Origin of the sequence: Collinsella aerofaciens (genome assembly GCF_039062315.1) — a bacterium.
Classification (GTDB): Bacteria; Actinomycetota; Coriobacteriia; order Coriobacteriales; family Coriobacteriaceae; genus Collinsella; species Collinsella aerofaciens_BG.
On the sequence record NZ_JBCJBG010000015.1, the window covers coordinates 1 to 48,764 of the forward strand.

The following is a 48,764-nucleotide window of genomic DNA, read 5'->3' on the forward strand; positions in this document are numbered from 1 at the left end:
TTCTTAAACGACTAGTCATTCAAGAACGTCCCCAACGACTACATGAAAGCGCCCCCAAGCGGATGTGCTTGAGGGCGCTTCTTGCTTGCGAGGTTAAGACTCAATGTAGTCTTTGAGCTTGCTGCTGCGGCTCGGGTGACGGAGCTTGGCCAGGGTCTTGGACTCGATCTGGCGGATACGCTCGCGCGTGACGCCAAACTCGCGACCGACTTCCTCGAGCGTGCGGGGATGTCCGTCAACGAGACCAAAGCGCAGCTCGATAACCTTGCGCTCACGATCGGCAAGCGAATCGAGCACCTGGGTGAGCTGCTCCTGCAGCATGGAGAAGCTGGCGGCATCGGGCGGAACGATAGCCTGGGAGTCCTCGATGAAGTCGCCCAGCTGGGAATCCTCTTCCTCACCGATCGGGGTCTCGAGCGACACAGGCTCCTGCGAAATCTTCTGGATCTCGCGGACGCGGTCGGCGCTCATGTCCATCTCAGCACCGATCTCCTCAGGGGTCGGGTCGCGACCCAGGTCCTGGAGGAGCTGGCGCTGCACGCGTACGAGCTTGTTGATGGTCTCAACCATGTGCACGGGAATACGAATGGTACGGGCCTGGTCGGCAATAGCGCGCGTAATGGCCTGACGGATCCACCACGTGGCGTACGTGGAGAACTTAAAGCCCTTCTGGTAGTCGAACTTCTCGACGGCGCGGATCAGACCGAGGTTGCCCTCCTGGATCAGATCCAGGAACAGCATGCCACGGCCGACATAGCGCTTGGCGATGGAGACGACCAGACGCAGGTTTGCGCTGATGAGCGCCTGCTTGGCCTCAAGACCAACATTCTCAATACGCGTAAGTCGACGCATCTCGGAGCGCGTGAGTTCAATCTCGCCTGCATCGGCAGCCTCGAGCTTCTCGGTAGCCTCGAGACCGGCCTCGATCTTCATGGCCAGATCGACCTCTTCAGATGCGGTCAGCAGGTCGACCTTACCGATCTCCTTGAGGTACATACGAACCGGGTCGCCGGTCAGCATCACCGTGGAGGCATCGATGCCGCGCACGCGCGAACGCGAACGGGACGTGCGCACGGTGCGCTTCTTCTTGCTCTTGGAAGAGCCCATCTCGGCATCGGCCTGGCGGGCCATCTTAAGCTCGTGATCGTCAAGCGAGCCGGAATCGTGCTCGTCATCATCGAAATCGTCGGTATCGTTATCGTCATCGTCGACGCCCATCGGGGCGTCGTCGTTTCCGCTCGCGGAGATAATCTGGATGCCGCTGTTGCGCAGCCCGGAATACACCGCGTTGAGCTGCTCATCAGAGACATCGATATCCTTCAGGGCGACCTGAATCTCGTCCTCGGTTACCGAAGTCCTGTTTGAGCCGTTGCCCATGAGCTTTGCAACGTAGGATTCCAGCCCAGTACCCGTGCTCTCAGTCTTTTTTGGCACAGATTCTCCCTTCGTAGTCCACAGGACTCAATACTTTAGCACACACGTAGACCTCTATACCCAAAATAAAGACAGGACATAGGCGAGAATACGCTGGTTGACCACAACATCTAGGCCTGATCGGCACCTGCGGTCTCCAAACCGATCAAACGGAACGGGTCGGCCACGCCACCGATCGACTTTTGGAGCTCGCGCTGGCGCTGTGAATCTTGCACCGCCTGCATCGTCAGCACGCGACGGGCCTCATCGTCGAGTGAACGGTCCTGACGCAACTTGGCCTGCGCGGCTCGCATGCGACGTTTGATGGTGAAGAGCTCGAGCGTATCGAGCATAAAGACGATGTTCGTCTCGGTCGGGTGCTTGCTCGTCGCCGAGATGCGCCCGGCGCTGACAAGCGACGCCGCCTCGGGACACACCGCGCGCGCCGCATCCATGCAGGCAGCAGGATCGGTGCCCGACGGCGTCGCCAGCACGGCCCACGCAATGGACTCGTGACGCGGGTCGACCCACTCGATAGAACAAATGCGATCGGCATAGGTGCGGAACAGATCGGGGTAGCTCGTGAGCATCGTCAGCAGCTCGCGCTCCCCCGCCAGGGATTTCCGCTCCAGATCGGTCAAAACGATCGGCATCGACGGAGCTGCCGCCGCGCTTGAACCATCGGCAACGGGCGCCGCGCTTTCCATCCCCGCCGGCACATCGATTGGCGGCAGATCCTCGTCGGCCTCCACCGGCGCGGCCCCATAGGCATCAAGCGGAACGTAGTCGTACGGGTCCTCCTCGACCGGTGCGGACACCGGCGGCGTCGCACCCGCGGCCCAGGCACCGCGACCGGCACTGCGCGCACCAGCCACACCGCCGCCCGAGCTTCGTCCCTGCGAGCTGCCCGCGCGCTCACCTTGCGCGCGTTGACGCTCGTAGTTCTGCTCACGCCGGCGCTCGGCATCCTCACGCTTGGCGACATCGCGAAACACACGGCCCGAGCTCGCGCGCACGGTCTCCAGGTCCAAACCCAACAGATCGGCAATCTGGATAAAGTACGTGTCGATCATATAGCTGTCGCGCAGCGGATAGATGAGCGTCAACGCATCCTCGAGCGCTTTGGCGCGACCGCCCGGCGTGGTAATGTCGCTCGACTCCTGAAGCGAGCGGTACACAAAGTCCATGAGGGGCTCGGCGGCATCGATGCGCGCCTGCAGCGCCTCGCCGCCATGCGCCGTGATGAACTCCATGGGGTCGTTGCCGTCGGGCAGCACCACGCAGCGCAGGTCCATCGAATCCTGCTCGATAAACTGAATCGCGCGGCGAGCGGCCTTTTGACCGGCGGCGTCGCCATCGAACATATATACAATGCGCTTGGCAAAACGGGTGAGCGTCTTGACGTGATGCTCCGTGAGCGCGGTGCCCAGCGTGGCGACAACGTTTTTAATCCCCGCCTCCCAGCAGGCGATGCAGTCGGTATACCCCTCCACCACGATGGCGGTATCCTGCGCAACGATAAACTCCTTGGCCCAGTTAAAGCCGTAGAGGTTTCGCTTTTTATGAAACACGCTCGTCTCGGCGGTGTTGAGGTACTTAGGCTGACCATCGCCCATGATGCGCCCGCCAAAGGCGATATTGTGACCCTGCTCATCAAAGATGGGAAACATCACACGGTCGTAAAAACGGTCGGCAAGCTGTCCGCGCCCACGGCTCACGGCCACGTTGGCGTCAATCATCTCCTGCGGGGTAAAGCCCGCTTGAGACAGATGCGAAACCAGTGCGTTGCGACCCGGCGCAAAGCCCAGGCAGTAGCGGCGACAGACGTCTCCACCCATGCCACGGCTGGCAAAGTACTCGCGCGGACGGCTGTCCTTACCGCGCATAAGCATGGTGTGGTAGAACTGAGCCGTCTCGGCGCACAGGTCATAGATGCGGGCACGCTTGGTGCCGCGATCGCGCTGCGCACCGGTATCGTGCAGTTCAATGCCCGCACGATCAGCCAAATAACGGATCGACTCGGGAAAACTCAGGTTCTCGCGCTTCATGATATAGGTAAAGACGTCGCCGCCCTCGCCGCAGCCAAAGCAATGCCACACCTGCGTAGCAGGGATAATGTGAAACGATGGGGTCTTTTCGCCATGAAACGGGCAGCAGCCCCAAAACTCATGGCCGCGGGGCTTGAGCTCAACCGTTTCCTGCACGATGGCAACCAAGTCTGACGCCGCGCGTACCTGATCTTTTTCCTCATCGCTAATCACGGATACTCACCCCCTGCTCACCCAAGTTATGACGGATATCGTCGATATTACCCTCGACGGTCGCGATAAGCTCGTCCAGGGAATCGAACACGCGAGACGGACGCAGCCAGCGCGTAAACGCCAGCGACACGGAAGCGCCATACAGGTCGCCCGCATAGCCGATCAAGTTGGCCTCGAGATGCGCCGAGGCGGCATCATCGGCATAGGTCGGCGGCAGGCCGACGTTAACGGCAGCAGGCCATACGGTATCGTCGACCAGCACCAGGCCCTCATAGACGCCATCGGCAGGCACTTGGATGCCGTCGGGCACCTGGATGTTTGCCGTGGGAAAGCCCATGTCGGAGCCCTCGTGACGGCCAGCCGCCACAACGCCGCGCAGCATATAGGGACGGCCGAGAAGCTCGGCAGCCAGCTCCACATGACCCTGGCCCAGCTCATGGCGGACGCGCGTGGCGCAGACGGTCTGCCCGTTAACGCAGAGCAGGTCGTGACCGTAAACGTCAACCCCACGCTCAGTGCCCCAGGCGCGCATCTCGGCAACGCCCGAAGCGCCGCCGCAGCCGAGCCTAAAGTCGCTGCCTACACGAATGGAGCGAATATCGACAACGCGCGACAACAGCGCCAGAAACCCGACATGGTCGAGTGCCGCCACGGCGGGCGTAAAGGGAACGGCCACCACCGCATCGACCCCGGTTTGAGCCAGGGCATGCAGGCGGTCGGCCGTCGTCATCAATTTTTGGGCGGGCGACGGACTCACCACGACGTCCGGATCAGGATCGAAGGTGATCACGACCGCTTTGCTGCCGCGATCATGTGCATCGCGAATAACCGCTTCGATCAGCTCTTGGTGCCCACGATGCACGCCATCAAACACGCCAATAGCGATCGACGCGGCACCCAAGAACTCGCACCCATCAAAAGCATCGGCAGAAACGATACGGGCCTCATCCAACTCACCCGCGAAAAAGATACGCGCGAGCTCGTGGGGCGTCAGCATCATCGAACACCGCCGATCGCCTGCGGAAAGACGTGCTCCATCACAAAGCGGCCGCCCTCGATACGAGCAAGCGCCTTCAATCCTCCATCGAGTACGAGCGCGAACGGCGCCTTCGCCGTATCGAAGTCCGCAAGCGCGCGTTCAACGGGAATGCGGCGGCCACAAAGCAGGTCGTCTGCAAGATTACCCGGCAAATCGACTCGCGTGGCACCTAGGGCGGCGATGGGATCCAGAGCGAAACCGGCAGCGGTCTCGGCAGAGAGCTCCTCTACCGCATGACAGGCGCCAATGGAAACCACGCCGGAGGCCGTACGGCGCAGCGCGGAAATATGCGCAGCACTATCGCAGGCGCGACCCAGATCGCGAGCGAGCGCACGAATGTAGGTGCCTTTGCTTACCGAAAAGGCCACGGTCCAGACGCACGTTTCGCCCTCGCCGCTCGCGGCGATCAGGTCGGCGGCATAGACCTCGACGGGGCGCGGAGGCAAGTCTACCGCATTGCCCTCGCGAGCACTCTTATAGGCGCGAACGCCATTGACCGAGATGGCCGAAAAAGCTGGCGGCACCTGCAACTGCGGGCCAAGCATAGCGGCCAGCTGCTCACGAGCGTAAGCGAGATCGTGCAGCTCGGGGGCAACGGGCACCGTGCGAACGGCCTCGCCCTCCGCGTCATCGGTATTGGTCTCGACGCCAAACGAAATGTCGGCGACATAACTTTTGGTATCGAGTGTTAGCATGCCCAGCAGACGGGTCGCCTGGCCCACGCCCACCACCATGACACCCGAGGCCATGGGGTCGAGCGTACCGGCATGGCCGACGCGTCGCTCATGGAGGGCGCGTCGGCACTGCGATACCACGTCGTGGGACGTACAGCCCACCGGCTTATCGACGGCGAGCAGCATATTCAATTGAGAAGGCGTACGACGAGCCATGTACCATCCAAAATGTTAGAGCTCGACGGTCACCGAAGCGGGATCCTCCCCTACCAGCTCGGCCAGCATGGGAAGTGCCACGGCGAGCGTCTCGCGAATCGTTCCGTTGTTGGAAAAGCCGGCGGCGGCATGATGCCCGCCACCGCCAAAGTTGGCAGCGATCTCGGACACATCGAGGTCACCTTTGGAGCGCAGGTTGCCGCGCACCTTGGTATCGCCGTCGATGCCCTTTAGGAACAGACAGACCTCAACGCCCATCACCGAACGCACCACATCGACCAGGCCGTCGCACTCATCCGAAGTGACGCCGCAAGCCTCGAGGTCGCTCTGGTACGCATAGCTATATGCCACGCGACCGTGCGCCACGGTCTTGATACGACCCATAACGATGGACTTGAGATGCAAGAACTCTACGCGCATGCTCTGGTAGACCTCGAGCGCGACGCGCGCCGGATCGGCACCGTGCGCGACCAGGCGCGAGGCGGCATGGAACGCAGCGGCATCGGCGTTTTGGTACTGAAAACGACCGGTATCGGTCACCAGGCCGCACAGCAGGCAGGTCGCGACACCATCGCGAGCCACAATGCCGCAATTGTCCAAAAAGCGGTCGATAATCATGGCGCAGGCCGCGGCGCCGACGCACCTCAGGCTCAGCTCGGCAAATTCCTCGCGCGCCGGATGGTGATCGAAACACACGACATGCGACGAGCGGCGGAGCACCTCGGCTGAGTTGTTCAGACGCTCGACGACCGGCACGTCCACTGAGATGAACAGGTCCGGATTGCCGGTATACGCAGATGCCGGCACCAGACGGTCGGCACCCTCCATAAAGCGGTAAATGCGCGGAACCGGGTCATCGTCTGCAAGCAGCAGGGCAATGTCCTTGTTGGGGAAAAACTTCATAAGCGACAAGCCCAGACCCAGCACGGAGCCCAGGGCGTCGCCATCGGGAGACGTATGTCCCGAAATCGCAATGGAGGACGCACCCTCGATGAGCTCGAGGATGCGTCGCTGAATATCTGCAGACTCGCACGATGCGAGGTCGGCGGAATTACTCATCTAAAGCTGCCTCCTGGGCGGCATCCGCTATGGGATAGCCGTCCTCGTCCTTTTCGATCGCAAGCGTGGCGGGAACGTTTTCCAGCGCGCGCGTGATGCGCTCGGCCTCATCGGTCGAGCGATCGATGCGAAAATCGAGCTCGGGCGTAACACGCCAATCGAGCGAGCGGGCCAACAGGCTACGGATGCGGCCCTTGGCGCTGGCGAGCGCCTCCATGACCTCGTCGTAGCGGCTCGTGTCGCACGACACGTACACGCGCGCGAACGAGCGGTCCACCGCGACCTCGACCGCGGTCAAGGTGACCAGGTCGAGACGCGGATCGGAAACCTCAAAGAGCAGGATATAACCGAGCTTCTCGCGAAGCTGCTCGCCCAGACGGCGGGTTGCCTGCGTTTGCTTCATAGCGCTACCCCCTACTCGGTACGGGCAACCTGGTCGATGCGGTAGCCCTCAATGGTGTCGCCAGGCTTGATGTCCTGGAAGTTCTCCAGGCCAATACCGCCCTCGGAGCCGCTCTTGAGGCTCTTGGCCTCATCCTTGTAGTGGCGCATCGAGGCGATCTTGCCATTGAAGACCACGATGCCGTCGCGCACCAGGCGCACGGAATCGGTCGCGGCGATCTCGCCCTCTTCGACGCGGACACCGGCGGCGATGCCGACTTTGGGCACCTTGAAGGTGTCCAGGACGGTCGCAGTACCCGTGGAGACCTCAACCTCGGTGGGCTTGAGCATGCCGATACGGGCAGCGTCGAGCTCCTCGAGGCACTTGTAGATGACGTCGTAGCAACGGATCTCGACGCCCTCGCGCTCGGCGGCGGAGCGGGCCTTGCCGTCGGGACGAACGCCAAAGCCGATGATGATGGCGTTGGAGGCGTCGGCCAGGACCACGTCGGTCTCGTTGATGGCACCAACGGCGGAGTGGATCGTGTTGATGCGCACCTCGGACTGATCCATCTTGTCGAGGGAGTCCTGAAGGGCCTCGATGGAGCCCTGGACGTCGGCCTTGATGATCAGGTTGAGCTCCTTGACCTCGGCGTCGGCGATGGTCTCGAAGAGGTTCTCGAGCGTCACGTGCTTCACGCGGCTCTGCTCCTCGATACGGGCCTTGAGCGAACGCTCGTCGGCCAGCGCACGTGCCTCGCGCTCGTCCTCGAACACGCGGAACTCATCGCCGGCGTTGGGGACGGACTGCAGGCCCAGGATCTCGACGGCGTCGGAAGGACCGGCCTCGGTGACGGCGTTGCCCTTGGGGTCGAGCATGGCGCGGACGCGGCCATAGGTGAGGCCGGCGACCAGCGTGTCGCCCACGCGCAGGGTGCCGCGGGTCACGAGCACGGTGGCAACCGAGCCGCGGCCCTTATCGAGCTTAGCCTCGAGGACGTTGCCCGAAGCGAACGTATCGGGGTTGGCCTTGAGCTCGAGCACGTCGGCCTGGAGCAGCACGGTCTCCAGAAGGTCGTCGATACCGATCTTCTGCTTGGCCGAGATGTTGACGAACATGTTCTGTCCGCCCCACTCCTCGGGGATGATGCCGTACTCGGTGAGCTCCTGGCGCACGCGGTCAGGGTTGGCACCCGGCTTATCGATCTTGTTGACGGCGACGACGATGGGAACGCCGGCGGCCTTGGCGTGGTTGATCGACTCGATGGTCTGGGGCATGACGCCGTCGTCGGCAGCCACGATCAGGATGACGATATCGGTCACCTTGGCGCCGCGGGCACGCATGGCCGTAAAGGTGGCGTGACCAGGGGTATCGATGAAGGTGATCTTGCGGTCGTTGATCATGACCTGCGAAGCGCCGATGGCCTGGGTAATGCCGCCCGCCTCGCCGGCAGCGACGCCGGTGTGACGGATGGCGTCGAGCAGGCTCGTCTTGCCGTGGTCGACGTGACCCATGACGGTGACGACCGGGGCACGCGGCTTAAGGTCGGCGGGATCGTCGTAGAACGAGAAGGTGTTCTCCTCCTCGGGGGTGATGATCTTGATCTGGCGACCCAGGTCGTCGGCAACGAGCTCGACGAGGTCGTCGGACATGGACTGCGTCATGGTAAGCGGCGTACCCAGCAGGAACAGGCGCTTGATGATGTCGTTGGCCGGAACGTCGAGCGCCTCGGCGAGCTCCTGGACGGTAACGCCCTGGGAGACCTTGATGGCGTCGAGGTCCTCGGGGTTCACGCCCTGGGCCAGCGCCTCCTCAATCTTGCGCTCTTCCTGAGCCTTTGCGGCCTCGCGCTCGCGCTTCTCCTTACGCTTTTTGCGGCGACCGGTGGACTCGCGAGAGGCCTCCTCGACGGCGGCACGAGCCTCCTCGAGCACCTTCTCGCGACTGTACTCCTCGGCCTCGCGAGCCATGCGGCTGTAGTGGTCCTCTTCGTTGTTGTGACCGCCCTTGCGCTTCTTGCCCTTGCCCTGCTTGTCGGGGTTGGGGAAGTCCATGCCGGCAGCAACGTTGTTGATGGCATTGGTGCGATGGCTGTGTGGACGGCTCTCGGAGGCGTTGCGCTCGGAGTTGCTGTCGGAGGCGTTGCGATCGTTACGACGGCCACCGCGACGGTCGTTGTTGCCGCCACGACGGTTGCCGCGCTCGGCAGCGCGCTCGGCCTTGGCCTTCTCCTCGGCGTCCTTCTTCTCCTTGAGCACGGTCTCCTGTGCGGCGATCTGGTCGAGCAGCGAACGGAAGCGCGAACCGGAGTCGGAAGCGGGAACGGCGCGGCGCTGAGCCTCGCGGGCAGCCTCCTCCTTCTCGCGGGCAAGGCGCTCCTGCTCGGCCTTCTTCTTGGCCTCGGCCTCGGCGCGGGCGGCCTCCTCGGCAGCCTGGGCCGCGGCGAACTGGCGGCGCTCCTCCTCGCGTGCCTTCTCGGCGGCGATGCGCTCGCGCTCGGCCTCGGCAGCGCGTGCTGCCTCCTCGGCGGCGGCTGCCTGCTCCTCGGCCTGCTTGGCGGCCTCGACTTCCTGGGCGCGGGCCTCGATCACCGAGGCGAGCTGCTTGCGGACCATAGCGACGTAGGCGTCCTCCAGGGTGGAGGAAGCGGACTTAGCGGGAATCTTCATTTCGGCGAGATGACCCATCAGTTCCTTGGAGGTCATGCCGAACTCTTTGGCCAGGGTGGACACACGGACTTTTGCCATATGACTTCACCTACCCTTTCTGGCACCTTGGGTGCCTAGAGACTGAACGAGCGTGGGAGACGCGCCGGGACCCACCCGGCGCGACCGCGCGCTAGATCAGGTCCTCCGCATCATCGAAGGCGTCGGTGTCGTGGACACCGCAGAAACGGGAGCCGGGACGAGCCTGGTTGCGGCACTGGATGCCGTCCTCGGACACGTACTCGCAGCGGCGGACGTCCTCGTCCTCCTCGTCACCGATCAGGTCGGCGGCGGGCTCCTCGTGAACGGGAACGTTCTTGAGGATATCGGCGGCAAGCGTCTCGGACTTGATGTCGATGTGCCAGCCGGTCAGGCGCGCGGCGAGGCGGGCGTTCTGGCCCTCCTTGCCGATGGCGAGGGACAGCTGGTCGTCGGGCACGATGACGCCGGCGTAGGCCTTCTCCTCGTCGATGAGGACGCGGGTGACCTTAGCGGGCGACAGGGCGTTGGCGACGTAGACGGCAGGATCGGCATCCCACAGGATGACGTCGACGCGCTCGCCACGGAGCTCGCCCACGACAGCGCGAACACGGCTGCCCTTGGGGCCGACGCAGGCGCCCACGGGATCCAGACGGTCGTCGAGCGAGTGGACGGCGACCTTGGAGCGCTGGCCGGGCTCGCGCGCGATCGACTTGATCTGGACGGTGCCTTCATAGATCTCGGGCACCTCCTGCTCAAACAGACGACGCATGAGCTCGGGGTGGGTACGGGAGATGACAATCGGCGGACGGCTGTGCTCGCCACGAACCGGCTGCAGGTTGGAGTTGGGGTCGCGAACGTCGATGATCACGGCCTTGATGTGCTGATTGTGCAGGTAGCGCTCGCCCATCGGACGCTCATTGCGCTCGTTCTCGTAACGACGCTGATCGAAGTGCGGCAGCTCGGCCTCGACGCCCTCGCGGATCTTGACGATCGTGAAGTCGGGCGTGGACTGCAGCACGGTGCCGCTGATGAGGTCACCGATGCGGCCGGAGAACTCCTCGTAGATCTGCTCGCGGGCGGAGTTACGCACGATGGCGTTGATCTCTGCCTTGGCGTGCTGGGCGGCGATGCGGCTCGTGTTCTTGGGGGTGACGTCGATCTCCTCGAACTCGGTGAAGTTGCCCTCCTCGTCCATGGAATCGTCGATCGGCTCCAGGCGGTAGACGTAGATCTTGCCGGTGGTGCGGTCGATGGTCACCTTGGCGCCCCACTCAAGGTGCAGGATCTCGGCATAGCTCTTGGCGAGCGACTGCTCCAGGCGGTCGATCAGGTAGAGCTGGTCGATGTGCTTCTCCTGGCAAAGCTCCATCAGGGCGGACATCATGTCGGATGCTGCCATCTTACTTTCCTTCCTTCGCGGGCTTGAAGTCGTAGGTGGGCTTCAACTTGCACTTTTTAACATCAGAAAAATCGAGGGTAACAGACTCGCCGTCCTCGAGCTCGAGGGTCACGTTCGTCTCGGTAGCGGCGGCAATCTTGCCGGCGTACTTGCGACGGCCCTCGGTGGCGGTGGAGGTGAGCTCACAGTTTTCGCCCACAAAGCGGGCAAAGTCACTCGGGCGGCGCAGCGGGCGCGCCATACCCGGGCTCGACACCTCGAGCGTATAGCTCGAAGAGATGGGGTCGAGCTCCTCAATTACATCGCCGACCCACTTGGTGTTGGCCGTGACGTCGTTGAGCGACAGGCTCTGACCCTCGGCACCCTCGATACGCACGCGCACGCAGGGGGCCTTGGTGGCACCCACGAGCTCGACGTCGACGATGTCGACATCGTGCTGGGGGGCGACGGCCTCGAGCGCGTCGATGATCGCCTGCTCGGTCTTGGTCTTGACCATTGCGGCACCTCCATCCATACAAAAAAGAAGCGGGGCCGAAACCCCACTTCTTTCAATTACAACTTCATTTGCAAGCAAACTATACCAATAGCTGCGGAAACGTGCAAGCACAGTACGAACCTGCAGGTCAGCGTGCGCACAGCTTCTCCACAAGAATAGGACAATTGGACTAAAGACTCCATGAGGCAAGCGCCCGATGGTCCAAGAACGGGCCATGCGTCCCAATCCACAGGCCCGTTCGAACCCCAAGGGCATTCCTTCCCGAGCCCCTATCGACCAGACTTAGCTAAGGGCATTCTGCAACAAGCCAGCCAGCAAGTCGCGCAACGACGAACCTTTCCAAATCCTCTACGGCAAGGAGGCACCCATGAAACGCCTAGGCACCCTCTGCATGACTGCGCTCGCCATCGCAACGTGCTCGCTGGCCCTCTTGGGCTGCGGCAACGCGAATGGCAAAACCGGAACATGCGAACCGAACCCTGGCAGCACCAAAGCCATCGAGAAAACGGCACCATCGGAGAGCTTCGACAAAATAAACGAAGACATCGTCGATCCCCAGGGCCTGGGTCCCGACCCTCAAGAACAGTTCCCCATCGACCTTGAGGTAGACGAGAACGTCCATGTTACCTGCGTGGGCAAGGACACCGACGGCTACGGGGACGCCGCGCTCGTCTTTACGGTGACCAACAACACCGGTGTCGACATGATGTTTGGCGATGTGGACTCATATGCCTACGTCAACGGCGTGGTCCGCGACGTACGCATGCGCCAACCGGTCGCCGCTGGAGAGGAAACGCGCGCCATGCTCACCTTTGTGGGCACCTTCGACGATCCGGACTTTGATGTGAACAACGACCTCAACGACATCTACCTCAACATTTGGATGTTCGAAGAGGCAACGGGCAACGTTTACTTTAGGGACCTGGTACACATCCCATAGAAGACGTTGCGACGCACTGACTAAGCAGGGCTTAAAACATAAGACGAGGGACGACCCAATCGGATCGCCCCTCGTTTGTTGCATGTCAGCTATGCGCGCAGCGCTTACTTGACCACCAGGTTGACCAGCTTACCGGGCACGCAGATGGCCTTGACGACCGTCTTGCCCTCGAGCCACTTGGCGACGGCGGCCTCGGCGGCAGCCTGCATATCCTCATTAGAGGCATCGCGGGCAACGTCGACGCGGCCGCGGACCTTGCCGAGCACCTGGACCACGATCTGCACCGTGTCCTCAACGGACTCGGCCAGATCGAACTCGGGCCAGGCGGCGGTATAGGCGTTGCCCTCGCAGCCGAGCGCCTCGTGCCACAGCTCGTCGGCCCAGAACGGGCAGATGGGGGCAAGGACGCTCACGATGTCCTTGGCCACGCCGTAGCACAGCGCCTTGTCGCGGGCGGTACCCTCGGTGGCGTTGAGGTAGGCGCTCGCCGCGTTGACGAGCTCCATGACGGCCGAGATGGCGGTGTTGAACTGGCCGCGATCGAAGTCCTCGGTGCACTTGGCGATGGTGCGGTGACGCTCGCGATAGAGCTTCATCGCAACCTCATCGAGCGCGGACTTGTCGAAGGCCACGTTGGCATCGCCGGACTGGACGAGCTGCCAAACGATACGCCAGGCGCGCTTGATAAAGCGGTTGGCGCCCTCGACGGCCTTGGGATCCCAGTCGAAGTCCTTCTCGGGCGGGGCGATAAACAGGATCGCCAAACGCATGGTGTCGGCGCCGTAAGGTTCGATGACCGAGCTCGGGGGCACGACGTTACCCTTGGACTTGGACATGGTGTCGCCGTTCTCGTCCTTGACCATGCCCTGGCACAGCAGGTTAGTGAAGGGCTCGTCCACGCTCAGCAGGCCCAGGTCGCGCAGTGCCTTGGTAAAGAAGCGGCTGTAGAGCAGGTGCAGAATGGCGTGCTCGATGCCGCCGATGTAGTTATCGACGGGCATCCAACGGTCGGCGGCCTCGCGGGAGAAGGGCAGCTCGGTGTTGTGCGGATCGGTATAGCGCAGGTAATACCAGCTGGAGCAGGTGAAGGTGTCCATGGTATCGGTCTCGCGCTTGGCCGGGCGGCCGCAGACCGGGCAGGTGGTCTCGTAGAAGTCCTTGCACTCGGCAAGGGTTTCGCCGGCGCCCAGGTCCAGGTTCTCGGGCAGCGTCACCGGCAGCTGATCCTCGGGCACGGGCACGATACCGCAGTGCTCGCAGTGGATGGCCGGGATGGGGTTGCCCCAATAGCGCTGACGGGAAATGAGCCAGTCGCGCAGACGGAACTCGACCTTGCGACGACCGCAGCCCATGGCCTCGAGGTCGGCCACGATCGCAGCCTCGCCCTCGGAGTGCTTACCGCCGCGCATGCCGGTGTACTTGCCGGACTGGACGAGCGTGCCCTCGGCAGCGTGGGCGCAATCCCAGTCGACAGTCTCGGCATGGAAGGTATCGATGGTCTCGCCGCTGGCCTCGACGGCGGCGCGGTCGTCATCGTCCAGGATGATCGGTACGATCGGCAGGTCGTACTTGCGGGCGAACTCAAAGTCGCGCTGGTCGCCACAGGGAACGGCCATGACGGCACCGGTACCGTAGTCGGCAACGACATAATCGGCAACCCACACGGGGACCTTCTCGCCGTTGACGGGGTTTACCACATAGCGGCCCGTGAAGGCACCGTGCTTCTCGAGGGTGCCCTGGGCACGCTCGACGGCAGAGATATGCTTGGAGTCCTCGACAATCTTGGTGACGGCCTCCTCGTACTCCGTACCCTCGACGAGCTCGTGCAGACCGGCGTACTCGGGAGCCAGGACAAAGAAGGAAACACCAAAGAGCGTATCGGCACGCGTGGTGAAGACGGTGATCTTGCCCTCGTCGCCCTCGATGGGCTCGCCATCCTGGTCGCAAAGGGTAAAGTCGACCTCGGCGCCCTCGGAGCGACCGATCCAGTTAGCCTGCATCTGCTTGACGCGCTCGGGCCAGCCGGGGAGCTTCTCCAGGTCGTCGAGCAGCTCCTGAGAGTACTCGGTAATCTTGTAGTACCACTGCTCCAGGTCGCGCTTCTCGGGCTCGGTGCCGCAGCGCCAGCACTTGCCCTCGGTAACCTGCTCGTTGGCCAGAACGGTCTTGCAGGTGGGGCACCAGTTGACCGGGTTCTTCTTACGGTAGACCAGGCCCTTTTCCCACATCTTCTCAAAGATCCACTGGCCCCAGCGGTAGTAGTCGGGGCTGCAGGTCTTGACCATGCGATCCAGATCGTAGGAGAAGCCCATGCGCTTCATCGTGGCGAGCGCCTGGTCCATGTTCTTATACGTCCAGGCGGCAGCCTGTGTGTTGTGCTTGATGGCAGCGTTCTCGGCGGGCAGGCCAAAGGCGTCAAAGCCGATGGGGTGCAGCACGTCAAAGCCGCGCATACGAGCCTGACGGGCCATGGCATCGCCGATGGTGTAGTTGCGCGCGTGGCCCATGTGCAGGTCGCCCGACGGATACGGGAACATCTCGAGCACGTACTTCTTGGGCTTGCTGTCGTCGGTGTCGACGGCAAAGAGGTTGGAATCCTCCCAGGCCTTCATCCACCGGGACTCGATGGCCTGCGCGTCGTAGGCAGGAATCTCGTCCTTATGATCTGTGCAATCGCACATATCAGCTCCTTTAATCTTAGCTGGGGTCGGTCGGCTTAGCTTTGTTCGCTACTGCGGACAGTCCTGCGCAAGACGAAGAGCACATTTAGTGCTCTTCTTTGCGTGCGGAACTTGTAGCGAACAAAGCTAAGCCGACCGACCCTAAGGTTAACTTGACTGATGATAGCAAATACGACAAGCGAGATGCCTGCGACTTGCACGCATCTCGCTTTATCTAAATAACGTGGTTTTGAATCAACCACTAATTGTTACCCGCCCAAGCATGGTCGGGTTTTCCAAGTGCCGCAGATTGCCATGAAAGAGGAGCGACGCGTACTTTGGTACGCGAGCGACGGTTTGAACGGCAAGGTGCGGTGCTTGGGAAAGCCGCTTAGCGGTAGCTGACGCTTTGCTGGGAGTCCTTGACGACTACGTCGTGGGCGCCGCCTTCGACGATGGAGGTGGAGCTGACCAGCGTTAGACGTGCCTTTTCCTGGAGCTCGGGAATCGAGAGAGCACCGCAGTTGCACATCGTGGACTTAACCTTGTAGAGCGTGCCGCCCACGCCGTCCTTGAGGGAACCGGCGTAGGGAACGTAGGAGTCGACGCCCTCGACGAAGCTGAGCTTCGCGGCGCCGCCCAGGTCGTAGCGCTGCCAGTTGCGGGCACGCGCAGAACCCTCGCCCCAGTACTCCTTCATGTACTGGCCGTTCACGTTGACGCGCTCGGTCGGGCTCTCATCGAAGCGGGCGAAGTAGCGGCCCAGCATCATGAAGTCGGCACCCATGGCAAGGGCGAGCGTCATGTGGTAGTCGTAGACGATGCCGCCGTCGGAGCACACGGGCACGTAGACACCGGTCTCCTCGTAGTACTCGTCACGAGCGCGGCAGACGTCGATCAGCGCGGTGGCCTGGCCGCGGCCAATGCCCTTGGTCTCGCGGGTAATGCAGATGGAACCGCCGCCGATACCGACCTTGATGAAGTCGGCACCGCAGTCGGCAAGGAAGCGGAAGCCCTCGGCGTCGACGACGTTACCGGCGCCGACCTTAACGTCCTCGCCATAGTTGGCGCGGATCCACTCGATGGTGCGCTTCTGCCACTCGCTGAAGCCCTCGGAGGAGTCAATGCACAGAACGTCGGCACCGGCCTCGATGAGCAGCGGCACGCGCTCGGCATAGTCGCGGGTGTTGATACCGGCGCCGACCATGTAGCGCTTGTCGCCATCGAGCAGCTCGTTGGGGTTGGTCTTGTGGCTGTCGTAGTCCTTGCGGAAGACAATACCCATCAGGTGATCGTTGTCGTCGACGATCGGCAGGGCGTTGAGCTTGTTGTCCCAGATGACGTCGTTGGCAACCTTGAGGCTGATGTTCTTGTCGCCCACGATGAGCTGCTCACGCGGGGTCATGAACTCGGAGACCTTCGTCTGGTGGTCATCGCGGCTGGGGCGATAGTCACGGCTGGTGACGATGCCCAGGAGCTTACCCTTGGGAGTGCCGTCGTCGGTGACCGGCATAGTGGAGTGACCGGTCTTCTCCTTGAGCTCGATGACCTGCTCCATGGTCATGTCGGGGGTCAGCGTAGAATCGGACTGAACGAAGCCGGCCTTGTGATCCTTGACGGCCTTGACCATAGCGGCCTCGGACTCGGCGCTCTGGGAACCGTAAATGAAGGACAGGCCACCCTCGGTAGCGAGCGCGACACCCATATCGACGCCCGAGACGGACTGCATGATGGCGGAAACCATGGGGATGTTCAGGGTGATTGCCGGCTTCTCACCGCGCTTAAAGCGGGTTAGCGGCGTCTTAAGAGAGACGTTGTTGGGGATGCACTGCGAGGACGAGTAACCAGGAACCAGCAGATACTCCGAAAACGTGTGGGACTCACCGGGAAAGAACGTAGCCATGTTTCTCCTTTTTCCATGCGACCGGTCGGCTGCAGGCCTCGTAGGACCCAGCCCAACCTTGGGCGCCCAATACTGGGGAAGTATCTTAACGCACTTTGACTGCTACAATGCATGATTTAAGAAGAGCACACGAGGGTTTGACGCAGGCTATGCGTTTGCCCAGCAAACACTTTAGCGGGGAGACGTGGAGCACATGGAGTACAAGACGACGGCAAAGTTGGTCATTCAAGCGTGCGACAAGGATCTGCCGGGCGTGTTCGGCCACGGCTGCGTCTTGCTGCTGCAGGGTATTGCCCGCGAGCACTCGCTCAACCGCGCCGCCAAGAGCATGGGCATGGCGTATTCCAAGGCCTGGCGCATTGTAAACGAGGCCGAAGGTCAGCTGGGCTGCAAGCTCATCGAGCGCGACGGCGCCCGCGGATCCACCCTCACCCCCGCCGGCGAGCGAGCCATAGCGGTCTACGAAGAGCTGCAGGCCGACATTAACAACGTCATCGCCACCAAAGCCAACGCCCTCATCGCCAGCATCAAAGAGTAGCCAATTTGGGACGGGGCTTTTTTAGCTGGTCGGTCACCATAGATGATTATTCTGGGACGGGGATTAAAAAATCATTAGGTACACAATGATTTTTTAATCCCCGTCCCAGAATAATCATCGGAGGGCATTGTCTAGGGTGGCGGCCACGATCAAGGGGTCGTCGGTACCGGCGAAGAGGCGGATGGTGCTCCCCTGCTTGCCGCGTGGGGCCGAAAGGCGCGTCGTTGCGCCGCCGGCGGGCGATGTGCGAAACTCCCCGGGCAAAGCATCGAACAGCTCGCCCGCGCTACGTTCGATAAGATCAAACTCAACTGCCGGTCCAAAGCCGTGCTCGAGGATTCCCGTTGCAGCCGCATGGTCGGGATGCGAACTCAGCCCGGGATAGCGAACGTTGCGCACCATCTCGTTGGCGGCCAGATACTCGGCCAGCGCACGGGCGCGGTCGAAATGCGCCTGCATGCGGACGTTAAGCGAGGAAAGCCCACGCTCCAGCACGTCGGTCTCCTCGGCAGAAAGGTCGAGCGCCGACGCACCGCAGCCTGCAAACAATACGTGCGCGCACTCGGCAGCGGCATCCACACGATGGCGCTTGAGCTGCGAGCGCGCCACCGAAGCAGCAACGAGCTTGCGTGGAGCCTCACCGGCGCACACACGGTCAAGCGCTTCGAACGACAGCGCAGCACCCAGCCGCAGCGGATCGCAGCCAAAAGCCGACGCCACGGTGTTGTCAACAACCAGCAGCGCATGGGCCTCACGCGCCGCCCGACCCAGCGCACGCAGATCGGGCACACGCAGACCAAACCCGCCGATGGAGTTGACGAACCACCACAGGTGCGGACCCTCGGCATCAAACGAAGCATCAAAGCCCTCGGATGCGGCGGCAAACGCCTCGGCGGACGGCGAGCCCACGAGCACAACATCGCAGTCATCAAAGCCGCTCGCAAACGCATCGGCAAAGTCATCCGCAAAGGCCACCAGACGATCGCCGGGCCGTACAATCCCCAGCAACGACAGCGCTGCCGGCACATGCGACGCCGCAAGCAACCGCGCCTCACGCGCGCTGGCCCTCAAAGCCCAGGCCTCTTCTAGCTGCTGTACGCCCATACGGCACCTTCCCTCCATAACAAAAACCCACGATGCGGATGTTTCCCGCATCGTGGGCTACGGCTGCAGTATAGCGCCGATATGCGACGAATCGCTTAGATGTTGAGCGCGTGGTAGGTCACATTCGCGCCCGGAGCGTCAACGGTCACGCCATAGGCCTCGGGATAGATGCGCGTCGAGAACACGAGCGCACCATCGTTCACAAACACCTCGACCGAGGAAACATCGCCAACAATGCGCACGTTACTAACCTCGTCGACTGACTCCCAACGCACGGTACGACCGCAGCCGGCAGAAGCGCGACTCTCATCGGTAAATCGCATCTCAAAGCGCGAGGGCAGTTCGCCCTCGGCGGGAACAAGCACCAGCTTTAGCTCGCCATCAACGGTCGCGGTAAACGCGCCGTCGACACCGTCAACAACAACGTCAAAACAGGTATCGCCGGCAACCTCCAACGAGCCCTCCCCCACACGCACCGAGGCATAATGGCGCTCGATCTCGCGCGCCGGCTGCTGCAGTACCACGCCGCCAGCACCGGCTGTAAGCTCACGCGGCACCGTCATGCAGTGCTGCCAGCCGCACGCCACGGTGGGGTCGTTGCCATAGGTCGGCTCATCGGGCATGCCCATCCAGCCGATTAGAATATGGCGACCGTCCTCGGCCGTGAACTCCTGCGGAGCATAGAAGTCAAAACCGGCGTCCCACAGGCGGAACTCGCCCAGCTCATAAGCGTCATTGCCGCCCGTAATGTCGCCCGTTACAGGCATGTAGCCCGCTGCATATACATTGCCGCGGTCCCAACGACCGCCCTTGAGGCCCTGGGGCGAGAAGGACAGCCACTTCGCCGGTACACCGCCATCCGCCTCAAGCTCAAGGTATCCCGGGCACTCCCACATAAAGCCAAAGCGCTCGGGCGTAGACACACGGCTCTCGAGCTCCCAACTCAGCATATCGGCCGAGCCATACACCAGGATCTCACCCACATCGCGCCCGGCACCCTCGCCGTGCATGGCGCAAAATCGACTATCGACATGCGGACCGTCCACGCGACGACGCGCGCCCAGCACCATGTGGTAACGCCCATCATCATCGCGCCACACCTTGGGGTCACGCACGTGGCAGGTCAAATCCTCGGGATAATCCTCGGACGCCAGCACCACGCGCTTTTGGCTGAACTCCCGACCGGCAAGGCCATCAACGCTCTCGACATAAACAGTATCGGCGCGGCGGCCGGTATTGACGTAGTCGTACGTGCCGTCCGCATCGGGAAGCTTAACGTTGCCCGTATAGAGCACGCGAATGCGACCGTCCTCGGCAAGCGCGGAGCCCGAATACACACCGTGGCAATCGAACGGCTCGTCGGGCAGCAACGGAGCGCCAACATAGTCCCACGTCATAAGGTCGCGGCTCGTCGCATGGCCCCAGGCCTTAACGCCACCCTCGACATCAAACGGCGCATACTGAAAATAGGCATGGAACACGCCGCCTGCCTGGCAAAGACCGTTGGGGTCGTTGAGCCAGCCCGCCGGCGGCATTATATGGAAGCGCTGGCCATACGCGCCATGGCCGCACTCAGAGGCGGCGGCGTCAACAGCGGCGACCAGCTTTGCAAGGTCGCGACCAAGTGCATTAGACATATCAAAGTCCTAACGGATCGAAAGCAACAAGGCACCAGAGATCGGCACCAGATACGAGAAACGCCCGCGAGCATACGACCCGCGGGCATCCCCTCAATCAAAAGCTCTTAGGCCTGCTCGGAAGCCTTGGGCTCGTCCTTGTACAGGACAAACGAGATAGCAAAGGAAACCAGCGCGGCGACCGCAAACATGATCGCGTACTGCACGGGCTGGGCCAGGCACAGCAGGATACCGAAGATACCGGTAACGCCCGTGCCGGAGGCAGCCAGCGAAGTGAGCGCGCAGACCAGGGCACCGCAACCGCCGCCGATGCAGCCGGCGATGAAGGGCTTAAAGAAGCGCAGGTTCACACCAAAGATGGCAGGCTCGGTAATGCCCATGAAGGCGGACAGGGCCGAAGGAAGCGCCAGTCCCTTGATCTTGGCATCGCGGGTCTTAAAGGCAACGGCGAGCGCGGCACCACCCTGAGCGATGTTGGCGGCGCTGGCGATGGGCAGCCAATAGGTCACGCCGTACTGGGCGAGCTGGCCCAGGTCGATGGCGGTGTACATCTGGTGGATACCGGTAACGACCGTGGGGGCATAGAACAGGCCGACGATAAAGGAACCGATGCCGAAGGGCAGGGTCAGCAGGGCCTGGATCAGACCGAGGATGGCGTTCTCGGCCCAGACAAAGATGGGGCCGACGGCAACGAACGTCACGAGCACGGTCACGAACACCGAGACGAGCGGGGTCACAAAGAGGTCAAACATCTCGGGAACGATCTTGTGCAGACGCTTCTCGAGGAAGGCGAGAATGGCGCAGGCGATAACGATGGGGATCACATGCCCCTGATAGCCGACCCACTCAAAGCTGTACACGCCGGGAATGACGGTGACCATGGTCTGCACGCCCTCGGAGGCAACCGTGTAGGCGCTCTGCAGCGAGGAGTTGATGAACGCACCGCCGACGACGGCACCCAGATACGGGTTGGCGCCAAAGGCCTTTGCGGCGGAGTAGCCGATCAGGATCTGCAGAATGCCGAAGGACGTGCCCGAGACCAGGTCGGCGATCTTGTAGATAAAGTTATTGGTGTCGAGCGCGATAAAGCCGTTGGAGGCCATAAAGTTGAGGGCGCTCATAATGCCCAGCAGCAAGCCCGAAGCCACGATGGCGGGGATGATGGGGACAAAGACGTCGCCGAGCACCTTAATGGCACGCATAAAGATGTTCTGCTGCTGCGCCGCGGCCTCCTTGACCTCGGCCTTGGTGGCAGCCTCGACGCCGCTGACCGCAATGAACTCGTCGTAGACCTTGTTGACGGTGCCAGTGCCAAAAATAATCTGGAGCTGGCCTTGGGCCTCAAAGACGCCCTTGGCGCCGTCGATATTCTCGAGGGCCTCCGTGTCGACCTTGGCGTTATCGGCAATCACCAGGCGCAGACGCGTGGCGCAGTGTGCGGCCGAAACAACGTTGCCGGCGCCTCCGACGTTGTCGAGCACCTCTTGGGCTGATTTACGGTAGTCCATGACTTCCCTTTCCTCCAACGGGCGCATGTACACCCGGCCATCTTTGATACTTACACTGTAAACGATTTCAGTTTCATATGTCTGTAATCGTTTTCACTTTAGGGTGAACGGTAGGAATAGGCCGGCGAATGGTAGTTTTAAGGCAAAAACAGACGACTCAGAGGCAGGCAGACGTCCAAGGCCTAGACATTCATAAGCTGATGGCCGAGCTTGAGCGTCTTTAGACCGCTCTCCCCCTCCACGCCATCGAGCGTGTTGATCAGCATATTGGTCGCCTCGACGCCACTGGTCAGGTAGCCATAATGCACGGTGGGAATGCCGCCCGTCAGCGCGCGCAAAAACGCGTTGTCGCCAAAACCGCTTACGCGATGCATGCCCTCGCCCACGCCGCGAACCTCATCGATGGCACGAAGCGCGCCCGCCGCCATGGTATCGGTCGCGCACGCGATAAACGAAACATCGGGAGCGGCAGAAAGCAGTTCACGCGCCGCACCATAGCCCGAGTCGAGCGTAAACGAGCCCAGACGAATCAAGGCGGCATCGAGCGGGTTACCCGCGGCGCGCAAGCCGGCCTCAAAACCGCGACGGCGGTCATAACCAGCCGCGCGGTCCTCCTCGGTAACCCCAATGTAAGCGATCTTGCCGTCCACGCGACCCGCAAGCGCATGGCCCAGCTCAAAAGCGGCCTCGTAATCGTCGTGATACACGCACGCCGCGCCCTCGACATGTTGACCGATCAGCACAATGGGCACACGGCACGAGTCAATCGCGCGACGGTGCTCGTCGGTGATCATGGTTGCCACCAGCACAATGCCGTCAACCGGATGGTTTTGGAATAAATCGAGGTATTCGAGCTCGCGATCGGCCGCATTATCGGTATTGGCAAGCAGCATCTGGTAGCCACGGCGACCGAGCACCTGGCCAATGCCGGCGGTAATGCGGCTCACGGATTCCGAGTTGATCTTGGGCACGATGACGCCGATGAGCTTGGTGGAGCCGGTGCGCAGCGCGCGAGCCTGACTGGACCGCACGTATCCGGTCAGTTCAATCGCCTGCTTAATGCGCTGGGCCTTGTCCGCCGAGATATATCCGCCGTTGAGGTAGCGCGAGACGGCGGCGCTCGAAACGCCGGCCAACTCGGCCACATCTTTCATCTTTACCACGAGCACCCCTGTCATTGAAATCGCTTTCACCATAATACCCGTGAAGACGGCATCCGAACAAAATCGGCCCACCCAGGTCGAGCAAACGTCAGCGAGCGGGCAACTGCCGTGGCGAGGTGCCGCGAAAGAGGAGCGAAGCGTACTTTATGTACGCGAGCGACGGTTTGAGCGGCAGATCGCCCGGCAGATGCCCGCGCAGCGTCGAGCGGTCCGGCGTTTGTTAAAACGCCGGAACATAATTAGCCGTGGTATTCGCCGTTGTACTGGATGAGTGTGAGGTCCTCCACGCCGTCAAGCGCGCGAATAGCGTCCGCATAGGGCATGTCAACGCCGTCCGAGAAGAGCTCGACGGCCATCTCGACTTTGTCGCCGCGCATCGTCTTAGACTTGACGGTGAACTTGGTGCGCCCAAACGCGCGCACGATATCGTCGCCGGTGGTCTGGCCCGTGTAGTGGATGACCATCATGTACACGCGCGCCTTGTCCTGGTGGCTCGCAAAGCCGGCGATCATCACCACGATCACCACTGCCGTAAGCCCCACGAGCGCATACATGCCGGCGCCTGCCGTAATGCCCGTGGTAATGGCCCAAAACAGATACAGCAGGTCGAGCGGGTCCTTGACCGCCGTACGGTAGCGGACGATGGACAGAGCACCGACCATACCGAGCGAGATGACCACGTTGGTCGAGATCGCGAGCGTGACCATGCAGGTGAGCACGCACATGCCCACGAGCGTCACGGCAAAGCTACGCGAATACACCACGCCGGTAAAAAAGCGCTTGTACACGTAATAGATCAGGATGCCCATGGCGAGCGCCACGAGCAGCGAAAGGCCAATCTTGGCAGGGTCGACCTGACCGAACGCCTCCAAGACGGAGTTCTTAAAAAAGTCCCTGGTGCTCATGGTCTAAATATCCCCTCGGTTCCCAAAATCCGATTCCCAGTAATTAAATCCGCGCAGGTAGGCGGTCTTGTCATAACACAGGCAGTACTTAGAGACCGCCGTGAGTTCGGCCGCGCCCGGCGGCACCATATCGCGCACCAGCTGCGGGCAAAACTCCGTAAACTTGACCTCCATCACCAGCTTACCGGGCTCCAGGACCGGCAACGCGGGCAGCGTCACGTCAAAGATATCGAAGCTTCCCACCGCGGCACGCACATTCATGTCAAACGTAATGCGCACGGTGCCCTCGTCCATCACCCACGGCTCGCGCTCGTAGTCCACAATGGTCCGTGGGCGCATCATGTTGCAGATGCACTCGATGTAGAACTCGCGACAGAGCGGATAAGGGCTCCTCAGCAAAAAGCCGTAGTCGCCAGCCAGAATCTGCTCAAACTCGCCACGTGTGAGCGGCGCGTCCTCCTTATAGATCCAGCTACCGTACTTCTTTTTGCGCTCGAGCTTAATCACCTTGTCGCTGCCGTTATAGATGCGTACGCGATACTTTTTGCGCATGAGAATGCCGGCGTCTTTTTCCTCGTAGGCCGAGTTGCAGTAGTCGTCAAAATACAGGCTGCGAATGGTGTAACCGCCCGCCCGCGCATGTTTGTCTAGCTTAAATACAGGCGCCATGCGACAGGCAAGCGCGGCGTGCTCGCCCTCGTTAATGAGATATTTGAGCTCGTGGCGGTAACGCTCCTGCGTGGCACGCACAGGCGGTGCCGCCAGGCGCTCAAGCAGCGCGCTAGCCCTCCTCATACGTATCCTCCACGACCTTACCGCCGTCTTGCACGTAAAAACACTTCATGCCGTAGTGCTTGCCGTCGTCGGTCGCATAGTAGTCAAACGCATCTTGCGTATAGCCGTCGGAGTTGGTGGCACGCACGCGCACAAAATACTGGCCGGTATCGGGCGCATCGCAGGTCACCTCGGGAAGCAGCACATCCTCGGCCTTAAAGACCACGTCGCTTATGGCATAGTCGCGCGCAAGCTCAACGGTGTAGCGAATGTCGCGCGCCTCAAAATCGTAGGACGCATCCCAGTTAATGCGCAGCTTGCCGTTATCGATCTGCGGCACGCCGATGTAGAAAGGCATGGGCTTTTTAAAACTCTCGCGAAAGCTCTTGTAGTTCTCCTCGATCTCGGAGGGAATCGCCGCGGCGATCTGCTCATATTGGTCCTTGGTGACAGGCAGATTATCGATATCGGGCGAAGCAAAGACTAGCGATTCGGTAACCTCGCGATAATGCTTGATCATCTTGGTCAGGCGCGTCTCGGTCAAATACGTACGCAGGTCCTTGACGGCGCGATCGAGCTCACCGCGGAACGCCTTGCTGCGCAACGCGCGGTTAAACAGCACGTTGCCCCAGTAGTTGCTTGCGCCGCGCTCCCAGCTCGCGTAGTCCGAAAACCCGGTAAGAGAAAGTTCCAGCTTGCGCAGCATGCCGTCGTTGTCCCAATCCAAAAAGTACCAGGTATTTGAGTTGAGCGGGCTGTACAGATAACAGTTGCGGTTCTGCGTATCGCAGTTGCCCGTAAGGATCTGAAACGCCAGCCAATAGACCAGGTTCTCGGTATCAAAGTAGGTGTCGAGCACGTTATCTATCTTTTGCGATTCGTCGTTGAGCGCATCGAGCATCTCGATGAGCTTGGTGTGGTCCGTATCGCCCTTAATCTCGAGCATGCCCTCAAAGTTTGCCTGGTTATAGTCGGGATCATCGGCAAGCTTAATGGTGTCCTCGTAGCGATGGAAATCAAAGCTGTTCACCTTGTACAGGTGCCCGCTCTTATCCAAGCCGTGCGCCTTAAGCGCCGTCTTATTGAGCTGCTCCACCTGCGTAAACAGGCCGTAGTCCTCAAAGGTATCGTTGGACTTTTCGGTCTGGTCGCACACCCACAGATGCACAAACTGCGTGCGCAGGCCCATCATCTGGGGAATCCCGCGGATAAGGTCATAGGCCATCTTGTTGCGAAAACGCATACCCTCGCCCATGTGCTTGTTGAGCGCAATCGCGCGCTGTTGGCGCCAGGTACCCTTGCCCTTTTTGAGCTCCACCTTGTAATTCTTTTGCGAGTTCATGCTCGACGTCTGGCCGCGCACCTGCACGGTAGCATTGGGCGCTTCCTCGCCATAACCAACCTCGCCGGCCACCGGGCCGTCTTCGTCGCCCGCCTGCAAAAGCCCCATTACCTGATAGCGCGTCACGCCCATGTCGGCGTAGTCATACACCGAGTACGTATTGATCTCGGCCCAGCTATGATCGGTGTTCTCGGAGCTGTTACCGCGCGAGACCGTCAGGTACATGGTCACAATGCCCGAGTCGTCGTAGACCTCGTACAGCTCGTCCTTATCGCGAAGGTGCTTGGTCTCGCCCGAGGCCTCAGCCTTTTTAATCTTGTCCTGCTTTTTGACCTTTTTGGTCGAGGATTCGTCCTGAGACGAGCAGCCCGAAAGCAACAGCGCACCGGCAGCCGCCTCGATCAGGCAGCGGCGAGACATCAACTTATCGATCATCAGAACCTCCCCAATGTTTTTGGTACAGGCGAACCACCATACGTTCAAACGCACTGCGCGGCTCACCGCCCACGCGCTTGGCCTCGTAGCGTTGCTCAACACGGTCGAGCACCCGGCCAAGTTCGGTAAACCAGCCCGTCTTGTCAGTCGCCACCATGGGCTGCTGGCTCAGGATACGATACGGCAAGTTGGCGGTATAGGTATCGAGCCGCAGCAGCGCCACGATAAAAAACACCGCTGCACCCAACAAAAAGCCAAAGCCGTAAAACTGCTGCGGCAAGAGCAGAGAAACGGCATTCGCTAGCCCGGCCACACCAGCAAACAGCCCCGAGGCCAGCACGGCCCCCTTGTAGTCGGTAAAGTACAGCAAGATGAGCAACACCGTATTGCCCACGGCATACAGGCCATAGCCCACGCACAGCGTGCGAAAATACCCGTGCATCAGGTTATTAAAGCCCAACGGTAGGGCCGAGAGCACCGTGGTCTCGAGCGAAATGACCGCCGCGGTCACAAACAACTGTTTGAGCGCACAAAACCGCAGTTCTCGGTTGAGCGTGGAGAGCATTTCCTCCTCGGCCACCACAATGTCGCCCACCACGCCACCGTCGTTGAACAGGCTGTAGTAGTCGCGGTAGCGCGGATAGAAATTGACCTCGACCGAGACCACAAAGTTGACGGACGTGACCAGGATTGTCAAAAACGCGATAAGCGCCGGCACATCGTGGTAGGGCGCACCATAAAACAAGCCCTTGACCTGCACGCCAATGGGACCGGCCCAAATTATCACCAAATGCGCAAAGAGGCCCAGGTTGGTGAACAGGCCCGTAAGCGCCAGCGGCATAAACTGATCGAGCCACTGCAAAAAGAGCCAGGGGCTGCGGTCGCTCTGAGGAAAATACCGGTATAGCAGCACCACGTCCCAGGCGAGCATAACGCCGTAGCCCAGAGCAATTGATGCCAACAGGCCCTCGACCGGCGGCAGCCCCAGCGCCAGCGCGGCCAGGGCGCACAGGCACGCCACGCCAATGGCGGCCGCAAAGCTGCACAGGATGCCGCGGTAGTCTTTGATGGCCGTGAGGTAACTCATGCCGTTCCAGTTGACGATCATAATGTTGAACAGCCACAGGCACAGCAGCCCCTGCAGCAGCGTGGCGCCCGAGAACAGCAAAAAGACGCCGTAGAGCACCGTGCCCACAACGAGCATGATGGCATTAGATCCCCAAAACGAAGGCAGGATCTCATCCTCGCGCTCAGCAAAAAGCATGTCGGCCAAAAAGCGCGTGACCGGCATGGAGAAAAAGCTCGTGAGCAAAAGCGAGGCCAGCAGTGTGTAGGTCACCATGCACACCAGCAGATCCTGGTTGGCACGCCCTACGCCCCACAGACCGCACAGCACCAAGATACCCACCTGGAGCAGCACGCCCAACAGCATGGGACCCGTGCACACAATGCCGGCGTAGCCGTAAGCGCGCATCGTGGCAAAAAGGCCCTTGCGCCTAAACAGGCGCTTAAGCTCAAAACCGATTCCGGCCACCGGCTACTCCCCCTCTCTGGGCAGGTCAAACGCACGCGCCGTCTCGTCGTACAGCGCGCGATAGTTGGCGAGCATCTGCTCGTGCAAAAAGTACGTGGCAACGCGACGCTGCCCGCGCTCCCCCATCTCAATGCGACGGGCGCGGCTCACGCACATGCGCTCCATGGCATCGGCCAAGCCCTTGCGATACATGGGCGGCGTCACAAAACCCGCCACGCCAAAGTCGTCGCCCGGGGCGCCTTCGAGCAACTCGCGGCAGCAGCCCACCTCGGTCGTCACGCAGGGACGGCGCGCTGCAAGCGACTCCAGCACGCTGAGCGGCTGGCCCTCGGAGATGCTCGTCAAAATGGTAAAGTCGAGCTTTTCCATGTACTCGACCACGTTGACGCGGCCGGTAAAGATCAGGTCGCGCACGCCTAGGGTATCGACCAGCGCGTGGCACTCGGCGCCGTACTCCTCGTCGTCCACGCCGCCCATAATGTGCAGGCGCACCTTGGGCAGGCGCTCGTGCAGCTCAAAGAAGGCATAAATCATTGTCTTGACGTCCTTGATGGGCGCCAAGCGCACCACCGCGCCAATGTCCACCCAGCCGTCATCGGGCTTTAAGGGAATATCCTTAAAGCGGTCGAACTGGATGCCGTTGGGGATAACCAGGCATTTGTCCGCATCGCAGCCCATATAGACCTGCGTCTTGCGGGCGTTATGGAACAAACTCGTCACGCGGAAGGCGCGGCGGTAGATTTCCTCCGAAAGCAGGTAGAAAAAGCGGATCCAGCGGTCCTTGAACGACGGCACCACCCAATCGGCGCGAATGATCTCTTCCTCGCGCTCGCGGGTGTAGATGCCATGCTCGGTCAACAGCACCGGCGCATGGTGAACGCTTGAGCCCAGGCAGGCGAGCAGACCACCGTAGCCGGTCGAGATGGCATGGTACACATCGGCCACCGGCACCTCGCTGCCCAACAGGTAGAGCACGGGCAGCAACATGGAGCGCATGGTGTGGAATGCATCGGCAAAGGGCGTGTAGGGATACTCGGCCAGGCACACGTCGCGAAAGATATCCATAAACGTGCGGCTCTGCAAAAACGAGAGCGGATGCACGCGACGGCGGTAGAAGATATCGAATAACACGTCCCAGTCCGGATTGGAGAGCGACACCAGACGGCGTAACGCCTCGCGCTCACGGTCGTTAAAACTGGCTTCATGTTGCTCACCCGAAAGCCGCAGGGCATCGTCCAGGAACACCTCGTGCACCTCGACCACGTTGCCGGGCAGCTCGTAGACAAACTTGCCACGGTCGGCAGCATGCGCGCCGATCACCCACAGCACAAACTCGTGCTCGGGCATGGCCGTAATGTAGCCATGCATCCAGGTAGATACGCCGCCGTGCACATAGGGGTAGCAACCCTCGAGTACCAAGCAGATTCTCATTTATCGCCACCCTCCTTGCGCTCGATCGTCACGGTCTTATCATTTGCCTTGAGCAGATACAGATTGCCCGTAAGGTGCGTCAGTTCGCCACCCGTCACCGCACCCGGCTCGCCATTATTGGCGCGGAACATGAGCCACGCCTCGTCGTGGAAATTGCCCAGGCTGAGCGTCCAGGCATCCGCGCTGGTATCCACGCTCACCGTCACGGACGAAAAGCGCTGGATGGCACCGGAGCACTCCGACGCCGTCTGGTGCCGCAGGTCGGGCGCGGATTTGGTAAGCCACTCCAGGTAGTCGACCAGGCCGCCCTTGTAGACCTCCCAGCCCTCCTTGGCACCACGATCGGGATCGAGCGAGTCGTCCGGGTGCATAAAATGCGTGCTCACGTAGTGCATGTTGAGCTCGGACACGGCTGCCAGGCGCATATAGGAATCGTCGACCATGCCGCCCGAGACAATACGTGGCTGCTCCACAATGCCGTCGCTCGCCACGCCAAACTCCTGCACGTAGGGCAGGTCGGTGCCATCCTCAAAATACGTGCTGGCGATGGTCTTAATGCGCGGAACGTCGGTGCCGATGAGCTTGCGCGCTCGGGCCGAAAGGATATTCGACGGCGGTGCGTAAACCGAGCCATGAGCGTTGGGCAGAACCTCGTCCTGAAACGCGATAAGTTCGTTGAGCGAAGCGACGAGCGTCTCTTTGTTCTTCCAGGTCTTGTAGACGTACAGCGTGCCGTAGTCGGTGTCCCAGAGCGCGAGCGGCTGATGGTTGTAGCCGTGAAAGCCCAGCTCGCCGCCCATCTGCAGCAGCATGCCGCCAAAATATCGAAACTGCGTGGTATCGGGTTGGCGCGCGGGCTCGGTCTGGTTGACCGCGTCCTCGTAGTTTTCGATCATCACGCCGGTATAGCGAATGCCATATTTTTGCGCGAGCTTTTGCAGATCGGGCCACCAGACCTTGGTGTAAAAATCCGCAATGGAAAGGCCGTAGTCACGCTTGATATAAGTACCATCGCCCGAGGGCACGGGGCTAGGAAAGTCGTCCAAATAGAACACGGCGCTGTTGATGACCGGATAGGCCGTAGCATCGCCCAGCAGACTGATCGCCGCGGCGAAAAAGCCGCGCATGACCTTGTCGTAGATACCGATATTGCACACCACGGTGCGCCCGCTACCGCAGTCATTAGACCAAATGAGCGGGGCGCCCGCATCGCCAGTCTTAGCCCACTCACGCGCCGTCTCGCGCAGCGATACTGAAAGCGACGAATCAAAGGGGTCCGAGAGCTCGTAGCGCTCTCCCCCGCCCAGCATAAAGTCCTCACTCGGCACAATGCTTTCGGCTTTTACATAGTCATATCCGGCCGATTCAATGCCAAGCTTGGAGGCAATCACTTGCAGATAGCTCGAGTTATCCGGCGGCATGGCGAGCATAAGCGAACCGCCGGCACTCACCCAACTCATAATGTCGCTCAGGTGCGTACCGAGCCCATCGAGCGACGGCATGAGCAAAATCACGCGATCGAAGGAGGTCAGCGAGGGAATGGCATCCGCACCATCCAGGGCAAGATCCACGTCGCGATGGGCGATCTTCATGTCCAGCAAAATCTGGTCGAACTGGTCTTTGACGTCGTCGACGCCATCTTGGTCCGAGTCTGTAATGACCAGGCACGTGGGCTTTTGGCCAAAGATTGCCGAGGAGGCCGGCACCGCGTCGTTGGCGGCAAGCATCCCCAGCCTATGCTGGCCCGCACTGTACTGCACGCCGGCACGCTCCACCAGCAGCACGGCGGCCATGGCAATAAAGACCGCCCACACCACGAGGAGTCCCATCCAACGAAAGCGGCCCACACGGTCTCGGATATGTTGCGCCACGCTCATCGGGCCTCCTCCCCATCGCGCCAAAACGCCAACTTTTCGCGGTTGTCGGCGCTCAAATACACATGTTGCTTGTCAATCGCATCGATCACACAGTGGACCTCGTCACCGTCGCGGCGCATCACGGCCAGGCGCAGGCAAAGCATCCAAACCTCCTGCTCCTCGGGCACGTCGAGTACCAGCTGGTCGGTCACGGCCTGCGCCTCGTCGATCTGTCCGACATCGGCCAGCGCCGTCGCGTATCGAATGCGCAGCTCAAGGGTATCCTCGCGCTCGCAGCGACGCGCAAGCAGGCGCGCGTACTGTTGGCGCTGAATCTGAGCAACGCGCCCCTCAGCCAAGCCCGAGCCCAAGTATTCACCAAGAAAATCACAGTATTCGTTGAGGTTTTGCGCGCTCGGGTCCGTCTTAAAGGCACGCTCCAGCTGCTGCAGTTTAAGGTCGGACTCCTTGGAGATCTGCGCCACCGCCGTCGCGGCATAGTGCGCCACCTCAACGTCGTCGTTAAGCTTAGCCGCCTGCAGCTGCGCCAGGTACGCGTCGGGCTCCTCGGTGAGCATGGAGAGCATTAGGCGGCGCCGGTATGCCGGGTCGTTGACGATAAGCGCCTCCTCGAGCGGCACTACGCCTGCATCGTCCTCGCCGCTCGGTACCGACATACTACGATGCAGGTCGTCGTTGAAGCGCAGCGACTCCAGCGCAGACTCTTTCAGCCACTCGCCAAGCACCGCGCTGCGCACCGATAGCAAAACCACCAGCAACGGGCCCCACAGCGGCACCAGCACTATTACAGCCAGCATGTGCCCGCGCACCGGCAGCAGGCCCAGCTTCATGAGCGTCCACAGCATCAGGCAAACCAGCGAATGAATCAGCAGCAAGACGGCAGCAACGACAAGCGAGATCAAGCGGCACCCCCCTCACCGTCACCGGTGTAAGCGATGCGCTGCAGCAGCGCCACGATGCCCTCGCCGTCGACGGGCTCCACCGCAATATGCTTTGCGCTCAGGCGCTTACGGATAATGGGAAGATCGCACGCCTTTGCCTGGCGCATAAGCAGGTAGAGCACGTTGCCGTCGACCAAGCCCGCCGCGTCGCTCTCGCGGATTGCCGACCCAATTGCGCCCACCAGCTCGCCGACAGGCTCCATGCCCGGTACCACGCGCAGGAGCAAAAAACTCCCCATCTTGCTATCTGCCAGCGCCTGCTCCGCCGCGAGCTCTTGGCCAAAGGCCGCCTGCTTGAGCACGCAAGTGCCGTCAACGCAGCGTTTATCCTGCGCCACCGCCTCGTAGTCAAAGGCACGGCCCAGCGCGCTTTCGACCAGCCCGCACAAGATGCGGAACAGGTTTTGATAATAGAGGGTCATTTGGTTTTCGGCCGCACTACGCACAAAGATCAACACGGCGGGTGCCCCGTCGCGCTCGATCGCGTATCCAAACATGGGAAACCCCGGCGTCAGCTCACGGTTCACCCACAGGTTCGAACGACCCCCGTCGCCCAAAAGAGGTGCAAGCTGCTCAAGCGTGAGCGAGCGTGCGGCATTTTCGGCAATCGCGGGACTTGCTGCCACCAGGCGTGCAAATGCCCCGCCCGAAACATGGTAGATCGCCACCGAATCGTTCTCGAGGATCTCGCCCAGAAGCTCGCAGCACTTGCGATAGATGTCGCGTGGGTTGAGTACGTCGAGCTCCTGCGTCACGGCAAAGATCTTGCCAAAGCTGTCGTGGCGACCCACAATCTGGCGCCTGTACGCGCGCTTGTCCTCGATCGCGTCGTGGTAAAGCTGTGTGAGGAACGTATTGCGATTACGCACGAGCTCGTTTTGATCGCGCTCCGCCCTAATGGCTTCGCTGTTGCGCAGCTGCACATAGCCGCACACGGCACCCACCACAAAGTACGCAATAAACGGCAGCCAGTTGGACGGCTCGTAAAAGAGACCCTGGAAGGTATAACCGTACTGAGTAAAGTAGCTCGCGGCCAAACCCACCGACGCCAGCAGCGCCGCAACCAGGCCAAAATCGAGCCCATACAGCGTGCCGATCAGTACCACGTACAGCAGGCGGTAGTCGAGCACGTTAAGCTGAGCAGACTGCGAAAACACCAGCTCCAGGCCCTCAAAGAGCACCCAGGCCAGCGCGGTCTCCAGGCATTTGATGGGCAGTGTCCGCCCGCGCATGCGGTCGATGGCGGCACGCAGCGGATGGCGCTTGCCCGCGAGGGTCTGCTCCCAGCGGGCGTGTATGGTCGAAAGATCGCGCAGCACGTCATAGCGCTGGAACCACCCGTAGCGCGTGCGGACGGTATCGCTCGGAGCAATGGAGACGACGGCGTCCCCGTCGTAGGTAATGTCGAGCCCCGGGAACAAGCCCTTGAGCGCCTCGCCCAGGTCTCCCACGGTGTGGGCAAAGCTATCCGGAACCTCGAGTTCCTCGAATGTGGCATCCCAGCTGTCGAAGATGCGACGCACCAGAACGGCCAGCTCCTCGGCGCAGAGGGCACCGAGCGGTGAGTCCGCCCCAGCCCTCATGACAGCAGAGCCTTGCGAGCACGCCTCGAACAGCGGGGTCAAAATCGGGTCTTCCAGCGTGGGCGAGGCGGTGTACAGATACGGCACGCGCAAGATCTTGGCCTGAATGCCGTCGCGGACCGCATAGTAGCGGCACAGGTCGTTGGCCGCACGGGCAATGATGCCCTTGCCGTTTTGCCCCGCAACGTCCACCGCACCGTCCGCTCCCATGGGACCAGTCACAAACAGCAGCTGAATCTGGCGACCCATGCAAGCTCGAAAGACGGAGCGCAGCAGCTCGATGTCGCCAACGGCCTCGGTATGCGGCGTGAGATAGGTAGAGAGGTAGACCACACGGTCGAATTCGTAAGCCTGGTCCAGGTGCTGCAGCAGCTCTTTCCAAGACGCATGGAGCGACGACCCGTCGCGGCGCGCCTCGTTGGCCGCCACGACCTGAACATGGTCACCGGGAAACGCCTTGGCACAAAAGTCGTCATCGACATACGCGGTATTGCCAACAACCAGCACTTCCACCGTGCGCTCCCCCTCCCCAAATTTAGCTTTTGCCATGGTAAACATGCGTATTGTACGCTGTCAATGTAGGCCAAAGGCAATTTTAAAGCTGTTTTAAGAACTTTTTCAGACGGGAAGCGACTCGCGCCTGAGCCAGAGAGCCCTACACGTGCCGCTGCACGGCGGAGAAAGGCGAATCCACTACCCCTCAGGCATAATTCCTGAGCAAAATCAAGCAGAGCACACGGCTTTTTGCGCCACTTTAAGACGTAATCGGGATGTGGCGAGAGGCCAAATTCGGAAGTGCGGGGAAAACCAAAGGAATGCTGACCAGACCCCCGTTTTAGGCTTCCGCGACCTGCGGTTTTGATACAAAAAAACCGCGTTGTGCTCGAAGGTTTTCGATTTTTCCCCGCACTTCTGTAATTACATCTCTGGATCGAGGGCGCAGGCAATGGTGACGACATCCACGATAGCGCCCCCCTATGCCTGATACCAAAATCGTTCCATAGGGACCCGTTTCCCAATGGGACGATTCTTCACAAAGGGCATTAAGGCGCATGAGAACATGGTAGAGGCAAGCAAGCGCGCTTCCACGTTTTCGCCCATGGTGACCACGGTATAATCCAACGAGACAAGCAACGAACGGGAAAGGCAGCGCGGATGAACCTGGGCAGCGAGAGCGAGACCGTCGAGTTCAAGAAGTCCACTGGCGAGCATAAAGAAGCACTGCAAGCCATCAGCGCCATGCTGAACAAGCACGGCCGCGGCGAGCTCTACTTCGGCGTGAAGGACAACGGCGATGTCATCGGCCAGGATGTCAGCGACGCAACGCTGCGCCAGGTGACGTCGTGGGTGTCCGACAAGATCGAGCCCGCGGTGTTCCCGACGGTCGAGTGCCTCGACGCCGATGATGGGCTGCGATACATCAAAATTGCCTTCTCAGGTGCCGACGCCCCCTACTCCGCCGACGGACGCTACTTCACCCGCGTGGGGACTTCGAACAAAGCGCTGTCGGCCTCGGAGCTGAGCGCCATGGTCGTCAAGCGTGAGCGCGCCCGTAGCCCGTGGGACTCGCTGCCGTCCGGCAGGCCCGTCTCCGACGCCGACGAGCAGGCGGTGCGTGACTTCGTCGCGCGCGGCGGCAGGGCCGGACGCGTGGGCGGCGGGTTCGCCGGCGTGGAGGACACCTTGGCAAGGCTCGACCTCGTCGCGCCCGACGGCAGCCTAAGAAACGCCGCGGTGGAGCTGTTCTGCGAGGGATCCGACACCTACCCCAGGATGAAGCTGGGGCTTCTGGGCGGCAACACCAAGGCCAAGATCCTCGACCTGCGCCGCGAGTGCGGCACCATGCTCAAGCTGCTCGACTTCGCCGAGTACTTCGTGACGTCGAACATCAGGCGCGAGTTCGTCATCGGCGAGACGGGCATGTACCGCAAGGAGATCCCCGAGATCCCGGCCGAGGCCATCCGCGAGGCGGTTGCCAACGCGCTGTGCCACCGCGACTACACCACCGGCACCGCCGTCGAGGTCAACGTGTTCATGGACACCGTCCAGATCGTGAGCCCGGGCCTGTTCCCCGAGGGCGACTCGCCGCAAGAGCACCTAGACGGTACCGCGAGCGAGTTCGGCCTCCGAAACCCCGCGATCGCGCGCACCCTGTTCCGCGCCGGCGTCATCGAGCAGTACGGCACGGGCATACCGCGCATCAAGGAGGCCTGCGAGGCAGCCGGCGTGAGGTTCCGCTTCGAGCAGACCGTCAACAGCACCGTCGTCGTCTTCGAGCGTCCTGGGTTACAGAAAGCGGCCTTCAGGAGAACCGCGGCCGACAACCGACCGCTCCTCAGCGAGCGCGAACGAGCAGCGATGGCAATTGCCGCCGCTCAGGGGAAAATCACGACCTCCGACCTCGCGCGGGAGTCCAATGTCGGTAGGAAAACGGCCTCGAAGACTCTGAAAGACCTTGCCGGGCGAGGCCTGTTGGAATGGGTAGGGAAAAGCCCGAAAGACCCGCACCAGTTCTACAGGATGCCAAGCGAAGTTTGAGGCTGCAGGTCCTAGCCGGGAAACAGGCCCATTGCGTTTGCTGCCCTCCCCCTGCTGGGCACTACTGAGTAATCTACTGGGCACTGCTGAGTAATCTACTGAGTAGTGCCCAAGCGCGAGTTGGCAAGTCCGCCGAAGCCCAGAGAAACGGCTCCGAAGAATATACTGACCGCTACTGACCGCTACTGATCGCGGCATTCGGCAGGCCCGCCGAATGCCGCGGTCTCCCGAGACTAGCAGAGCCGCCCTTATTGTTAGCGCTGCCGAAGCAAGCCCTACTTCAGCAGCAACTTGAATTTTCGTGCGATGAGCCTCCCCGGAGCCAAGAGCCTTTTGCCCTAATCACAACACCGCAATTCAAGCACCGCAGAAAACTCCATTAGCGATGAACCAGCCACTTGAAGACGTGATCAAGGTGCGGCAAGGGGTCAAATTCGGAAGTGCGGGGAAAATCGAAGAAATGCTAACCAGGCCCCAGTTTTCGCTTCCGCGAACTGCGGTTTTGGTGCTAAAAATCGCGTTGTGCTCGAAGGTTCTCGATTTTCCCCGCACTTCCGTAATTACATCCTTGGATCGAGAGTGCAGGCAACAATGACGTCATCCGCGATAGCACCCAACAGTCACGGACGTACAAAAGGCCGTTGCCGGAAGCCTCCATACAACGACTCTTCTTTGCGCGCGCCACGCTCGCAATGCTCCATTAAATGTAACTAATTGATTTGCTATATACCATTCATAATGGCACATAGCAAATCAATTAGTTACATGTGGAGGCAGAACATGAGGGAGTACGTCGAGAAGCAGCTGCACACTAGAGTCGATTGCGAGCCCAACGACGCCTCGGAAATAACGACGCAAAACTCTTTCCGAAAGTGTAGGTGAGCGAAATGGCGACTCATGCATACGATGACCTTTATTCTTATCTAGCCGCATTCAAGAACAGCTCTCTTGCCGAAATAATTGCGTACCTAGAAGAACTGGGGCAAAGGAGGTTCGACGCCTTTATTAGGGGCCTTGCACCCCTTATCCCAATCGAAAAAATCGAAAATCAATCCCTGTTCAATTTTTCTGTTGACTCCACCCTTGAAGGAGGCAAATTCCCCTGCACTGACTATGCCTGTCGAGAGCAAAACATTTACCATTTGGCAAAGTTCTCAGCATTGTATGCAGATAAAACACTGATTCATTGCCCTATAGAATCGGCATTCGAAATGGGGCACGATGATTATGTCTCAGTCGATGAACTTGCATTCGGGATCTATTTGACCATGCGAGTCGAAGACATAGTCAAAGCTGGAATACTCGGATTTTCGAGCAATTACATTCCTCTTTGCAAAGATTGCCTAGCGCGACAAATCGGAAGAGAATCAAAAGCAAAAGGATTGATATCGAGTTATTGGGATGAACTCGTACGACAATTCTGTTCCTCTACCTCGTGCACTTTAAAACAAGCACCAGATGGGAATCTGTATGTAGCGATTGAGGGAATGGATGCATATGGGTCCCATGATGAGATGGATGTCGATTTCCTGGTAATCCCGTCTGAATACGAATCGCTCTATGCAAGCCAAGGCGAAACGCGATTGGATAGAGACATGCTGGAGAAAGGCGGCATCTTGACTATCCTACTGCCATTGTTGGACGATTGCTTTCAAGCCCTCGTCAATCCCTATTTTTCGAATAGCTCGTATTTAACCACTCGTCCAGCTCAGATTGAGTTCCTCGAGTCCGCAACTTCCACCCTTTATCCTCGAAAAGATCAGACCATACCCATTCGCCGGTTATCTTGCCCCCTCCCCATTGCTGAAAATGCAACGTTGCGTAGCATCCTTGATTGCCGCATTAGAAACGAAGAGTCGTTTCTTGTGTTTAGGGATACCTTGTCCAAAGGCCTGAGCGAAAGGCCCATCGACACCTCGACATTAGCTGACCTGAAGAACGACCTAATTGAGCCCGAGCTTCACAAGATATCTTTAGTGATGAAAAACGAGCGATCCCGATTAGTCACCTCCGCAGGCATTGAAGCCGCTATCGGAATTGCGAGCTTTACATTGGGGCAATACGGAATCGCATCACCTTCTGATGCCATGGCCTTCCTCGGGGCTGCCGGCATAGGGGCCGTTGCATCTCAATCCGCAGATTTTTTGCGAGAAGCCAAGGCAAAAGAGAACCCCATGTATTTCCTCTGGAAGCTCAATAGAAACAACCGTCTGTAACCTAAGGGGCAGAACACCGCAGTCGCCGAGCATATCTCGATCATTAAATAAAGGCAGCACTAGAAAGGATGCGAATCGTGAAGAACCGATTCCCTTTACGAATGCCTAATGCAGTAAAAATCACTGGTAGATCCGAGCAGTTTAACCAAGACGACAAGAGCGCGCTCAGATTGCTGTCTGCAGTAGCTAGCCAAGTATAGATACCATCCTGTTTCCAAATTCGGTCCTACGATAAACCCTTTCTTCTTTCTCAATTTCGTCGGGATCGTCGAAGATGAGCGTCGTATCTACTACGTCCCACTGCTGCCGATGGATATCCTCAATCAGCAATCCCAGTCCGGTTAATCGAAGAAGAACTTCTGCATCTCTGCCTCTGAGCGTCTGAAAAGTTTCCTTTTCTCGAAGCATTTCGTAGTCTCCAGGTAGAAATCTGTCCAAAGTCTCTGCAAACAAACGAAGATCGTCCCAGCTAATTTCTTTATCTAGGTAGGCCTCATAAATCTTTGCTAGTCGCCGCGCTTTGTCCTCCTCAATGTATCTTTCGAGCAGGATAAGCAGGTACTCAATATCGCGCTTCCTATTTGACTCTTCAAAGTATTGCTTGTACTTGTTCCATGAGCCATTTTCAAAAGAGTCGCGGTTGAACTCATCGAGGAAACACGCATACTTCTTCAGCAGATGCGCATTGTGGATATTGTTTCCGATTTTGTAGATGCTCACTAGGCTTGAGATGACGGGGATGTCCTTCAAGAACTCGTTTTGGAGAATTTCGTCCAGGCCAACCTCTGCGATATTCGAAATAAGTTCGAGAGAGTCGCTGCAAATAGTCGGCCTTGCGTCGTCTTGCAAGCGCGATAGACCGGCCTTAGTTGATTCCTCTGCGTTTGCCATAAGATTACCTTTCATAATAATTTGCCAGTTTTGGCATGCGTTTGCAGCGCCGCTTTTCTGAAAGTGGCTCCGATTTAAATGCCATCCCCCGAATAAGCGCTCAGGTTCGATTCAACAAGTGCATTGGTTGAAAAGAGCTTTAGACCCCCTTCGAGGTAAAAGTCGCTTGTGCAGAGCAACCAAATCATCTTGTCGAGCTTGTAGGCAGTGGCCTCGGGGTCCACGCCGCCCTTCCGCGCCGCGCGCGCGGCTTCGAAATAGCAACGAGCCACTTCGACCTCGCTGTCAGTGGTAGCGTAAAACTGAACAGTATTCAGTAGGCCGTTGACACAAACATCGACGAGCGGCTGCTGAACAAGCCCGAGGACCTGTTCAGGGCGATGCAGCTCGAGCTCATGGAGCTGCACCACGGTTCGCCCTCGACCGTCTTCTGCACGCAGTGCAGGTCGAAGGGCTAGGCAGGAGCCCCGAGGCTTTTCCTAATTCTAGGTGTTAAAGTCGATTACTGCCTGCCGTGGAATAGCCTCCACTTTTCGTCTTCGATGTCTCTTTCAATTGATGACTTCACTTTTGACAGCCATTCTCTGTGTTTTAAATATGCAACACCTGCGGGCAGCTGAGCAGCAATCGAGTCAATCGCCTCAATCTCCTTGAGCTTTGCTGGAATAAAGCCTTTTTCAGGGGACCCGCTCATTGAAGATCGACGGAGATCCAAATGGTTGATCGATATCCCGTCTTTATCGAGCGTCAGAATGAGGGTGATAGCCCTAACCCTCGCCTCGTCATTGCAATCGGACAAGGCCCAGCTTATTCTATCGAGACTATTTGCGTCGGCGATCCTTTCGCGGATGGTATATTCCAGGCGCTCCCAAAAAATATCGATCGAGAGCGCGTTTGCATCATGAACGGGAAACAAAAAGGCTATTTCATACCTGCCGAGTGGTTTGCTCAGCGCTTCATCGATCATTGCTTTCAGCAGATTCCAAGCGTGATCGTCCTGGACGGTCCAAAACGAGCTGATTCTTCGCAGGAGATCGTGCCTTTGTCGGTAGTCGAGGTTGGCAGCGTATTCCAAAAAACGGTCAATCATTGAACTGTCAAGGCGTAAAAGGCAGCGTAGGAAAGCGAGGTTATAGTCGAAAGTAGGATATCCTTCAAGTGCGAGAAAATACAGGTTGACAGCCGGTGAGGGATTGGATCCGAAGTACGAATCTAGAGCGGAGACGCGCTTTTCGTCTCCGCAGTTGCCGAAAAACCGCCAAACCTCATCATTGTGTGTATGTTCGGAAAACCTAAAAGCATATTTGAGCATATAGCCAGGATGCTTTGGCTCGACTATCTCCAAATCTTCCAAGCAGAGATGCGTTCTGCCGTCATCGAGTCTTGCGAGGATCTCGTCGAGCTCCTCCTTGTCGGGCCCGCTCTTTATTGCTAGCAAATCAAGATAGTCAAACAGGGCCGGATGGTCACTCACGTCGAGCACCGCGCCCAGCTCGTTTCTAAGGACCCTCCTGCCGATGGCTTCAGCAAGGTAATCAAGTGCTTCATACGGAACGGGGATCGTCGAGGGCAACGATGCGATATTGCGTGCGATTATGCTTGAAGCGGTATCTGGGGTCCTTTTGGCAATTTCCAGAAGGACTTTTCCGATAGCCCTGCCCGACTCCCACTCTTTACCGGAAATCTCATAATCTTCGGCCAGCTTTCCCAGGGCTTCGGTCAGTCGTTCTAGCGGTAACTCTTCCGCGGATATTCTAGGTTCTTTCTCTTCGAGAGACCAAGAGTTCTCCAAGCCAAGCGCGTCGAATGTGCTCTGGCGGAACCCATCGAGGCTCAGAGGGGAGTTCTGCGCGCATGTTTCGTAAATCTGGTTGATGCTTAAGCCGCATGAAAGATCGGTTGTCGAGTCTTCGCTTATATATTTGGGGAATAGCTCTTCGATCCTCGAGAGCACCGAATGCATGTTTTCTGCGTGCTCCGCTTCAGGTTCTTTGCCATAGAACGAGAAGTGCTGCCGAAAGGTGGATTTAACTTGCCTGCTGAATTCGGTTTCGACTAGAACGGAGAGCGCCCGGAAGCAATGGGCGTGGAGCTCGGCCAACTCTGATGTGAAACTGAAGGTCAGGGTGTTGTATGTGTACGTTATGCCATTTTGCCAAACGCGCTGGGCCCTTGAAGAGAGGTATGAACTCGTCAAGACGATCAGACATGCTGCAACATTACGGGAATGCGATTGTTGATATTTTTGAGCGAGGGCATCGAGTTTGCTGTTTTCCAAATCGAATCCCGTACGATCGAGATCATAAGCGAAAGCACCGTCTGGTCCGCATGCCCAGTTGTACTCGGCCGCTCGCTCGGTGCCTCTTTCTACACACGTCACGAACAACTCTAAGGCTGTTTGCGAATACTCGCTCGAGCTCATCAGGGATACGGAAATATGCAGGGGCATAGATCCGTCGGATGTCGAATTCATGCCGAGAATATCTTCCGATACGTCAGCGCAAGCAGCGCTTTCGATGCGGTTTGAGGCAAAGGCGAGCGCCTGTATGGGAAGGAGTTGATTGAATGTGATTATGAACTGATCGGCAATTCGCGCATCCCGATTCTTAATTTCATCCCAAGCTTTCCCGCATTCCCTTCGAAGGTAGTCGTACACGCTCGCACTTCCGCACACTTCAGCCATTGACTTGGCGGCTTTGAGATACGGCGCGTTCGGCATTTCTGCGGTATGCAGAATGAAATCCGCAAAACTGCCGTTCCCTTCTTTTGCGAAGTGGCGGCATATCAAGAAGTCACGAAGATTCTGCTCTTCCATTCTTATGGCTAGCACGCCACCAGCGGAGGTAAGGATCGTGACGATTTCCTGGTCGTTCAATCTGGATGCAAAATCCCGAATCTCGGCATCGTCGTACTCCAGGCCCAAGAGTTCCTCGTAACAAGGGTCTCCTTCAATAAGATCGCAGCAATCGTAGATTGCAAGGACCTCTGCGAGACGCTGCTCCCTGCTGGAGTACCCAGCTAAGGCGGAATTCATATAGATGTTCAGAAGATCGTATGGCTCTTGGATGGCTTCGAAATTGCCGTCTGCTATGGGGCTTGCTGCCATGATAGCCAAGCGCAGGTTTCCGTTTGCGATTGCCGATACTCTCTCCCTCAGTGCTAGGTTTATTATGTTGTATTCGGTCTCGAGTATCGCTTCAATGTTTTCCGCGGTTAGAGGCTCCAGCTCTATTTCTTTGAAATTTAGATAGCTACCGATTTTCGCGGTCAACTCGCTTCGGTGCATCTTCCTGCAGGTGAGGACAATCTTTAGCTTTTTGTTTTCCAAGCAGATTCCCAGCAAGTGCTCAAGTGACAGGTTGCCGTTTGCATCATCGACCAGAAGGATAATGTTTTCCGACTCCGACAAAATCAGCTCAATATCATCGTCGAGATGCGACGAATACCTAGAGTCCAAGATCAGAAGATCCCAGTGATGCCGATTGCTGAATGAGAGGCATGCGTCGAGGGCGATCTTGGTTTTCCCCGATCCAGACTGCCCCTGAATCACTACTGCCCTACTTTGCTCTATCGATTCGATGATGCCTGAAAACTCGGAATCCCTGTGCATGAGGGGCTTCGACAGGTCGGTTGTGAAACGGCCGTTCAGGCTTCGCTCGATGAAGCGGTCTGGGGCGATGAATGACCCCTTTCCGAGCGGAATGCCCAAAACCGTATGCGCTAGCGCAGGGAATTTTCTATCAAGGTCGCTCGCAATTGTCTCTGGCCCGATTATTTCTATCCGTGGATCGATGGCGCGGACTTCCTCGAGTACCAGAGGTGAAAGGCGAAAGTATGTGTGGCACAGGATGATTCGATCTATGAGTTGCGGATCGATGCCGGTTTTGCTCCTGTCGAGGCAGTCTATAGCATCATTTAGCAGCTTATTGCGGATGTCGGATTTAGAGGTTGTGTATGCCGCGAAGATGTAGTGTCCATTCTCTCCTACGGAGTACATATCTGGCACACCGGTCGTAGTTTTATCCGTGCCGCATTGGGATCCCAATTCAATGATGTTGTTAAGCGAATATCTCCTATATAGATACTGATTTGCTAGTGTTTGAAAACGCCCGCCTTCGATCTGCCTTAGCTCTTCTTGGATCTGATTTATATGGGACATTTTGCTCCTCGCGGTAAATTCGCCTTTTGATTTCTCTTTTCTTACTCTAGTCCACCTAGCTCAGCAAGTCTTGCACGCTCGAGGGCCGAGTCGACGACGTCCTCGAAGTCGAGCCCCGCCGCATAGGGAGATCCGGCGACAATGACTGGGATAAAAAACTCTAATCAAGGCCAGAATCTTTAATAGCATGCTGTTTTACCACAGACGGCAGAATCTGGCTTGAACGGTTAATTATAGCCCCCGACAGAAAGAGCGGTGCTTCCTCGCTATCGTCTCCGCGCTCGGGAAGCAGAATCGCAAGGCAATCGAGGTGGTCGAGGAGTGCGGTGGGTTGTTACCGTCAATGGGAATTCGGTCAACGCCAACCATCAATCATGCCGTATTATTCAGAGTTAGAATTTTCGCCCCACGATACTAAGCCGGTGACCATCCAATGATTTTTGGCATCGATATAGACACCGCCAATCTGATTGTCCAAGCATTCATCGGAGCCGCTACCTTGGGGACCTTGATTGCCGCATTCTGTCAAAACAACCAGACCAAAAGAAACAGGGAGGACGATTTCAAGCGGCATCAGCCATCCCGCATATCGGCATGGTACGAAGAAGGTCGAAACCGAATCGATCAGCCCGATGACAACCGATTCTTCTGGCAGTTCGTCGTGCTTCGAAACGAAAGCGAGTCCCCCGTCTACGACGCAATCGTCACCTGCGTCGGGATTAGCGGAGCCGGCCCTTCTTTCAAAGGAGAGGACAACGGTCCCGCTTTTCCCGACCGCGTCTGCGTCGGCACGCTTCCTCCTGGAGCATGGTACATATGGCTCCCAACGGGAGGGCACGGAATGGGAGTGCGCACGGCGCCCGAAACGGCTTTCGTCGACGCGAATGGGATTCCATGGGTTCGGCGAGGCAACGGAAGGCTCGAGGAGATCTCTATGGAGCCGACCTCGTTCTACAGGCTGCCCCTCCCCTTGTCTTGGCACGGATGCAAGAAGCTGACCGAGTAGAAGTCGTCGACGCCGTACGCGTAGCCCTCGAAGGGCGCCTCGTCCAGGCCGCGCCAGCCGGCGGCGGCGCGATAGTCCGCGATCTCGTCGGCAAGGGCCCTCGCCATAAGCACGACGTGCTCGACCGCAAACCCGTTATTCGACTTCTCTGGGTGCTTCTTGACGTGGTCGCTGGAAAAGTAGCCCAACGAGATTTCGCTCACGGGTCCGTCGCCGTTGGCGAACGCGGCCACATTGACCGTCTTGCGCCCGAAGATGGTATCGAGTGCCTTGGTGAGGGGCTCGGCGGTGGACAGCATGGCGGGGCCTCCCTACGTACGAGGGAGATTGAATTGAGGGTTTGATGCTACTGTCCGCTACTGCCCGCGGCACTCAGCAAGCCAGCCGAATGCCGCGGTCTCCCGAGACTAGCGGAGCCGCCCTTATTGCTAACACTGCCAAAGCAAGCCCCACTTCGTCAGTAACTTGGACGGGTGTCCCAGCAGCAGCGCGTGGCACCTAGAAGCGCTGTTCCCAGCAGGAATAGCGCTAAGGAGGCGGCGATCCAGTTGCTGTCGGCGGTCTTGGGGAGCGTGGCGGCGGCGCTAGCAGTCTTGGCCCTGGATGGCGTGGGCGCCGTGGTCTTGGTAACTGTCGTCTTGCTTGTCGTGGTCGTCTTGGGCGTCGCAGTCGCGGGCCTAGGGACGGGATCCGTCGCGGACCCGGCGCCGGGCCGCTCAACGGTTGGGCCGGCGCCACCGGCCGGCTCGCCCGCGCCACCGGGCACCTCGCGCCCGTCGGCCTCCCCCGCCGGCGCCGCGGCGCCCTCGGACTCGATCACCACATGCGGCGCCATGGCCCCTGGGGCATCCACCACCCCGCCGGCGCCGAAGGCCCCGCCCACTGGCGTCACAAATCGCGCGGACATAAGCGACCCGCCCGTGCATGCGACGCCGCCATCGGCACCGGCCGCATCGAGCCGCGAGGCGTCGACGGACAGCCCGCGCCCGGCCGGGCCGACGCGCTTCGATCGCGCCGCCAAGAAGGCGATACGGGAGTCGGGCCGGGTGGCCGGTAACGCCTATCGTTAGATGCTGCGCGACCGGTTCCTCTGCCGCGTGTTCGCCGGCGTCGGGGAGCGGTTCGTGCTCAAAGGCGGCAGCGGCCCTCTGGCCCGCATACCCGACGCGAGAAAGACGCGCGACCTTTTGACCAGGGAGCAAATTGCGATTCACTTGTCGCCTTCCGGTCTAGGAACACCGAGGTCAGAGTTGTAGAGCACCTCGCCCAGCCTTTGGCTCTCGGCGGCGTAGCCCCCGACAAGGGACGCGAGCTCGGACTTGAAGGAGCTGATCGTCTCGGAGTCGAGGATGAGAGCCAGCTTGGCCACCATTGTCGAGAAGTCCTCGTCCCTCACGGGCCCGACCCTGGCGCACCAAAGCCGCTCGTCGCGGGCGCAGATGTTGCGGAAGTCCACGAGGGTGCGCAGGACGATGAGCCCGGCCAGGTCCTCGTCGTAATGGCTCGGCCCCCACCATGTAGTCCTTGGCATCGGTGTAGTTGGCGATTTTCAGGTAGGCATCGAGCTCCCGATAGGCCTCCGAAAAGGTGTAGGCGGCGACCGAGCGCACGCGGGCCTCCGCCTTGAGGAGGTACTTGAAGGTAAGGTTGCGCAGGTCGCGGTCGAAGAGGAAAAGGCCGTAGAGGTCTCCGAATCCCGTTCCCTCGGCGTAGACGTCGTGACCCGCCTCGGCGCTGGCCTCCTTGTCGAGGAACGGCTCCTTGTACCCGTTGACAACGCAATAGTAGTCCTCGCCGAGGAGGGCGTAGGCGGCGTACTCCGGCATGGAGAGCCCCCTGGACTCGAGGATGGCCACCTGCTCTTCGAGGGTCTTGAACGGCTTGCGGGCCATGCCGGCTCCTCTCTGAAATGAGAGAAGGCCGCCCGCCTCGTGGCGAACGACCTTCCTCAGTCTTGGGCTCCGTAGAGTACCCAAGCCGTATCAGTGCATTCGTGAAAGTACCACATGCTCGGCCGTCCGTCAAGCTTGCCGGGGCTTTCTCGCCTTTCTTGTGCGCCGCGTGCGCCCCTACTTTGCGGCATACACGTCGCAATTGCCCCTACCTAGAAAGTGCATGGCAGCTCGGTCAATCGCCCTTGCGCTTTGGCCTACCTAGAATCGCTGTTCCCAGCAGGAATAGCGCTAATGAGGCGGCGGGCCAGTTGCTGTCGGCGGTCTTGGGGAGCGTGGCGGTGGCGGCGCTAGCAGTCTTGGCCTTGGATGGCGTGGGCGCCGTGGCCTTGGTCACGGTCGTCTTGCTTGTCGTGGTCGTCTTGGGCGTTGTGGTCGCGGGCTTCGGGACGGGGCCCGTCGCGGGCCCGGCACCGGGCTGCTCAACGGTGGGGCCGGCACCACCAGCCGGCTCGCCCGCGCCACCAGCCGGCTCGCCCGCGCCGTCGGTCTCCCCCGCCGGCGCCGTGGCGCCCTCGGGCTCAACCACCACATGCGGAGCCATGCCCCCGGAGGCGTCCACCACGCCGCCGGCACCGAAGGCCCCGCCCACGGGCGTCACAAACCGCGCGGACACAAGAGACCCGCCCGTGCATGCGACACCGCCATCGGTACCGGTCGCATCGAGCCACGAGGCGTCGACGGAAAGCGTGCACCCGGCCGAGCCAACTCCCGCGCCCGCCGCCGCGCACGGCCATGCCGCCGGCGATCAAGCCGGCCACGGCCTCGTCCGTGACGTTTGCCCCGTCCGCCCGGGCATCTACGGCGCAGCCCTCCACCGCGAGCGCCTGCGAGACGTGGATCGCGCACTGCGAGCCCGATGCCGCCAGGGACCCGGTGCCGCGGAGCGTCAGGTCGCCCCACACCTCCATGCCGCACTGCGTGATGTCCGCATCGGGCGCATGCGACTCCGTCACCGAGTTCTGCCCCACAAGCGTCACGACCAGGTCGCCGCCGGCGCCGATAGCATCGCCCGCGTAGCCGTCGAGCTCCAGATGGCCGGCATCGGTCCAGGACCAACCGGGGCCCGACACGCCCGGCTCGCGGTACGTCGCGCCCGCGATGAACAGGCTCTCCGCGCCCGCGGCACAGGAAGGCCCGCCCAGCAAGACGCATAGGCAGGCCATAGCGACGATCGCAATGTAATGACGGCTGATGTAGGACTCGGCGGCAAACATACCCGCTCCGATCTTCGCAGGAGCCAATAGAATGTGCACCAGAAAATGCCCTGGTGGCAGCGACTATTAGTTTAGCGAGATCGATGAGGGGGCAAAGAGAAATCGCGTGGACGATGTCCACAATTAGGTGTAAATCGTTTTGCCAGTCGGTGAAAGGAAGGATCAATAATTCCAGACGAAAAAAGCACAGCGTTCATCTGCTGTTTCTTTCAGCGAAATAATCGAACGACATGCCAAGCTTTTGAGCGATAACCAGGTGAGCGGCGATCCATGCACGCTTCTGCCTAAGTCAACAACGACGAACCCAGCATGCGAAGCGGACTGCAGCGCAAGCGGAGGAGCGCCGAGCCCTTGAGTTCAGGCGCTACCGAACATAACGTCCCCCGGTGCCCCCGCTGACGAGGATTGTCGTTGGCACGGTTTCATTGAAGATGGAACCTCTATCGCTTCTTGATCACCTTCGCAGGCACGCCCGCGACGACCACGCCCTCGGGTACGTCGCGCGTGATGACCGCGCCTGCGCCCACGATGGAGTTCGACGCCACCGTGACCCCGCTCATGACCTGCGCACCGTAGCCCACCCACACGTTGTCGCCGAGTACGATGTCCGCCTCGTCGTGCCCTTGGCGGTTCACGGGGACGTCGGGGTCGGAGTGGCGGTGCATGTCGGTGCGCAGGTGCACGGCGTAGGACACGAGGCAGTCGTCGCCGATGACGATCTTAGCCCCGGGCGAGGCGCACAGCATGCCACCGTTCACGTAGGAATTGCGTCCAATTGTTATGTTCTCAGGATGGCTCAGCGAGACACCCATTACAGTCTGAAATAGGCCATCGATAAATTTCGATGGCGAGCATTCGGCGCATTGCCTACGATACGGGCAAGC

37 protein-coding genes are annotated in these 48,764 nt (G+C 59.8%); 4 read left to right on the forward strand and 33 right to left on the reverse strand.

Annotation, left to right across the window (positions count from 1 at the left end; genetic code table 11):
* Window positions 1–93: 93 nt before the first annotated feature.
* From rpoD to ABCP74_RS07660, 9 genes are all read right to left on the reverse strand, one after another.
* Window positions 94–1,434, reverse strand: coding sequence for an RNA polymerase sigma factor RpoD (rpoD, locus tag ABCP74_RS07620; RefSeq protein WP_343011728.1), 1,341 nt, complete (start codon window positions 1,432–1,434; stop codon window positions 94–96).
* A 110-nt stretch (window positions 1,435–1,544) separates the two neighbouring features.
* Window positions 1,545–3,674, reverse strand: coding sequence for a DNA primase (gene dnaG / locus ABCP74_RS07625; protein ID WP_343001435.1), 2,130 nt, complete (start codon window positions 3,672–3,674; stop codon window positions 1,545–1,547).
* The gene (gene ribF, locus ABCP74_RS07630; protein ID WP_343001436.1) at window positions 3,667–4,674 is read right to left on the reverse strand and encodes a riboflavin biosynthesis protein RibF; all 1,008 of its coding nucleotides are present in this window, start codon (window positions 4,672–4,674) and stop codon (window positions 3,667–3,669) included. Before ribF ends, dnaG begins: the two co-directional genes overlap by 8 nt.
* Window positions 4,671–5,603 carry a tRNA pseudouridine(55) synthase TruB gene (gene truB / locus ABCP74_RS07635; protein ID WP_343001437.1) on the reverse strand — a complete coding sequence of 311 codons (933 nt, stop codon included), beginning with the start codon at window positions 5,601–5,603 and terminating at the stop codon, window positions 4,671–4,673. Before truB ends, ribF begins: the two co-directional genes overlap by 4 nt.
* 15 nt (window positions 5,604–5,618) lie before the next feature.
* On the reverse strand, window positions 5,619–6,662 hold the full coding sequence (locus tag ABCP74_RS07640) for a DHH family phosphoesterase (RefSeq protein WP_271737824.1): 1,044 nt from the start codon (window positions 6,660–6,662) through the stop codon (window positions 5,619–5,621).
* Window positions 6,655–7,065: a 30S ribosome-binding factor RbfA gene (gene rbfA / locus ABCP74_RS07645; RefSeq protein WP_343001438.1), complete on the reverse strand. Its 411-nt coding sequence runs from the start codon at window positions 7,063–7,065 to the stop codon at window positions 6,655–6,657. The genes ABCP74_RS07640 and rbfA overlap by 8 nt, the downstream gene beginning before the upstream one ends.
* Before the next feature lie 11 nt (window positions 7,066–7,076).
* Window positions 7,077–9,791: a translation initiation factor IF-2 gene (gene infB / locus ABCP74_RS07650; protein WP_343001440.1), complete on the reverse strand. Its 2,715-nt coding sequence runs from the start codon at window positions 9,789–9,791 to the stop codon at window positions 7,077–7,079.
* A 91-nt stretch (window positions 9,792–9,882) separates the two neighbouring features.
* Window positions 9,883–11,130, reverse strand: coding sequence for a transcription termination factor NusA (gene nusA / locus ABCP74_RS07655; protein WP_006234042.1), 1,248 nt, complete (start codon window positions 11,128–11,130; stop codon window positions 9,883–9,885).
* A 1-nt stretch (window position 11,131) separates the two neighbouring features.
* Window positions 11,132–11,626, reverse strand: a complete 495-nt coding sequence (locus ABCP74_RS07660) for a ribosome maturation factor RimP (protein ID WP_118267782.1) — start codon at window positions 11,624–11,626, stop codon at window positions 11,132–11,134.
* Between the two features lie 367 nt (window positions 11,627–11,993).
* On the opposite strand from ABCP74_RS07660, the gene ABCP74_RS07665 reads away from it, so the two are divergent.
* Window positions 11,994–12,566 (forward strand): hypothetical protein, encoded by a 573-nt coding sequence (locus ABCP74_RS07665; RefSeq protein ID WP_343001441.1) that lies wholly within the window; start codon window positions 11,994–11,996, stop codon window positions 12,564–12,566.
* 104 nt (window positions 12,567–12,670) lie between these two features.
* Here the strand turns inward: ABCP74_RS07665 and leuS are convergent, their stop codons facing one another.
* Window positions 12,671–15,247: a leucine--tRNA ligase gene (gene leuS / locus ABCP74_RS07670; RefSeq protein ID WP_343001442.1), complete on the reverse strand. Its 2,577-nt coding sequence runs from the start codon at window positions 15,245–15,247 to the stop codon at window positions 12,671–12,673.
* A 370-nt stretch (window positions 15,248–15,617) separates the two neighbouring features.
* Window positions 15,618–17,129 (reverse strand): IMP dehydrogenase, encoded by a 1,512-nt coding sequence (locus ABCP74_RS07675; protein ID WP_055251158.1) that lies wholly within the window; start codon window positions 17,127–17,129, stop codon window positions 15,618–15,620.
* Window positions 17,130–17,322: 193 nt separating this feature from the next.
* Between ABCP74_RS07675 and ABCP74_RS07680 the strand changes: the two genes are divergently transcribed.
* Window positions 17,323–17,667, forward strand: a complete 345-nt coding sequence (locus tag ABCP74_RS07680) for a winged helix-turn-helix domain-containing protein (protein ID WP_343001443.1) — start codon at window positions 17,323–17,325, stop codon at window positions 17,665–17,667.
* 114 nt (window positions 17,668–17,781) lie between these two features.
* Here the strand turns inward: ABCP74_RS07680 and ABCP74_RS07685 are convergent, their stop codons facing one another.
* From ABCP74_RS07685 to ABCP74_RS07740, 12 genes are all read right to left on the reverse strand, one after another.
* The gene (locus ABCP74_RS07685; protein WP_343001444.1) at window positions 17,782–18,771 is read right to left on the reverse strand and encodes a PLP-dependent transferase; all 990 of its coding nucleotides are present in this window, start codon (window positions 18,769–18,771) and stop codon (window positions 17,782–17,784) included.
* Between the two features lie 95 nt (window positions 18,772–18,866).
* The gene (locus ABCP74_RS07690; RefSeq protein WP_343001445.1) at window positions 18,867–20,408 is read right to left on the reverse strand and encodes a glycoside hydrolase family 32 protein; all 1,542 of its coding nucleotides are present in this window, start codon (window positions 20,406–20,408) and stop codon (window positions 18,867–18,869) included.
* 107 nt (window positions 20,409–20,515) lie between these two features.
* Entirely contained in the window at window positions 20,516–21,916 is a 1,401-nt protein-coding gene (locus ABCP74_RS07695) for a PTS transporter subunit EIIC (protein ID WP_343001446.1), read from the reverse strand.
* A 182-nt stretch (window positions 21,917–22,098) separates the two neighbouring features.
* Window positions 22,099–23,070: a LacI family DNA-binding transcriptional regulator gene (locus tag ABCP74_RS07700; protein WP_343001461.1), complete on the reverse strand. Its 972-nt coding sequence runs from the start codon at window positions 23,068–23,070 to the stop codon at window positions 22,099–22,101.
* Window positions 23,071–23,318: 248 nt separating this feature from the next.
* Window positions 23,319–23,984, reverse strand: coding sequence for a DUF4956 domain-containing protein (locus ABCP74_RS07705; protein ID WP_117745996.1), 666 nt, complete (start codon window positions 23,982–23,984; stop codon window positions 23,319–23,321).
* A 3-nt stretch (window positions 23,985–23,987) separates the two neighbouring features.
* Window positions 23,988–24,779 (reverse strand): polyphosphate polymerase domain-containing protein, encoded by a 792-nt coding sequence (locus ABCP74_RS07710; protein WP_117774279.1) that lies wholly within the window; start codon window positions 24,777–24,779, stop codon window positions 23,988–23,990.
* A complete protein-coding gene (locus tag ABCP74_RS07715) occupies window positions 24,766–26,535 on the reverse strand; it encodes a CotH kinase family protein (protein ID WP_343001447.1) in 1,770 nt (589 codons plus the stop codon). The genes ABCP74_RS07710 and ABCP74_RS07715 overlap by 14 nt, the downstream gene beginning before the upstream one ends.
* Window positions 26,525–28,069: an exopolysaccharide Pel transporter PelG gene (pelG, locus tag ABCP74_RS07720; RefSeq protein ID WP_343001448.1), complete on the reverse strand. Its 1,545-nt coding sequence runs from the start codon at window positions 28,067–28,069 to the stop codon at window positions 26,525–26,527. Before pelG ends, ABCP74_RS07715 begins: the two co-directional genes overlap by 11 nt.
* A gap of 3 nt (window positions 28,070–28,072) precedes the next feature.
* Window positions 28,073–29,500, reverse strand: coding sequence for a GT4 family glycosyltransferase PelF (pelF, locus tag ABCP74_RS07725; protein ID WP_343001449.1), 1,428 nt, complete (start codon window positions 29,498–29,500; stop codon window positions 28,073–28,075).
* Window positions 29,497–31,377: a DUF2194 domain-containing protein gene (locus tag ABCP74_RS07730; protein ID WP_343001450.1), complete on the reverse strand. Its 1,881-nt coding sequence runs from the start codon at window positions 31,375–31,377 to the stop codon at window positions 29,497–29,499. Before ABCP74_RS07730 ends, pelF begins: the two co-directional genes overlap by 4 nt.
* Window positions 31,374–32,279: a hypothetical protein gene (locus tag ABCP74_RS07735; RefSeq protein ID WP_343001451.1), complete on the reverse strand. Its 906-nt coding sequence runs from the start codon at window positions 32,277–32,279 to the stop codon at window positions 31,374–31,376. The genes ABCP74_RS07730 and ABCP74_RS07735 overlap by 4 nt, the downstream gene beginning before the upstream one ends.
* Entirely contained in the window at window positions 32,276–34,450 is a 2,175-nt protein-coding gene (locus ABCP74_RS07740; RefSeq protein WP_138341326.1) for a DUF4118 domain-containing protein, read from the reverse strand. The genes ABCP74_RS07735 and ABCP74_RS07740 overlap by 4 nt, the downstream gene beginning before the upstream one ends.
* 606 nt (window positions 34,451–35,056) lie before the next feature.
* Here ABCP74_RS07740 and ABCP74_RS07745 point away from each other — a divergent pair.
* Entirely contained in the window at window positions 35,057–36,439 is a 1,383-nt protein-coding gene (locus tag ABCP74_RS07745; protein ID WP_117774272.1) for an RNA-binding domain-containing protein, read from the forward strand.
* Between the two features lie 887 nt (window positions 36,440–37,326).
* Complete coding sequence (locus ABCP74_RS07750; protein WP_343001452.1) at window positions 37,327–38,655, forward strand: hypothetical protein; 1,329 nt, start codon at window positions 37,327–37,329, stop codon at window positions 38,653–38,655.
* Window positions 38,656–38,841: 186 nt separating this feature from the next.
* Here ABCP74_RS07750 and ABCP74_RS07755 read toward each other — a convergent pair whose 3' ends face one another.
* The 10 genes from ABCP74_RS07755 to ABCP74_RS07800 form a co-directional block, all read right to left on the reverse strand.
* Window positions 38,842–39,546 carry a hypothetical protein gene (locus tag ABCP74_RS07755; protein WP_117774270.1) on the reverse strand — a complete coding sequence of 235 codons (705 nt, stop codon included), beginning with the start codon at window positions 39,544–39,546 and terminating at the stop codon, window positions 38,842–38,844.
* Between the two features lie 74 nt (window positions 39,547–39,620).
* On the reverse strand, window positions 39,621–39,956 hold the full coding sequence (locus tag ABCP74_RS07760) for a hypothetical protein (protein WP_117774269.1): 336 nt from the start codon (window positions 39,954–39,956) through the stop codon (window positions 39,621–39,623).
* Between the two features lie 92 nt (window positions 39,957–40,048).
* Window positions 40,049–43,705: a P-loop NTPase gene (locus ABCP74_RS07765; RefSeq protein ID WP_343001453.1), complete on the reverse strand. Its 3,657-nt coding sequence runs from the start codon at window positions 43,703–43,705 to the stop codon at window positions 40,049–40,051.
* Between the two features lie 382 nt (window positions 43,706–44,087).
* Entirely contained in the window at window positions 44,088–44,279 is a 192-nt protein-coding gene (locus ABCP74_RS07770; RefSeq protein WP_343001454.1) for a hypothetical protein, read from the reverse strand.
* 377 nt (window positions 44,280–44,656) lie between these two features.
* The gene (locus ABCP74_RS07775) at window positions 44,657–45,010 is read right to left on the reverse strand and encodes a hypothetical protein (RefSeq protein ID WP_343001455.1); all 354 of its coding nucleotides are present in this window, start codon (window positions 45,008–45,010) and stop codon (window positions 44,657–44,659) included.
* Window positions 45,011–45,168: 158 nt separating this feature from the next.
* Window positions 45,169–45,546 carry a hypothetical protein gene (locus ABCP74_RS07780; RefSeq protein WP_343001456.1) on the reverse strand — a complete coding sequence of 126 codons (378 nt, stop codon included), beginning with the start codon at window positions 45,544–45,546 and terminating at the stop codon, window positions 45,169–45,171.
* Between the two features lie 409 nt (window positions 45,547–45,955).
* A complete protein-coding gene (locus ABCP74_RS07785) occupies window positions 45,956–46,603 on the reverse strand; it encodes an Abi family protein (protein WP_343001457.1) in 648 nt (215 codons plus the stop codon).
* A gap of 235 nt (window positions 46,604–46,838) precedes the next feature.
* Window positions 46,839–47,207, reverse strand: a complete 369-nt coding sequence (locus ABCP74_RS07790) for a hypothetical protein (RefSeq protein WP_343001458.1) — start codon at window positions 47,205–47,207, stop codon at window positions 46,839–46,841.
* Entirely contained in the window at window positions 47,185–47,880 is a 696-nt protein-coding gene (locus tag ABCP74_RS07795) for a hypothetical protein (RefSeq protein WP_343001459.1), read from the reverse strand. Before ABCP74_RS07795 ends, ABCP74_RS07790 begins: the two co-directional genes overlap by 23 nt.
* Before the next feature lie 440 nt (window positions 47,881–48,320).
* Window positions 48,321–48,764 (reverse strand): acyltransferase (locus ABCP74_RS07800; protein WP_343004396.1); only part of this gene is annotated, 444 nt, incomplete at its 5' end.

Coding starts and splice junctions, on each gene's coding strand:
- ABCP74_RS07700 (WP_343001461.1), bottom strand. CDS start 23,070: ATGAAAGATGTGGCCGAGTTGGCCGGCGTTTCGAGCGCCGCCGTCTCG.
- ABCP74_RS07640 (WP_271737824.1), bottom strand. CDS start 6,662: ATGAGTAATTCCGCCGACCTCGCATCGTGCGAGTCTGCAGATATTCAG.
- ABCP74_RS07765 (WP_343001453.1), bottom strand. CDS start 43,705: ATGTCCCATATAAATCAGATCCAAGAAGAGCTAAGGCAGATCGAAGGC.
- ABCP74_RS07745 (WP_117774272.1), top strand. CDS start 35,057: ATGAACCTGGGCAGCGAGAGCGAGACCGTCGAGTTCAAGAAGTCCACT.
- ABCP74_RS07795 (WP_343001459.1), bottom strand. CDS start 47,880: ATGTTTGCCGCCGAGTCCTACATCAGCCGTCATTACATTGCGATCGTC.
- ABCP74_RS07715 (WP_343001447.1), bottom strand. CDS start 26,535: ATGATCGATAAGTTGATGTCTCGCCGCTGCCTGATCGAGGCGGCTGCC.
- ABCP74_RS07685 (WP_343001444.1), bottom strand. CDS start 18,771: ATGGGCGTACAGCAGCTAGAAGAGGCCTGGGCTTTGAGGGCCAGCGCG.
- pelF (WP_343001449.1), bottom strand. CDS start 29,500: ATGAGAATCTGCTTGGTACTCGAGGGTTGCTACCCCTATGTGCACGGC.
- ABCP74_RS07710 (WP_117774279.1), bottom strand. CDS start 24,779: ATGAGGAGGGCTAGCGCGCTGCTTGAGCGCCTGGCGGCACCGCCTGTG.
- ABCP74_RS07770 (WP_343001454.1), bottom strand. CDS start 44,279: ATGCCGCTTGAAATCGTCCTCCCTGTTTCTTTTGGTCTGGTTGTTTTG.
- ABCP74_RS07790 (WP_343001458.1), bottom strand. CDS start 47,207: ATGGCTCCGCATGTGGTGGTTGAGCCCGAGGGCGCCACGGCGCCGGCG.
- ABCP74_RS07660 (WP_118267782.1), bottom strand. CDS start 11,626: ATGGTCAAGACCAAGACCGAGCAGGCGATCATCGACGCGCTCGAGGCC.
- ribF (WP_343001436.1), bottom strand. CDS start 4,674: ATGATGCTGACGCCCCACGAGCTCGCGCGTATCTTTTTCGCGGGTGAG.
- ABCP74_RS07680 (WP_343001443.1), top strand. CDS start 17,323: ATGGAGTACAAGACGACGGCAAAGTTGGTCATTCAAGCGTGCGACAAG.
- ABCP74_RS07695 (WP_343001446.1), bottom strand. CDS start 21,916: ATGGACTACCGTAAATCAGCCCAAGAGGTGCTCGACAACGTCGGAGGC.
- infB (WP_343001440.1), bottom strand. CDS start 9,791: ATGGCAAAAGTCCGTGTGTCCACCCTGGCCAAAGAGTTCGGCATGACC.
- ABCP74_RS07690 (WP_343001445.1), bottom strand. CDS start 20,408: ATGTCTAATGCACTTGGTCGCGACCTTGCAAAGCTGGTCGCCGCTGTT.
- ABCP74_RS07675 (WP_055251158.1), bottom strand. CDS start 17,129: ATGGCTACGTTCTTTCCCGGTGAGTCCCACACGTTTTCGGAGTATCTG.
- ABCP74_RS07755 (WP_117774270.1), bottom strand. CDS start 39,546: ATGGCAAACGCAGAGGAATCAACTAAGGCCGGTCTATCGCGCTTGCAA.
- ABCP74_RS07750 (WP_343001452.1), top strand. CDS start 37,327: ATGGCGACTCATGCATACGATGACCTTTATTCTTATCTAGCCGCATTC.
- ABCP74_RS07740 (WP_138341326.1), bottom strand. CDS start 34,450: ATGGCAAAAGCTAAATTTGGGGAGGGGGAGCGCACGGTGGAAGTGCTG.
- ABCP74_RS07775 (WP_343001455.1), bottom strand. CDS start 45,010: ATGCTGTCCACCGCCGAGCCCCTCACCAAGGCACTCGATACCATCTTC.
- ABCP74_RS07665 (WP_343001441.1), top strand. CDS start 11,994: ATGAAACGCCTAGGCACCCTCTGCATGACTGCGCTCGCCATCGCAACG.
- truB (WP_343001437.1), bottom strand. CDS start 5,603: ATGGCTCGTCGTACGCCTTCTCAATTGAATATGCTGCTCGCCGTCGAT.
- rbfA (WP_343001438.1), bottom strand. CDS start 7,065: ATGAAGCAAACGCAGGCAACCCGCCGTCTGGGCGAGCAGCTTCGCGAG.
- nusA (WP_006234042.1), bottom strand. CDS start 11,130: ATGGCAGCATCCGACATGATGTCCGCCCTGATGGAGCTTTGCCAGGAG.
- ABCP74_RS07730 (WP_343001450.1), bottom strand. CDS start 31,377: ATGAGCGTGGCGCAACATATCCGAGACCGTGTGGGCCGCTTTCGTTGG.
- ABCP74_RS07785 (WP_343001457.1), bottom strand. CDS start 46,603: ATGGCCCGCAAGCCGTTCAAGACCCTCGAAGAGCAGGTGGCCATCCTC.
- leuS (WP_343001442.1), bottom strand. CDS start 15,247: ATGTGCGATTGCACAGATCATAAGGACGAGATTCCTGCCTACGACGCG.
- ABCP74_RS07705 (WP_117745996.1), bottom strand. CDS start 23,984: ATGAGCACCAGGGACTTTTTTAAGAACTCCGTCTTGGAGGCGTTCGGT.
- ABCP74_RS07780 (WP_343001456.1), bottom strand. CDS start 45,546: ATGGCGCCGCATGTGGTGATCGAGTCCGAGGGCGCCGCGGCGCCGGCG.